General features: G+C 62.8%; 63 protein-coding genes, 1 tRNA gene and 1 pseudogene (2 of these 65 running past the window's edge). 27 read left to right on the top strand and 38 right to left on the bottom strand.

Translation table 11 applies throughout. The features are described from left to right. The 5 genes from QZ408_RS10635 to QZ408_RS10615 form a co-directional block, all read right to left on the bottom strand. Positions 1-606, bottom strand: the 5' portion of a protein-coding gene (locus tag QZ408_RS10635; RefSeq protein WP_292491554.1) for a homoserine dehydrogenase. 381 nt of this gene lie to the left of the window's left edge; only the first 606 of its 987 coding nucleotides appear in the window; its start codon is at positions 604-606; its stop codon lies off the left edge, out of view. Further along, the gene (locus QZ408_RS10630; protein ID WP_292491434.1) at positions 606-1,094 is read right to left on the bottom strand and encodes an amino acid-binding protein; all 489 of its coding nucleotides are present in this window, start codon (positions 1,092-1,094) and stop codon (positions 606-608) included. Before QZ408_RS10630 ends, QZ408_RS10635 begins: the two co-directional genes overlap by 1 nt. A gap of 110 nt (positions 1,095-1,204) precedes the next feature. Next, entirely contained in the window at positions 1,205-1,921 is a 717-nt protein-coding gene (locus tag QZ408_RS10625; RefSeq protein WP_292491433.1) for a DUF169 domain-containing protein, read from the bottom strand. A gap of 58 nt (positions 1,922-1,979) precedes the next feature. Then, positions 1,980-2,792, bottom strand: a complete 813-nt coding sequence (locus QZ408_RS10620) for an NAD(+)/NADH kinase (protein ID WP_292491431.1) — start codon at positions 2,790-2,792, stop codon at positions 1,980-1,982. 7 nt (positions 2,793-2,799) lie between these two features. Then, the gene (locus QZ408_RS10615; protein WP_292491430.1) at positions 2,800-3,576 is read right to left on the bottom strand and encodes a bifunctional fructose-bisphosphatase/inositol-phosphate phosphatase; all 777 of its coding nucleotides are present in this window, start codon (positions 3,574-3,576) and stop codon (positions 2,800-2,802) included. A gap of 93 nt (positions 3,577-3,669) precedes the next feature. Here QZ408_RS10615 and QZ408_RS10610 point away from each other — a divergent pair, with 93 nt between their 5' ends. Then, entirely contained in the window at positions 3,670-4,047 is a 378-nt protein-coding gene (locus QZ408_RS10610; RefSeq protein ID WP_292491428.1) for a translation initiation factor IF-5A, read from the top strand. Then, positions 4,040-4,924: an agmatinase gene (gene speB / locus QZ408_RS10605; protein ID WP_365996003.1), complete on the top strand. Its 885-nt coding sequence runs from the start codon at positions 4,040-4,042 to the stop codon at positions 4,922-4,924. Before QZ408_RS10610 ends, speB begins: the two co-directional genes overlap by 8 nt. Before the next feature lie 225 nt (positions 4,925-5,149). On the opposite strand, the gene QZ408_RS10600 is transcribed toward speB, so the two are convergent. Both QZ408_RS10600 and QZ408_RS10595 read right to left on the bottom strand, forming a co-directional pair. After that, positions 5,150-5,392, bottom strand: coding sequence for a hypothetical protein (locus tag QZ408_RS10600; protein ID WP_292491426.1), 243 nt, complete (start codon positions 5,390-5,392; stop codon positions 5,150-5,152). Between the two features lie 5 nt (positions 5,393-5,397). Then, the gene (locus tag QZ408_RS10595; RefSeq protein ID WP_292491424.1) at positions 5,398-6,033 is read right to left on the bottom strand and encodes a hypothetical protein; all 636 of its coding nucleotides are present in this window, start codon (positions 6,031-6,033) and stop codon (positions 5,398-5,400) included. Positions 6,034-6,046: 13 nt separating this feature from the next. Between QZ408_RS10595 and QZ408_RS10590 the strand changes: the two genes are divergently transcribed. After that, entirely contained in the window at positions 6,047-6,367 is a 321-nt protein-coding gene (locus tag QZ408_RS10590; protein WP_292491423.1) for a hypothetical protein, read from the top strand. 87 nt (positions 6,368-6,454) lie between these two features. Here the strand turns inward: QZ408_RS10590 and QZ408_RS10585 are convergent, their stop codons facing one another. From QZ408_RS10585 to QZ408_RS10570, 4 genes and pseudogenes are all read right to left on the bottom strand, one after another. Continuing rightward, positions 6,455-6,583, bottom strand: coding sequence for a hypothetical protein (locus QZ408_RS10585; RefSeq protein ID WP_292491421.1), 129 nt, complete (start codon positions 6,581-6,583; stop codon positions 6,455-6,457). Next, positions 6,580-7,980 carry an ATP-binding protein gene (locus tag QZ408_RS10580; protein WP_292491419.1) on the bottom strand — a complete coding sequence of 467 codons (1,401 nt, stop codon included), beginning with the start codon at positions 7,978-7,980 and terminating at the stop codon, positions 6,580-6,582. The genes QZ408_RS10585 and QZ408_RS10580 overlap by 4 nt, the downstream gene beginning before the upstream one ends. Positions 7,981-8,490: 510 nt before the next feature. After that, positions 8,491-8,760, bottom strand: a pseudogene (locus QZ408_RS10575) (zinc ribbon domain-containing protein); the annotation flags it as partial. Between the two features lie 216 nt (positions 8,761-8,976). Then, positions 8,977-9,129, bottom strand: coding sequence for a hypothetical protein (locus QZ408_RS10570; protein ID WP_292491418.1), 153 nt, complete (start codon positions 9,127-9,129; stop codon positions 8,977-8,979). 418 nt (positions 9,130-9,547) lie between these two features. Between QZ408_RS10570 and QZ408_RS10565 the strand changes: the two genes are divergently transcribed. The 3 genes from QZ408_RS10565 to QZ408_RS14925 all read left to right on the top strand — a co-directional run bounded on the left by QZ408_RS10565 (position 9,548) and on the right by QZ408_RS14925 (position 10,530). After that, positions 9,548-9,712, top strand: coding sequence for a nucleotidyltransferase domain-containing protein (locus QZ408_RS10565; RefSeq protein ID WP_292491416.1), 165 nt, complete (start codon positions 9,548-9,550; stop codon positions 9,710-9,712). Positions 9,713-10,013: 301 nt separating this feature from the next. After that, positions 10,014-10,310, top strand: a complete 297-nt coding sequence (locus QZ408_RS10560) for a hypothetical protein (RefSeq protein WP_292491414.1) — start codon at positions 10,014-10,016, stop codon at positions 10,308-10,310. Beyond that, the gene (locus QZ408_RS14925) at positions 10,288-10,530 is read left to right on the top strand and encodes a type II toxin-antitoxin system HicA family toxin (protein ID WP_365995999.1); all 243 of its coding nucleotides are present in this window, start codon (positions 10,288-10,290) and stop codon (positions 10,528-10,530) included. The genes QZ408_RS10560 and QZ408_RS14925 overlap by 23 nt, the downstream gene beginning before the upstream one ends. A gap of 173 nt (positions 10,531-10,703) precedes the next feature. Here QZ408_RS14925 and QZ408_RS10555 read toward each other — a convergent pair whose 3' ends face one another. After that, a complete protein-coding gene (locus QZ408_RS10555) occupies positions 10,704-11,138 on the bottom strand; it encodes a DUF86 domain-containing protein (protein WP_292491412.1) in 435 nt (144 codons plus the stop codon). Between the two features lie 2 nt (positions 11,139-11,140). Beyond that, complete coding sequence (locus tag QZ408_RS10550) at positions 11,141-11,569, bottom strand: nucleotidyltransferase domain-containing protein (RefSeq protein WP_292491411.1); 429 nt, start codon at positions 11,567-11,569, stop codon at positions 11,141-11,143. A gap of 447 nt (positions 11,570-12,016) precedes the next feature. Between QZ408_RS10550 and QZ408_RS10545 the strand changes: the two genes are divergently transcribed. Both QZ408_RS10545 and QZ408_RS10540 read left to right on the top strand, forming a co-directional pair. After that, positions 12,017-12,439: a hypothetical protein gene (locus QZ408_RS10545; RefSeq protein WP_292491409.1), complete on the top strand. Its 423-nt coding sequence runs from the start codon at positions 12,017-12,019 to the stop codon at positions 12,437-12,439. Next, a complete protein-coding gene (locus QZ408_RS10540) occupies positions 12,432-12,656 on the top strand; it encodes a type II toxin-antitoxin system HicA family toxin (RefSeq protein ID WP_365996030.1) in 225 nt (74 codons plus the stop codon). The genes QZ408_RS10545 and QZ408_RS10540 overlap by 8 nt, the downstream gene beginning before the upstream one ends. Before the next feature lie 471 nt (positions 12,657-13,127). Here the strand turns inward: QZ408_RS10540 and QZ408_RS10535 are convergent, their stop codons facing one another. Both QZ408_RS10535 and QZ408_RS10530 read right to left on the bottom strand, forming a co-directional pair. Further along, positions 13,128-13,421, bottom strand: coding sequence for a hypothetical protein (locus QZ408_RS10535; RefSeq protein ID WP_292491407.1), 294 nt, complete (start codon positions 13,419-13,421; stop codon positions 13,128-13,130). Further along, a complete protein-coding gene (locus QZ408_RS10530) occupies positions 13,418-13,603 on the bottom strand; it encodes an antitoxin VapB family protein (protein WP_292491405.1) in 186 nt (61 codons plus the stop codon). Before QZ408_RS10530 ends, QZ408_RS10535 begins: the two co-directional genes overlap by 4 nt. A gap of 41 nt (positions 13,604-13,644) precedes the next feature. Between QZ408_RS10530 and QZ408_RS10525 the strand changes: the two genes are divergently transcribed. From QZ408_RS10525 to QZ408_RS10510, 4 genes are read left to right on the top strand one after another with little or no spacing between them, the layout of a single operon-like run. Further along, positions 13,645-15,165: a chemotaxis protein CheA gene (locus QZ408_RS10525; RefSeq protein WP_292491403.1), complete on the top strand. Its 1,521-nt coding sequence runs from the start codon at positions 13,645-13,647 to the stop codon at positions 15,163-15,165. A gap of 11 nt (positions 15,166-15,176) precedes the next feature. Further along, positions 15,177-15,791: a chemotaxis protein CheC gene (locus QZ408_RS10520; RefSeq protein WP_292491402.1), complete on the top strand. Its 615-nt coding sequence runs from the start codon at positions 15,177-15,179 to the stop codon at positions 15,789-15,791. Positions 15,792-15,808: 17 nt separating this feature from the next. Then, on the top strand, positions 15,809-16,300 hold the full coding sequence (locus QZ408_RS10515) for a chemotaxis protein CheD (protein WP_292491400.1): 492 nt from the start codon (positions 15,809-15,811) through the stop codon (positions 16,298-16,300). After that, the gene (locus QZ408_RS10510; protein WP_292491398.1) at positions 16,285-17,481 is read left to right on the top strand and encodes a hypothetical protein; all 1,197 of its coding nucleotides are present in this window, start codon (positions 16,285-16,287) and stop codon (positions 17,479-17,481) included. The genes QZ408_RS10515 and QZ408_RS10510 overlap by 16 nt, the downstream gene beginning before the upstream one ends. A gap of 26 nt (positions 17,482-17,507) precedes the next feature. On the opposite strand, the gene QZ408_RS10505 is transcribed toward QZ408_RS10510, so the two are convergent. The 5 genes from QZ408_RS10505 to QZ408_RS10485 all read right to left on the bottom strand — a co-directional run bounded on the left by QZ408_RS10505 (position 17,508) and on the right by QZ408_RS10485 (position 24,709). Beyond that, a complete protein-coding gene (locus QZ408_RS10505) occupies positions 17,508-19,280 on the bottom strand; it encodes a ribosome biogenesis/translation initiation ATPase RLI (RefSeq protein WP_292491396.1) in 1,773 nt (590 codons plus the stop codon). Between the two features lie 6 nt (positions 19,281-19,286). Further along, positions 19,287-19,649 (bottom strand): hypothetical protein, encoded by a 363-nt coding sequence (locus tag QZ408_RS10500; protein WP_292491394.1) that lies wholly within the window; start codon positions 19,647-19,649, stop codon positions 19,287-19,289. Positions 19,650-19,910: 261 nt separating this feature from the next. Continuing rightward, a complete protein-coding gene (locus QZ408_RS10495; RefSeq protein ID WP_292491392.1) occupies positions 19,911-20,936 on the bottom strand; it encodes an mRNA surveillance protein pelota in 1,026 nt (341 codons plus the stop codon). After that, the gene (rqcH, locus tag QZ408_RS10490) at positions 20,933-22,831 is read right to left on the bottom strand and encodes a ribosome rescue protein RqcH (protein ID WP_292491390.1); all 1,899 of its coding nucleotides are present in this window, start codon (positions 22,829-22,831) and stop codon (positions 20,933-20,935) included. Before rqcH ends, QZ408_RS10495 begins: the two co-directional genes overlap by 4 nt. A gap of 1,152 nt (positions 22,832-23,983) precedes the next feature. Next, positions 23,984-24,709 carry a peptidylprolyl isomerase gene (locus tag QZ408_RS10485; protein ID WP_292491388.1) on the bottom strand — a complete coding sequence of 242 codons (726 nt, stop codon included), beginning with the start codon at positions 24,707-24,709 and terminating at the stop codon, positions 23,984-23,986. Positions 24,710-25,200: 491 nt separating this feature from the next. Here QZ408_RS10485 and QZ408_RS10480 point away from each other — a divergent pair, with 491 nt between their 5' ends. Both QZ408_RS10480 and cyaB read left to right on the top strand, forming a co-directional pair. Next, positions 25,201-26,691: an ATP-binding protein gene (locus QZ408_RS10480; protein ID WP_292491386.1), complete on the top strand. Its 1,491-nt coding sequence runs from the start codon at positions 25,201-25,203 to the stop codon at positions 26,689-26,691. A gap of 42 nt (positions 26,692-26,733) precedes the next feature. Beyond that, a complete protein-coding gene (cyaB, locus tag QZ408_RS10475; protein WP_292491384.1) occupies positions 26,734-27,264 on the top strand; it encodes a class IV adenylate cyclase in 531 nt (176 codons plus the stop codon). On the opposite strand, the gene QZ408_RS10470 is transcribed toward cyaB, so the two are convergent. After that, the gene (locus QZ408_RS10470) at positions 27,251-27,892 is read right to left on the bottom strand and encodes a metallophosphoesterase (protein ID WP_292491382.1); all 642 of its coding nucleotides are present in this window, start codon (positions 27,890-27,892) and stop codon (positions 27,251-27,253) included. The genes cyaB and QZ408_RS10470 overlap by 14 nt on opposite strands. Positions 27,893-27,895: 3 nt before the next feature. Next, on the bottom strand, positions 27,896-29,005 hold the full coding sequence (locus QZ408_RS10465; RefSeq protein ID WP_292491549.1) for a TIGR04013 family B12-binding domain/radical SAM domain-containing protein: 1,110 nt from the start codon (positions 29,003-29,005) through the stop codon (positions 27,896-27,898). Between the two features lie 513 nt (positions 29,006-29,518). On the opposite strand from QZ408_RS10465, the gene QZ408_RS10460 reads away from it, so the two are divergent. From QZ408_RS10460 to QZ408_RS10440, 5 genes are all read left to right on the top strand, one after another. Then, positions 29,519-29,908 (top strand): PRC-barrel domain-containing protein, encoded by a 390-nt coding sequence (locus QZ408_RS10460; protein ID WP_292491380.1) that lies wholly within the window; start codon positions 29,519-29,521, stop codon positions 29,906-29,908. 278 nt (positions 29,909-30,186) lie between these two features. Further along, the gene (locus QZ408_RS10455) at positions 30,187-31,398 is read left to right on the top strand and encodes a phosphoglycerate kinase (RefSeq protein WP_292491378.1); all 1,212 of its coding nucleotides are present in this window, start codon (positions 30,187-30,189) and stop codon (positions 31,396-31,398) included. Continuing rightward, positions 31,395-32,366, top strand: a complete 972-nt coding sequence (pfkA, locus tag QZ408_RS10450; protein ID WP_292491376.1) for a 6-phosphofructokinase — start codon at positions 31,395-31,397, stop codon at positions 32,364-32,366. The genes QZ408_RS10455 and pfkA overlap by 4 nt, the downstream gene beginning before the upstream one ends. A gap of 7 nt (positions 32,367-32,373) precedes the next feature. After that, positions 32,374-33,345: an ATP-binding cassette domain-containing protein gene (locus tag QZ408_RS10445; protein WP_292491374.1), complete on the top strand. Its 972-nt coding sequence runs from the start codon at positions 32,374-32,376 to the stop codon at positions 33,343-33,345. Continuing rightward, positions 33,329-34,081: an ABC transporter permease gene (locus tag QZ408_RS10440; protein ID WP_292491372.1), complete on the top strand. Its 753-nt coding sequence runs from the start codon at positions 33,329-33,331 to the stop codon at positions 34,079-34,081. The genes QZ408_RS10445 and QZ408_RS10440 overlap by 17 nt, the downstream gene beginning before the upstream one ends. An 18-nt stretch (positions 34,082-34,099) precedes the next feature. On the opposite strand, the gene QZ408_RS10435 is transcribed toward QZ408_RS10440, so the two are convergent. Next, the gene (locus QZ408_RS10435; RefSeq protein WP_292491370.1) at positions 34,100-34,732 is read right to left on the bottom strand and encodes a pyridoxamine 5'-phosphate oxidase family protein; all 633 of its coding nucleotides are present in this window, start codon (positions 34,730-34,732) and stop codon (positions 34,100-34,102) included. A 691-nt stretch (positions 34,733-35,423) separates the two neighbouring features. On the opposite strand from QZ408_RS10435, the gene QZ408_RS10430 reads away from it, so the two are divergent. Genes QZ408_RS10430 through QZ408_RS10420 form a run of 3 tightly spaced genes read left to right on the top strand, consistent with a single transcriptional unit; the run spans position 35,424 to position 37,136 of the window. Further along, entirely contained in the window at positions 35,424-36,203 is a 780-nt protein-coding gene (locus tag QZ408_RS10430; RefSeq protein ID WP_292491368.1) for a TIGR04255 family protein, read from the top strand. Then, a complete protein-coding gene (locus tag QZ408_RS10425) occupies positions 36,191-36,586 on the top strand; it encodes a hypothetical protein (protein WP_292491367.1) in 396 nt (131 codons plus the stop codon). The genes QZ408_RS10430 and QZ408_RS10425 overlap by 13 nt, the downstream gene beginning before the upstream one ends. A 13-nt stretch (positions 36,587-36,599) precedes the next feature. Further along, positions 36,600-37,136, top strand: coding sequence for a hypothetical protein (locus tag QZ408_RS10420; RefSeq protein WP_292491365.1), 537 nt, complete (start codon positions 36,600-36,602; stop codon positions 37,134-37,136). Between the two features lie 85 nt (positions 37,137-37,221). On the opposite strand, the gene QZ408_RS10415 is transcribed toward QZ408_RS10420, so the two are convergent. The 7 genes from QZ408_RS10415 to QZ408_RS10385 all read right to left on the bottom strand — a co-directional run bounded on the left by QZ408_RS10415 (position 37,222) and on the right by QZ408_RS10385 (position 42,315). Next, a complete protein-coding gene (locus QZ408_RS10415; RefSeq protein ID WP_292491363.1) occupies positions 37,222-38,370 on the bottom strand; it encodes a hypothetical protein in 1,149 nt (382 codons plus the stop codon). An 85-nt stretch (positions 38,371-38,455) separates the two neighbouring features. Beyond that, complete coding sequence (locus QZ408_RS10410; protein WP_292491361.1) at positions 38,456-39,271, bottom strand: ATP-binding cassette domain-containing protein; 816 nt, start codon at positions 39,269-39,271, stop codon at positions 38,456-38,458. A 96-nt stretch (positions 39,272-39,367) separates the two neighbouring features. Next, positions 39,368-40,102, bottom strand: coding sequence for a DUF1673 family protein (locus tag QZ408_RS10405; RefSeq protein ID WP_292491359.1), 735 nt, complete (start codon positions 40,100-40,102; stop codon positions 39,368-39,370). Beyond that, on the bottom strand, positions 40,099-40,578 hold the full coding sequence (locus tag QZ408_RS10400) for a hypothetical protein (protein WP_292491357.1): 480 nt from the start codon (positions 40,576-40,578) through the stop codon (positions 40,099-40,101). The genes QZ408_RS10405 and QZ408_RS10400 overlap by 4 nt, the downstream gene beginning before the upstream one ends. Continuing rightward, entirely contained in the window at positions 40,575-41,270 is a 696-nt protein-coding gene (locus tag QZ408_RS10395; protein ID WP_292491355.1) for a hypothetical protein, read from the bottom strand. The genes QZ408_RS10400 and QZ408_RS10395 overlap by 4 nt, the downstream gene beginning before the upstream one ends. Continuing rightward, entirely contained in the window at positions 41,261-41,872 is a 612-nt protein-coding gene (locus tag QZ408_RS10390; RefSeq protein ID WP_292491353.1) for a DUF1673 family protein, read from the bottom strand. The genes QZ408_RS10395 and QZ408_RS10390 overlap by 10 nt, the downstream gene beginning before the upstream one ends. Next, a complete protein-coding gene (locus QZ408_RS10385; RefSeq protein ID WP_292491352.1) occupies positions 41,869-42,315 on the bottom strand; it encodes a hypothetical protein in 447 nt (148 codons plus the stop codon). The genes QZ408_RS10390 and QZ408_RS10385 overlap by 4 nt, the downstream gene beginning before the upstream one ends. Before the next feature lie 198 nt (positions 42,316-42,513). Here QZ408_RS10385 and QZ408_RS10380 point away from each other — a divergent pair, with 198 nt between their 5' ends. Beyond that, positions 42,514-43,284, top strand: coding sequence for a DUF169 domain-containing protein (locus tag QZ408_RS10380; protein WP_292491351.1), 771 nt, complete (start codon positions 42,514-42,516; stop codon positions 43,282-43,284). Positions 43,285-43,509: 225 nt separating this feature from the next. On the opposite strand, the gene QZ408_RS10375 is transcribed toward QZ408_RS10380, so the two are convergent. Then, complete coding sequence (locus QZ408_RS10375; RefSeq protein ID WP_292491350.1) at positions 43,510-45,000, bottom strand: potassium/proton antiporter; 1,491 nt, start codon at positions 44,998-45,000, stop codon at positions 43,510-43,512. 243 nt (positions 45,001-45,243) lie between these two features. Here QZ408_RS10375 and QZ408_RS10370 point away from each other — a divergent pair, with 243 nt between their 5' ends. Beyond that, entirely contained in the window at positions 45,244-46,332 is a 1,089-nt protein-coding gene (locus QZ408_RS10370; protein ID WP_292491349.1) for an AI-2E family transporter, read from the top strand. A gap of 121 nt (positions 46,333-46,453) precedes the next feature. Further along, positions 46,454-46,732: a hypothetical protein gene (locus tag QZ408_RS10365; RefSeq protein ID WP_292491348.1), complete on the top strand. Its 279-nt coding sequence runs from the start codon at positions 46,454-46,456 to the stop codon at positions 46,730-46,732. A 127-nt stretch (positions 46,733-46,859) separates the two neighbouring features. On the opposite strand, the gene QZ408_RS10360 is transcribed toward QZ408_RS10365, so the two are convergent. The 4 genes from QZ408_RS10360 to QZ408_RS10345 all read right to left on the bottom strand — a co-directional run bounded on the left by QZ408_RS10360 (position 46,860) and on the right by QZ408_RS10345 (position 49,311). Continuing rightward, entirely contained in the window at positions 46,860-47,261 is a 402-nt protein-coding gene (locus tag QZ408_RS10360; RefSeq protein ID WP_292491347.1) for a cupin domain-containing protein, read from the bottom strand. 218 nt (positions 47,262-47,479) lie between these two features. Next, complete coding sequence (locus tag QZ408_RS10355; RefSeq protein ID WP_292491346.1) at positions 47,480-47,794, bottom strand: ferritin family protein; 315 nt, start codon at positions 47,792-47,794, stop codon at positions 47,480-47,482. A gap of 240 nt (positions 47,795-48,034) precedes the next feature. After that, entirely contained in the window at positions 48,035-48,703 is a 669-nt protein-coding gene (locus tag QZ408_RS10350) for a flavodoxin family protein (RefSeq protein WP_292491345.1), read from the bottom strand. Positions 48,704-48,873: 170 nt separating this feature from the next. Beyond that, positions 48,874-49,311, bottom strand: a complete 438-nt coding sequence (locus QZ408_RS10345) for a peptidylprolyl isomerase (protein ID WP_292491344.1) — start codon at positions 49,309-49,311, stop codon at positions 48,874-48,876. A gap of 330 nt (positions 49,312-49,641) precedes the next feature. On the opposite strand from QZ408_RS10345, the gene QZ408_RS10340 reads away from it, so the two are divergent. Next, positions 49,642-49,911, top strand: coding sequence for a hypothetical protein (locus tag QZ408_RS10340; RefSeq protein WP_292491343.1), 270 nt, complete (start codon positions 49,642-49,644; stop codon positions 49,909-49,911). 52 nt (positions 49,912-49,963) lie between these two features. Here the strand turns inward: QZ408_RS10340 and QZ408_RS10335 are convergent. Then, positions 49,964-50,048 (bottom strand) — tRNA-Leu (locus QZ408_RS10335). A gap of 225 nt (positions 50,049-50,273) precedes the next feature. Here QZ408_RS10335 and QZ408_RS10330 point away from each other — a divergent pair. Next, entirely contained in the window at positions 50,274-51,143 is an 870-nt protein-coding gene (locus tag QZ408_RS10330) for a dienelactone hydrolase family protein (protein WP_292491342.1), read from the top strand. A 161-nt stretch (positions 51,144-51,304) separates the two neighbouring features. On the opposite strand, the gene QZ408_RS10325 is transcribed toward QZ408_RS10330, so the two are convergent. Next, positions 51,305-52,063, bottom strand: coding sequence for a tetratricopeptide repeat protein (locus QZ408_RS10325; RefSeq protein ID WP_292491341.1), 759 nt, complete (start codon positions 52,061-52,063; stop codon positions 51,305-51,307). Positions 52,064-52,115: 52 nt separating this feature from the next. Next, positions 52,116-52,959, bottom strand: partial view of a PLP-dependent aminotransferase family protein gene (locus QZ408_RS10320; protein ID WP_292491340.1) — the 3' portion only. It continues 335 nt past the right edge of the window; 844 of the gene's 1,179 nt are visible here — the last part of the coding sequence; the start codon falls outside the window, past its right edge; the stop codon is at positions 52,116-52,118.

The raw sequence follows: 52,959 nt of genomic DNA, 5'->3' as shown, positions 1-52,959 counted from the left end.
GTCGTAGGTCGGGTCCGCCTCGGCATACCCGAGGTCCCGGGCCTCGGCAAGGGCCTGCTCGTAGGTGAGGCCCTCTGCGGCCATCCGGGTGAGGATGTAGTTGCAGGTGCCGTTGAAGACCCCATACAGCCGTGAGATGGTGTTCCCGGCAAGCCCTTCCTGCATTGCATGGATGAGCGGGATAGCGCCGCAGACCGTCGCCTCGTACTTCAGGAGGACGCCGTTTGCCTCCGCAAGAGCCCGGAGTTCGGGGTAGGCGAGGGCGATCGGGCCTTTGTTTGACGTGACGACGTGCCTGCCCCGCCGGAGGGCTTCCCGGATGTGGCCCAGCGCCGGTTCGCCGGTCTCCACGTTCGTCGGGGTCACCTCGACGAGGACGTCGTACTCCGCCTTCGCCACGACGTCCCCCGGGCTGACGCCCGCATTGCCGCAGGGGCCGCCGTTCTCTTTCTGGGCGAGCGCCGCCGCAAGATCGATCCCGCCGGCGTCGATGATGCCGCTCCTCGAGTCGGCAAGACCGGTGACGGTGATATCGAGGTCTTTTGCAAGGAGAGCCCGGGCGATCCCCCGGCCGACGGAGCCGAACCCGAGGATGGCGATCCGCATCATGCGTCCTCCAGGGGCTCGATGATGAGGAGATCCTTCTGTTTCGCGACGGCGCGGAGGATCCGTATCGCTCTCTTCATCTCCGCCCGGGTGGTCGAACGGATGGTGATGCGGGCCGACGAGGGGGCGTCGATCGCCGGCATAACGAGCGAGAGTTCCGTCACCTCGGCCGAACCGGTCCTGTCGATCTGGTCGACGGTGTCGGAGAGGTCCGTGTGCATCAGGTGCCCGATCATGATCAGCGTGCACTCGTAGAGGAGCCGCTCCTCGCCGATGCGCACGACGCTGACGCCCTGCTCGCGGAAGAGTTCGAGGAGGTTAGGAAGGCGCCCTTCCGGCAGTTCCAGGACGATCTGGACGTCCAGCGCTTCTGCGGGTGTCGAGGTCTCTCTCTGGTGAATGACCGCTATGATGTTTCCCCCGACGGCCGAGATCGGTTTGAGGGCCGCGACCAGCTGTCCCGGCTGGTCCTTCATCTCGAGCTTCATGGATACCTGCAAAAAAACCACCTGCTGAATGGTTGACCGGCCGGGAAGATAAGCCTTATACCTTCGGGCGAGGGAGACGCCGTAAAAAGAGCGGGGATGAGCGGTGCCGGTTACCGCACCGACCCGGGCGCCCCGGTGACGATCGTGAGGGCCCGGGCAAACTCCGGGAGGATCTCGGCGGGGATGCCCATGACGAGTTCGTTGTCTTCGATGCCGGAGAACCGGCGCGAGCCGTCGCAGCCGAGAGAGTAGTTGATCCTGCCGGTGAGGTAGGGCTGCGCGGTCGCGTCCGCACAGACCGACTGGATCCCCGACATCGTGGACTCTATCCGCCCGCCGAGCTGGTAGAGCGTGGCCTGCGCGAGTTTCAGCATCGCCCGCGGTTCGGCGACGATGATGACGACGTGCGGGTCAAACGGCGTCTTCTCAAGCGGCGCGTAGACCGTCGCGTAGGTCTCGAGCTCCGGGACGTGGGGCACCTGCTGGATCGTCCGCATGCAGGCGGCCCAGCTCTCGAACTTGCCGAGCTTGTAGTAGAACTCCCCCGTACGGAGGCTTTTCGTGAGCTCCTTCAGCCCGAGGGCCCAGCCGCCCCCCATGCAGACGTGTTTGTCGGCGGTCGCGTAGAAGATCGCACCATCGAGCCTGGCTTTGCTGACCATCTGGCAGTGGCGGACCGTCTCTTCGATCGGTTTGACCCCTTCGGGGATGCCTTCGGGGCTCTTTGCAAGTTTCACCGCGACCGGCGACCCCCGGAGGTTGAGGGTCGTCTTGAGCGTCTCTGCAATCTCTGCGTAAGAGAGTTTCGTGCGCATCTGATCTTCCATGATCGTGCTCCTGTGGAGATAATCCTCCCCGCCCCCCATAAAATCTCGGTTTGAGGTATCAGAGGTTGCGGAGTTTATGGTTCACCTTCTCAAAGAAGGGTTTTCCGGTAGAGACGAAGAGGGCGGGCTCGTCCGCCTTCTTCACCGTGATCGTGGCCTCTCGTTCGAGCTCGAACGTGCTCTGCCCGTCAATGACGAGGTGCGCCGGTTTCTCGGTCTCAAGGGTGATCTCGAGGTTCCTCCCGGTGCTGATGATGTGAGGGCGCGACGAGAGCATGTAGGGCGCGAGCGGCACGAGGAGGAACCCCTCGATCAGCGGGTCGACGATCGGCCCTCCCGCGCTCATGGCGTAGGCGGTCGACCCGGTCGGGGTGGATATGAGCAGGCCGTCGGCCCTGAATCGTTCCGCCGGCGTCCCATCGACGTAGACGCCGAACCGGAGCATCTTCGCCGGCCGGTCGGTGACGATGACCGCCTCGTTGAGGGCGTCGCCAAGCCATCTCCCGTCGACGGAGAGGCTGACCCGGAGCCGCCGCTCGACCGGGAACGTGGTCTTATTGGCGGCGAAGAACGCACGGGCTTCGTCGGGCTCCAGGTCCGCGAGGAACCCCACCTCGCCCCAGTTGACCCCAAGGACCGGGACCTGCTTCCTCATCTGGTGGACGGTGAGGAGGACCGATCCGTCGCCGCCGACGACCACGACGAGGTCGCCCGTGATCTCCTCAAACGGGACGCCCTCCTTCCCGAGGTGCCTTGCCGTGCCCTCCTCGAAGGCGACGTCGTGCCCGAGGGCTTCGAGGTCCCGGGCGAGGTCTCCGGTGTAGCGGAGCGCATCCGCATCGTCGATACGCGATACCAGCACGATCTTCATATCCAGACTACCTCAGGTACTCGATGACTTTGTTGTGCAGGATCCCGTTCGTGGCGACCAGGCTCCGCCCGACCGATACCTCGTCCGGGAAGACGAGGGTGTTCCCCTCGAGGTCCGAGACGGTGCCGCCGGCCTCTTCGCAGACCAGCATCCCCGCCGCCGCGTCCGTGACGCGGAGCGTCCCCCGCACGTCGATGAACCCGTCGATACGGCCGCACCCGACGTAGCAGAGTTCGAGCGCCGATGCGCCGAGGAGGCGCCACCGCCGGATCTGCCGGTTGATCCCGAGCACGCGGGTCGGGTCGAACTTCCGGCCGTAGACGCTCATGGCGCTCTCCTGGAGGAGCGATCGCCCCGAGACCTGGATGGGGCGCCCGTCGAGGAAAGCGCCCTGCCCCCGGACGGCATGGAACGTCTCGCCTGTGGCAAGGTTCCGGACGTATCCCGCCTGGACGATACCGCCTTCCGCGTAGGCTATGGAGAGTGCGTAGAAGGGGATCCCGGCGACGGCGTTGTAGGTGCCGTCGACCGGGTCGAGGAAGATGGTGCCTTTCTCCCCGCCCATGTCGGCACACCCGAGCTCCTCGCTGATCAGGCGCCGGCAGAATGGGTTGCGCGTGAAGTAGTCGACGACGATATCCTCTGCAACCTGGTCTATCAGTTTCGTGGGCGTGCCGTCCGCGCCGATCCTCACGCACCTCCCTGCTTCGGGCGTTCCGACCATGCCGGCCACTGCATCGGAAACAGCTCCGGCCAGGTCGTCGCACGCCCGGATAAACTCCATCAAAGACTCTTTGCGCCTCCTCTCGTTCTACGGTGTATTTATGTACTGCAATCCAGATACATTAATCACGCGTTTGTTGAGTAGTGAGACAATATGAAGGAACAGACAGAAGTTGGAAAACTCAAAGAGGGGCGCTACGTCGTCGTTGATGAAGAGCCTTGCAGGATTGTCTCCATCGCCATATCCAAGCCCGGAAAACACGGGGCGGCCAAGTCACGGATCGACTGCATCGGGATCTTTGACGGTGTCAAGCGCTCGATCGTCCAGCCGGTCTCGGCAAAGACCTACGTCCCGGTGGTGGAGCGAAAGATTGCGCAGGTCATATCGATCGCCGGCGCAACCGTCCAGCTCATGGACGTCAAGGACTTTGAGATGTTCGAGCTCACCGTGACCGATGAGCAGGCCGGCGATCTCGAACCGGGCAAGGAGATCGCCTACATAACATCCCTGGGCAAGAAGAAACTTGAGTGACGTATTCTGGCTCTCGAAGACGGGCATGCACGACCTTGCCCATCTCCACTTTGCGGATGCGGATGCGTCCTACGAGGACGCCCGCTACGCCATGTTCGGCGTGCCCTACGATGCCACGACGTCGTTTAAGCCCGGTGCGCGGTTTGGTCCCCGGGCGATCCGGGAACTCTCGTTCAACTTCGAGCCCTACGACCCCTCGACCGGGGTAGACTTTTGTGAGGTGCCGGTCGCGGACCTCGGCGATCTCTCGGTCCTGCGGCTGCCGGAGGACCTGGTCGGCCAGGTGGCCGACGTTACCGGGGACATCGTCCGCGACGGCAAGGTGCCGGTGATGCTCGGGGGCGAGCACACCGCGACGATCGGGGCGGTCAGGGCCGTCCGCCCGGAGGTCTACGTCGTCTGCGACGCGCACCTGGACCTCCGCGACGAGCTTGACGGGACGGCCTACAGCCACGGGTGCGTCACCCGGCGCGTCCTTGATACGGTCGGGGATGTCGTGATCATCGGCGCCCGGAGCGGTGATTCCGAGCAGTTCGAGGTTGCGGCGGAGAGGACGCGGCTCTATACCGCCGATACGGTGCGCGAGCTGGGGATCGCCGCCGTCCTCCGGGAGGTGCTCGGGGAGTTTGGCGGGAGGAGGATCTACCTCTCGATCGACGCCGACGCGATCGACTGCTGTCTCACCCCGGGCCTCGGGACGCCCGAGCCGTTCGGGCTGACGCCGCTTGATATCCGGGAGGTCGTGCGGACCCTCGCGCCGCACGCCGCCGGGTTCGATTACGTCGAGGTCGCCCCGTTTGATGCCGGGCAGACGGCGGCGGTGGCGGCGCAGGTGGTGCGGGAGTTCATCGCGCGGCATTGGGTTGCCGGGCGGTGAAGGGCCGGGCTCGTTTTCCGGCGCTCTGTTTTGCCGCTGGTTCACGCGAAGCAGTGGATATCTATCATGTATCGCCGTGATCGAGGGTAACTCCGGGGCAGGGGCAAACCAGGATTTACCCGGATGGAGGCGCTGCTCTTTCCCGACGAAATGGGATCACGGCCTCCATCGCCAGGTCACCACGAGTTTTACCCACCCGGCACCTGTGAACCCGCGGCCGGAGAACTACTCTCCCCGGATCACGGCTTCCTCGGTCACTGTGATCTCCTCGCCCCCGCCGACGATCCGGTAGTTCCCGGCGGTCATCACATCATAGGGGTTGTCGAGCGTGGAGTAGGGGGGGATGAACCTTCCGTTCTCGCTCTCCTGCCGGTAGACGAACTCCCGCCCGGTCTTCGTGACGACCGTGACCTCGATAGCGCCTTCTCCCGGGATAACGGCGCCTTTTACATATTCAAAGATCTTCACGTTCGTCACCGCATCGGGTGAGGACTCATAGATGAACCGGTAGTGCCGGAGCGCCGGGATGGTCGCCGGCGGCGTACGGATGTCGCTCCCGAAGACCGCGGCCCGGGGTAAGTGTCGGCTGCCGCGCGGGCCCCGGCCGGGGACAGTGTCCGGTTATCGACCAGTCTCGCGTAGCCGGTTTCAGGAATGGAGGCGGTGTCGTACTCGACGTAGAGGGCCTCCGACGGCACCACCATCGTCCCGTCGAAGGCCTGCAACCGCAGTACCATGGTGCGGTAGTAGGCCTCTTTGTAGAACGACTCGATGCTGTAGGTATTCTCTCTCCCCGGCACCGAGACGAGGAGCCCGGCCGCGTAGGGGTCGACCCCTGCCGTCGTGTTCCGCCAGTAGGCAATGTTCGGGAAGCTCCCGGCAGCCATGCTGCCGTCGGTGATGATGTAGCGGGAGCCGGCCCCGGTTAGGGCTGCATTCGCCTCCGACGTAGCGAGGAAGAATCCGGCGGCCCCATCGACATGGTCCTGGAAGGGGTTGGTGTTCGGGATCCGTTGCGCGATGAACGTGATCCCACCAGGACATGATGCCGTAGGACTCTGCCGGATATCGGAAGCCGTCCCGGCCGTAGATTGCGTAGTAGTCCACACCGGAGTCAGGGGTGTGAGTGTTCATCCACTCGAGAGCGTCGCGCCAGTCGTCATCGAGCGCAACGTAGGCGACGTCGCGCCAGGCATAGCCGAAGTTTGCAGCGGCCGATGCTCCGGCGAGGGTTCCGGTGAGGAGGACGGCCAGGGCAACGGCGGTGATCTCCGGCAGGGGAAATGTTTTCCCCTTCCCCGGTGCCCTGAGGGCTGCGACTGTCTTTTCGAGCCCGTAACCGAGCGCCCATGCGGCGAAGACCGCCGCAAGGAGCGCGAGGTTCACGGCGAGGTAATACTCGAACCGCAGGTGCTGGATGGTTGCGATGAGGACGACGATTGACCAGATGATGGTAAAGAGGAATTCAGGCCGGTTCTCGCGCCGGGAGCGGAGGGCGAGGATGACCTCTTCCTCAATCCTGCCCTGCAACTAGAGCGCCACCGGTGCCCCCTGTGCTGCGGTGACATCGACGATGTGGGTGAACTTCTGCTGCAGGTCGGGGTCCTGTTCACCTCGACATGGCAGGAGGCCCCACCCAATCAGGGCGAGGTAGTTCACTCCCTGCCTCTTTGCCCACGTTCCATGAGCGCCGCACAATCATCGAGGTCGAGAGAGATCCCCTCCCCTTCGGCCCTGCGCGAGAACGACCGCGCAACGACGCAGAAGTACTCGCTCCGCCGGTCGTTGTGCCAGGAGACGAGGGGTGCTTTCCGCCGCAGCCCCGCAACGACCTCCGCGGCATCGACCCCGTCCTGCCATTTACACTCGCAGAACAGGATCCGGTACGGGTTCTCAGCGAGACAGACGATATCGATCTCCTCCCCGCGATGCCACCAGCTCCCAATCCTGGTGAATACGAACGGCAGGAAACCATCTCCGTTGATATGATCGAAGAGATCCATCACCATCTCCTCGAAGTGCTTTCCGACATACCGCGCGAATTGCGGCCGTACGTACTGGTCCACAACCAGCGGGGCATTGCCGCGCTCGAGCATATCAAGATGTGGATTGACGAACGAGAACCAGAAGTCGAAGAGGTTGTCTGAGAGGAAGTAGAGCCCCTTTCTGCTCCTGGAACCTTCGGTCACGGGGATGCGCCGGTGCACCAGCTTCAGGTCGATAAGGATCGAGAGATACTTGTTGACGACACTCTTGGAAAGGCCGGTATCGTTGCAGATGAGGCCGATCCGGTGGTTTCCTCCTGCAAGAGAGAAGAGGATGGAGAAGTAGTATCTCGGTTCGACAAGTTCGGCCCTGAGCACGAACTCCACATCCCTGAAGAGAAACGAATCTTCTCTCATCACCTTCTCCTCGATGTTCTTCAGGATGTCCCCTTCCGGATCGACGGCCATGATGTATGCCGGTGTCCCTCCGAAGACCGCGTAGAACTCGACCGCCTTCCTGACGTCCCCGATATAGTCGAGGACGTGGATGAACCGGAGGGGTTGCAGGAGGATCTGCCCCGTCCTCCTGCCAAAAAGAGGGCTTCCATACTCCATGGTTGCCGACTCCATCATCGATATGCTCGATCCCGACAGGATGAGAAATATCCGGGTCTCTTTCAGGCGCCTGTCCCAGTATTCCTGAAGCATCGAAGGGAGGGAGGGATCCTCCTTGATCAGGTAGGGAAATTCGTCGATGGCGATCACGACACGATCGGCCGCGTGCTGGATAAGATACTCGAAAAAGCTGTCCCAGTCAGAAAAACCGTTTTTCTGAAGAAACGGATCTTTGAAATAGGCGCTCAGGTCTGCAGAAAATCTCCGGAGCTGCAGGTGTTTCGACTCTTCCCGTGCGACGAGATGTATTCCTGTGACGGTGCGGAGGAACTGGTCGATCAGTTCACTTTTTCCGACCCGCCGCCGGCCATAGAGCACGACAAATTCTGCACCGTCGCTCCTGTACCGCTCATGGAGGTGGGAGAGTTCCCGGCCCCGGTTGAGGAAGACACTCATAAGTAATATACTATGGAGTGTACTATTTAGAGTTTCGGAAGAAGGTGCTGGTGCCGGTTCGGGAGAGATCGGGGCGAGCAAAATGCTTGTCCTCACAAGAAAGGGAGTTCTTTCACCTGACCGGCCCGGCGGCGAGGTTCAACGATCACGACATCGGGGTGTTGTGCCGGATGCGACGTTCCTATGGGACGGAGCACGAGAAGGCTGAGTGCCTTCGCTGTGCGACCGGCCACAGGGCAGGAGCACCGCCGGGGTGCGGCTATATCTGCCAGGTTCTGAACCCTGGCCGGCCCCGCCGGTGACGATGGGGCGCATGAATAAGACTATACCGGCGGCCGATTTAGCGCTTTCTGAATTGAACAGGGGTATCAGATCAGTCTTTGTTCCGGCATGGGCCCGGGATATATCGACACTCTCCACGGGCTAAAGCCTGGGGATTCTTGCTTCACCGACCGGGACTTGCACCGCCGGGCCTGGTGGTGTAGCGATCCCAATCTCCACAAGCGTGAACTACCCCCCGCTTGCGCGAGCGGGCTTCCCGGCTATCATCCCCCTCCCCACCGGGAGCGGGTCCACAGGCTCTCCGGCGCTGATCCGTCGCCTTGCAAGTGCGAATTGTTTGATATTGGTCGCGGCGTTCAGGTCCCGGTCGTGGGTCGTCCCGCAGTCCGGGCACGTCCATTCCCGGCCCTTCAGCGTCAGATCGGCCTTCTGGTAGCCGCAGAACGAGCAGGTCTTTGAGGACGGTTCGAAGACCCCGATCGTCAGCAGGGTCTTCCCCGCCTCCTGACACCAAGTGAAGAAGGGGCGCCGCTCTCACCTCCCCCCGTGCGGAGGGAGCCCTCTCGCTCATGCCTCGCGAGCCCCGCAGAGGTAGAACCATCACTATGCTCACGTCGGTCGCTTTCATGCGCCAGACTCTGAAACTTCGGCTTCCTCCGACATCCCCGACCGGACGCCACCGCCCCGCAATACTGCAAGGGCATCTCCACAAATTCACAGACTCCCGACCCCGGGACGCCCGAGCCGTTCGGGCTGACGCCGCTCGATATCCGGACCCTCGCGCCGCACGCCGTCGGGTTCGACTATGTCGAGGTCGCCCCGTTTGATGCCGGGCAGACGGCGGCGCGGGAGTTCATCGCGCGGCATTGGGTCGCGGAGCGGTGAAGGGCCGGGCTCGTTTTCCGGCGCTCTGTTTTACCGCCGGGGTTTAAGGAGTGCAGGAGAGCCACGGGTTTTAGCCCGTGGAGGGTGTCGGACATGATACTCCTCCCTCGAAACGCCGGACCCGGTATCGGCACTATGTTTATCGTAGTACGGCGATCCAGGCAGAGAGAGTGCTCGTCAGGTTGAAAGGGCGGTCAAAAAAGATGACAAAACTCTCTGCGCCCGAGGAGTATACCCTGAAACTGGCCGAAGAGGATCTTGAAGAGTTATACTGAAAAAGGCCAGCCTCTCCTGCCGGCTCTCCTCGCGGCCGGGCTCCAATTCCATACGGCTCCCTCCGGACACGTGATCTCCTGGAGCAGTAATCATTATAGCCGTATATCCACAACTACTCTGATGTATGCCGTCGGTCAAGCGGCCGATCGTCCACGAGTTCGCGGCAAAGGCACGAGAGGCGTGCGGAGACGCAATAGAAGAGATCATACTCTTTGGCTCTGTGGCCCGGGGAGATGATCGGCCGGACTCAGATATCGATATCCTTGTGGTTACGCCCAAAGAGGACTAACGCCCTCGCGAATACCTCACCGGACTTGCTTTTGATCTGCTGATGCAGACGGGTGAGCGGCTCTCGGTCAAGGTACTCTCGCGGGCCGATGTTGCGGCGCACCGGCAGTATCCCTTCATCAGGCATGTTCTCCGGGACGGCGTGGCGGTTTAATATTGGCATAAGATAACTTTACTATTCTCGTTCCTGCTTTCTCTTACGGTGGCCAAACACGATGCCCCCTCGAAATATCGGACCCGGTATCGCCACTACATTTATTGTATCAAACCACACACATCTCAACTAATTCGAGGTGAATGTCATGTTAGTCGAGTTCAAAATATTCTACTACGATAAGGGATGGACCGCTCGTGCTACAGATCACGGCATCGTCACCCAGGGAGAAACTATCGGCGAACTTGTCGATAATATCATAGAAGCAACAGAACTCTACTTCGAAGACGAGATCGGACCAGGAGAACAGATCACGATCACCGTTACAACCGAACCTGTACCCGACTTCATCCTTGAACTCGACGAGATCGACGCCGAACCACTTACTCAACATCTTGAATTGACATTCAAAGTTGATCGCAATGTCAAGGCGACCGGTTGTTAGTGGATTCAAGATCGTTAAATTCCTCGAATCTCTCGGGTACACATACCTTCGACAAACAGGAAGCCACGTTCAAATGGTTATCCAGAAGGATGACAAGAAATTTCATGTTGTCGTTCCCCTGCACAACGAACTAAGAGTAGGAACACTATATTCAATACTCGACGAGGTTTCAAAAGCAACTGAAATCCCTCGGAACGAATTGATCGACGCAATAAGATAATCCCCCCTTTCGTATGAAAATGCCCCCCCCTTTTTCATCCGGTATGCATGTGGCCCTGTGGGCATCATGTGGTTTTTAACGGGTAGTGCTCCAGCGTATACCAGGTAATCGTTCACCCACCCCCTTCATCTCCCGTCGCACTCTTCCAATAGCGGCGCGAGATCCCCCGGCCGTCACTCCGGGAGGAGGCGGTCCCGGAGCATCGCCCGGACCAGGTCACGGTACCGGTTGACAACCGGGAGGCCATCCTGCAACACCCCGTAGACTTCGTCCAGGTTCAGCCGGCAGTAGAGGTGGATCAGGACGTTCCGAAAGCCCGCGAGGTCGGAGAGCCGGACCCCGAGGTCTTCCGGGATAAGCCCCTTGTCACAGAGAATTGCAAAACTCTCCCGGTAGGTCTCGGGCCGCCGGGAGCTGGAGGCCGCGATAAGGTGGTTCGCGATATCGATCGATGCCTGGATGCTGACGAGGAGCGCGTGCAGCACCATATTCCGTTTGTCCCGGTCGGCCCTCAGTTCGGCGAGGGTAATGGCCCGGTAGCGCTCCCAGTCCCCGGCTGCCTCGTCCAGTTCCCGGAGGTGATCGAGGATCCCTTCATCATGGACCATTGTCAGGCCCTCGTGAGCAGAACCCGGTCAAACCACTCAAGCGTCTCCGCATAGTCGAGGTACAGGGAGAGCACGTCCGCCTCGTACCTGACCCTCCTCCCCCGGTCGCGGGAGAACACGAGCCGGCCGCTCTTGATGACCTCGTATTGGAGGGAGATGGGGGCGGTGTTGAGGACCTTCACGTCAGCCTCAAAGCGGTAGAAAAACCCCCGCTCGAGCTCCCGCTCGACCCGCCGCGCGAACCGCATCGCCTGGTACGGGGCGGGTTCTCCGTTGATGAGGATCGCCACGTCCACGTCGCCGAAATCCCCCTGAGAGAACGAGCCGAAGACATACCCCACCTCGACCTCGTCAAATCCGGCGAGGACCGTACGGATGGTGTGGAGCACCTCCTCTTTCTCTTCTTCTCCCAGCAGGTGGCGCCGTCTCATACCGTCGTATATCTCCCCGCATCACATATCATCCTTTCCCGCTCAACCAGCAGACCCTCCCCTTCCCGCCGCGGAGGGCTTCCCCGATCGGCCGGCTCGCGGCGGCGCTCACCGGGAGGTTGGCGCTCCCGCTGACGGGTGCCCACGCGGGTGGATTTGAGCCGGCAGGAGAGGTTGGCGACGCGGCCTCACGCGGAATGCGGCGGGCCGGAGCATGTGCGCCGAACGTGCGAGCGGATGTTTTCTCACCCGATAAGGGTGTATTGGGATAACCTTAACCGGCAGATTCACTCTTTCGGGATGAGATTAGAACGGGGTTTGAAGGTTATCTTGTGGCATCTCTGCGCCGCCAAAATCTTAATGTCAAGGGAGGAAGATTGCACAATATCCTGAATACGTTCGCAATGAACGCAAAGGAACGGTTCGAATCGTACAGGGGTCCTCTCCTTGAAGAGTTTCACCCGGATAGAGGGATGGGTCGGATGCGATATGATGGAGCAGAATGAAGTTTTGCAACACCTCTGTGATGGCGTAATCACGATAGAGGAGGCTGCCGGACGCCTCGGCGTTTCAGAGGAGCAGGTTGAGGAGCTTCTGGATGGGTTTGCCTGGATGCCTCCGCCCGGTCGGATGCGGGAGTTATGCGAGGCAGGGCGCCGGACCCTCGCCCTGATGAGAGGTGAGGCGAAGCCTGAGCAATCTCTCTGGCGTACCTCTCCCGTCCCTGAAGCGAACCGGTCGACCCCCACCTTGAGGGATTGGGCACGAGAGGCCATCGAACTCTACCAAGACCTCCGGGAGAAGGGCGAGGAGATCCCCACCGAGGAAGGACTGCTGAAATACGCCCTCACCGTCGAAGCCCCTGCCTGAACTCCCGGCCCTCACGGCCCGGAAAGTCATCAGGATTCTGGGGAAGAAGGGATGTGTGTTGGACTGGGTGAAGGGAAGCCACCACCTCTTCTATCATCCGGAGACGAAACGTCGGGTCACTGTTCCGGTGCACGGGCGGAATCTTCCGACCGGCACACTCCAGGAGATTCTCAAGCAGGTCGGGATTGAGCGGGAGGAGATCGAGGATCCTCTGTAGGTGATTTGCGATTCTGGGCTGGCAAATGCACTTCGTACTCGCGTGAACGTGCTTGAGAAGAAAAAGCCGCCGGGGAACTCCTTTTGGAGACCTCCAACCGGTTGTTGGAGAATTGATTTGCCCCGGACATCATCGACCTATCGCTCCACGATCAGCCCGTCATCCCGGTACAGATTGGCTCGCTCTTTGCGAACCGCCTTGAACGCCTGGTACCGAGCGGCACAGTTTCCTTGACGGAAGATCAGGATTCTTAGGGCGTGAGCAAGCCCCGGGCGTTTGCCCGTGGGGAGTGTCAACTTGCAGCCACATTGTCCGCCACGCTGGCATGATTCTGGTCCACACGCGGACCGTGAGGGTGCTCCCTCCGGGATGGTTTCTGCCGGGTTCGTCCTGAGCCGCGGGATTGGCCGCATCGAGGCAGGTGTGGCCGTCCTCGAGCGTATACATGGGCGGCTGGCGGTGGCGCGGATATCAGAGCCTGCCGTAGCGTTTATGCGCCTGCTCGATGGTCATCAGATGGGTGATCTCGACCCAGTTCCCATCGGTATCGGCGTGGATGATATAGAGCGCGGTAAACGATCGCCCTATATGAAGACGAAATACCTCCATGCCATCCGTATTCAGGCGTTCTTTATCTCCCCCGCTGCCGGGATAAGGATCTGTCCGCAAAACGGCAAGTTTTGCCGTGATGATGCGTTGTGATTTCTCCGGCAGAGAGTTCAGGAAATCCGCTGCCGATCGCCTGAACAGAACGGCGAACGTCACAGCGGGATCTCCACGAGTTCCTCGGTCTCCTGGATCCGCCTGATATCCTCTACAAGCCGCCGTTTCTTTTCACGCTCGATCAGCTCTTCTATCAGTTCCGAGAAGGTCATCCCCGGCTCCCGCATACTGGAGAGAGCAGCCCAGACCTCTTCCCTGACAACAATGCGCTTTGTGGCATTCATGGCATCTATGGTGTAGGGGCTACCACAAAAAAAGATTGCCGATGCACCGGGTGCTCTCCGGCGCCCCCGCCTCTCCGTCGCCCGGTGGTGAGGCCGGCAACCGCCCGCTCTACACGCTCTCGGTTGCCGTCGACCCGTCCTGCACCATGAAGGACGTCCGGGCCATGCTGCTCCTGCAGAACCTTGAGGACATCGGGACAGTCCTCTCGACAACCCCCTCGCGGGACCTCCTGGAGGACGGGAAGTTTGAGGGGTCGTTTGAGATCCTCATCGAGAGCGACGCGGGGGAGGATGCCCTCAGGACCGTCGCCTCCGGTACCGATATCACCCTTCTCGCCCTCTCCTCTCCGGCGGCGGCCCAGGAGCCCGGGCCGGAAGAAGAGGCCGAACCGCCGCAGGTGCAACGGGCAACAAAAGCCGAGAAGAGCCGGGAGATCAAGAACATCCGCGTCGACATCCAGCGGCTCGACCGGATGATGAACCTCGTCGAAGACCTGGTGATCAACCGCGGGAGGCTTGAGCAGATCGCAAAGAAGCACGGCATCAAGGAGTTCGACGAGGCCCTGAACATGGTCGGCCGTTCGGTCTCCGACCTCCAGAACCTCATGATGGGGATCCGGATGATGCCGCTTGAGCGCATCTTCAACCGCCTCCCGCGGGTCGTGCGGGACGTGGCGAACCACGACGGCAAAGAGGTCGAGTTCGTCATCGAGGGCGGCGAGACCGAGCTTGACCGGAGCATGATGGACGGCCTCTCGGATCCCCTCCTGCACATCATCCGAAATGCCGTGAACCACGGCATCGAGACCCCGGGCGTCCGTGAAGCCGCCGGAAAACCGCGGAAAGGGTCGCTCCGGCTGACGGCACGGAGGGATAAGGACAACGTCATCATCGAGATCGAGGACGACGGCGCCGGCATCGACCCCGGGCGGCTCCGGAAGAAGGCGGTCGAGAAGAGCCTCATGACGCCCGAGGCGGCGGCGGCCGCAGCGAAGGACGACCTCATCAACCTGCTCTTCGAGCCCGGGTTCAGCACGGCCGAGGCGATCACCGACATCAGCGGCAGGGGCGTCGGGCTCGACGTGGTCAAGAAGACGATCGAATCGCTCAAAGGGACAATCAAAGTCGAGTCCGGGCTGGGGACGGGCACGAAGTTCGAGCTGGTGCTCCCCCCGACGATGGCGATCATCGACGTCATGATGGTCCACATCAACGGGATGCGGTGCGCCATCCCGATCAGCAACGTCGTCGAGGTGGCGCAGATGAGGACGGACGCGGTCCACCGGATCGGCAGCAGCGAGGCGATCCTGCTCCGCGACCAGACCCTCCCCATGCATCGCCTCGAGGATATGTTCGGCCGGACACAGAAGAGCGATACACTGGTCGTACTGCAGAACAACGGCAGGAGATGCTGCATTCCCGTCGATACCGTGGACGGCCAGCAGGAGGTGGTGGTGAAACCGCTCTCCCGGATTGCCGGCAGCTGCCGCGGGATCAGCGGGATCACCATCCCCGGGGACGGCGACGTCGTACCGGTGCTCGACGTAAACACAATGATTTAGGAGAGATTCTCATGGAACTTGATCCGATTCAGATGGACGCACTGGCGGAGTTAGGCAACATCGGTGCGGCGCACGCGGCGACAACACTATCGCAGATGCTGGCGAGCCCAATCGAGATGACGGTGCCGGAGGTGCACGCTGTCGATATCGCCGATATGCACAACTACATAGGGAACGAGATATCGGCCGTGGTCGTCTTCCAGATCCAGGGCGAGGTCGCGGATGGAGGGTACATCGTCGTCAGCATGCCGCAGGAGACCGTCATCCAGCTGACGAACCAGATGCTCGGGACGACCGATACCGACCGCGAGATCGACGATATGGACCGGAGCGCCGCAATCGAGATCGGGAATATCATGATATCGGCGTTCCTCGATGCGACCGCCGAGCTCTTAGGCATCGTCATGCTGCCGTCTCCTCCGGCGCTGGCCATCGATATGACGCATGCGGCCTTCGAGTCCATCGTCGCGCAGGTGGCCGGCGACGTGAACGACGTCCTGATCTTCAACACGGAGCTTGAGAGCGAGGCGCCGCCCGTCTACGGGAACATCTACATGCTCCCGAACACCGGGCTCATGCACCAGCTCTTCCACCTGCTGGAACGCCTGATGGAACCAATCTCGTAGCCGGTCTCCGGGATACCATGGGGAACAATTTCTTTGGCGAGGAGAAGGCCGTTATCCTGGGTCTCGGCGAACTCCGGGTCGGGATGTGCCCGATGGGGACGATCGGGCTCGGTTCCTGCATCGCGCTCATCCTGCACGACCAGAGGCGGTCCCTCGGGGGGCTTGCCCACATCATGCTCCCGGAGAGCCGCGGAAACGCCGACCGTCCCGGCAAGTTTGCGGACACCGCGACGAACACCCTCATCGAGGAGATGGAGAGGCTCGGGAGCACGAAGTTTGCGATCGTCGCGGCCGTCGTCGGCGGTGCGAGCATGTTTGAGTTCTCGGCGAACTCCTTAAACATCGGCGAGAGGAATACCACTGCCGTGAGGGACGTGCTCCGCGAACAGGGGATCCGGATCGCGCACGAGGAGACGGGCGGCAGGGTCGGGCGATCCGTGTACTACTGGCCGGAGGGAAAGGGCCGCATCATCGTCAAGAGAGCGGACGGGACATGCACCGAGCTCTGATCCTCTCCGTCGTCCTGTCAGCCCTTCTCATCCCGCCATCCCCGGCCATCTCCGTCGACGTCCCCGACTTCGAGGCGTGGATCGCGTCCGCCGGAGTGACGGATGCGATCAACGGCCGGTATGGGGACGTCATATTTGCGACCGACACCGGCATATCGGTCTACGGGGCAAACGGCACCTGGCACTCGGTCAATACAAGGTACCCGGGAGAGACGGCCTACGGCCGGCTTTCGCCCCTCGACTCCATGGTGACCGCGGTCGCCCTCGACGCGGAGGGCCACCTCTGGATAGGCTACCCGAACGGGCTGCAGATCGGGGACGGGAAGGGATACCGGAGCATCCGGGACCAGCAGTTCCTCAAGAACCTTAACATCAACTGCATCGCGCGGTGGGGAGACGAGATGTGGGTTGCCGCCGGGCGGGCGGGCCTCCACCGCTACCACGACGATGCCTGGACGTGGTATAAGCCACTCGGCCCCGAAGGGCTCGGGTGCTACACCGTCACGAGCATGGTGGTCGACGCCGCAAGCGACGCGCTCGTCATCGGGTCCGAGCACGACGGCGTCCGGGTGCTCCGGGAGAGGACGGGGGAGGTCCGCTTCGAGCAGGTGACCCACGACGACGGCGAGCCGGTCCGGGGGATCTCCGGGGTGCGGGTCGACCCGTTCGGGGGCGTCTACCTCTTCAACCGGACGGCGGTCCTTCACTACGCCCCGGACGAGGGGGTCACGGCGGTCCTCGACGCCGGCGACCTGAGCCCGTTCCCGGTCGCCATCAACGATATCGCGGCAACACCCGATGGGACGCTCCTTATCGCGTCCGATAACGGGATATACGGCTGGAACTCGTCGGGTGTCGCCCTGCACATCACCTCCGGCGACGGCATTCGCGCAAGCGTCGTCAAGAAACTCTTCATTGATGCCGACGGGCGGTGCTGGTTCGTCGTTCCCGGGAACGTGGGCTACATCCCGCCGATGACAGGACATGCCACCCTCGATCTCACAACCGCCCCCGTGCCGGTGCCGCACGAACCGGAGGTCACGGACAACGCCTCCGGCAAGACCCCGGCGCCGGATATCCCCTCCGGCGAGCCCGCCGGGATACCGGAGATACTCGAAGGGGCGTGGGCGTCCTTTGCAGAATGGGTCGGCGCCATGAGCGCCCGGCTGACCGGGGCCTGACGCAGAAGAACGGGCGGCGGACCCCCTCAGGACTTCGATATCTCCGTATAGTAGTATTCCCCGGCCGCGACCTGCTCCCGGTCAAGGAACGACCCCGGTTTGTTGATCCGCGGCCGTCCGCTCTTGTCCCGCCGGAAGGTGATCCCGAGCGCTTGTAAGAACCGGTTCATGCCCGGCGCCATATCGAACGGCCCCGTGGCCTTACCCCGGACACCCGGTTCGCCCTCGAAGACAAGGATCCGGTCGCTGATCATGTCGATCACGTAGATGTCGTGATCGATCACGAGCGTGCTCGCGTCCCGGCCCTCGGCGTGCTTTCGGATCATCCGGGATATCTTCACCCGCTGTTCCACGTCGAGGTGGGCGCTCGGTTCGTCGAGGATGTAGAGGTCGGCGTCGCGCGAGAGGCAGACGGCGATCGCCACCCGCTGGAGTTCGCCGCCGGAGAGCGTGTTCACCGGCGCCTGGAGGAGCTGCGAGAGGGAGAGGGGCTCTAAGATCTCGTGCTGGTAAAACGACGTATCGAACTTCGTCGTCGTCTGCCGGAGAACCTCCTCGACGGTCGCCGCCGAGTCGCCTTTGAGGTACTGGGGCTTGTAGGAGATCCGCACCCGGGTATCCATCGACCCGGTGTCTGGTTCGAGCACCCCGGCAAGAAGCCCGGCAAACGTGCTCTTCCCGATACCGTTCGCCCCGAGGACACCGAGGACCTCGCCGCTCCGGATCTCCCCGCCGCCGACGGAGAGCGAGAACTGCGCAAACTGCTTCGTCATCGCCGGGAACGCGAGCAGGACCTCCCGGTCCGCCCCGGAGGCGTGCGCCCGGGCATCGAATGTCACCGCATACGGCCTGAACCTGACGTTCTCCTCCGGGAGGAAACCCTCCAGGTACTGGTTGATCCCGACCCGGACGCCCTTCGGGTAGGTGATGACACCGAAGACCGCCGGTTCACCGTAGGCGATGTGCACGGTATCGGCGAGCATATCGAGGATCGCGAGGTCGTGCTCCACGATCACGACCGGCCGCTCCCGGGCGAGTTCCCGGATCAGGTCTGCCGCGGCCATCCGCTGGTAGACGTCAAGGTAGGGCGTGATCTCGTCGAAGAAGTAGAAGTCGGCGTCCCGGGCGAGGCAGGCGGCGATCGCCACCCGCTGCAGCTCGCCGCCGGAGAGGTTCGTTATCGGCCGGTCGATGACCGCCGCAAGCGACAGCCGGTCGATGTAGTACCCGAGCCTCCCGCGCTCGTCGGTGGTCGCGAGGAGGTCGCGCACCGACCCGGCAAAGACCTTCGGTATCTGGTCGATATACTGCGGTTTTACGGCGACCTTCACGTTCTTCTGCGAGAGCACCTGGAGGTAGTCGAAGAGCTCGGTCCCCTGGTAGAGGTCGAGGACTTCCTTCCAGGAGACCGGGGCGTCGGTCCTCCCCAGGTTCGGGACGAGCGTGCCTGAGAGGATCTTCACCGACGTGCTCTTGCCGATACCGTTCGGGCCGAGGATGCCGGTGACCTTCCCCTCGACGGGGATCGGGAGCCCGTAGAGGACAAACCCGTTTTTGCCGTAGCGGTGAATCGGCTGGTCGAGTTGTTCGGGGAGGTTGACGATGTCGAGGGCCTCGAACGGGCACTTCTTCACGCAGATGCCGCACCCGACACAGAGTTCCTCGGATATGACGGCTTTCTGGTCCTCGCCGATGACGACGGTCTCGTCGCCGGTCCGGACACGCGGGCAGTAGAGGATGCACTCGGTGCCGCACTTGACGGGGTGACACCGATCACGGTGTACAACAGCGATACGCATAAAAGATCACAGAACGGTGGTGGTTAAGAGGATGGTCCAGGTCATGAACCAGAGCGCGAACGTCATGAAACTCTGGTAGAACCAGTCCTTGCCGGTCAACTCCATGTAGTCGATCCGGAGGAGCACAAAGACGTACTTCTGAAAGACGACGCCCGCCGCGAGAAGGAGCAGGCCGATGATGGCGTTTGCCTGGAGCCCGCTCACCGGGTCCGGGGCGCCGGAGAGGTAGAACGAGAGCCCACCGGCCAGGATGCCCATGAAACAGGCTGTAAGCGTCCGTTTTATCCGATCTCTGTGCTCGACCTGTTTCTCGGCACGTGTCCGCGGCCGTGTCTTATCAACCTCTGCTGCTACCGCATTCTCGCTCATCGTGACACCAGTGTTAACCTTTCCTGGAAAGGAGGCCGTTCCGGGACGGCGGGCCGGCGAAGGGCGGGCTCCCGGATCGACGGATTTACTACATTATAGGGTCTTCTCCAATTATAAAGGTAGGTACCTCCGGTTCCATGGGGCAGACCGGTGACGAGCCGGGTATAGCGGCATCCGGTCGCAACAACGCCGCCCCACCAGGGCAACGCGAACCTCTGCGTGAGTTGACGACATGCAGAGGGGCGCGGGGTGCGCCCGGTCTCACTCGAGCCTGTACCGCAGGAGCGCCGCAGCGCCCCCGAGGGCCGCCAGGCGCTCGCCGGGCTCGAACTCGGTGCTCAGCACCACGACCGATGCGTTGACGTGCTCGGCCCGCTCGATGACCCTCGCTGCCTCTTCATCCCGGAGCAGGGTGTCGGAGACCAGGACCGTCTCCGCCGCGCCGTAGGCAATCGCTTTCCGGACCTCGTCGATGCCGTAGGCGACAGCGCCGTCGGTCGCGATCCGGAGCAGGACTTCGTCCATCAGCCTGACCTCCCGGGCAAGGTGGAGGTCGCCGAGCAGCCGTTCAAGGATCCCCTGCCCGATCACCTCCTGCACGGCCCCCCGCCCGATACGCCGCGTCTCGACGACGAGCATCCGTCCTGCAAGGTCGGGCGCACGGGCTCTCACGTAGTCTGCAAACTCATCTTTCACGAACCCCGGCCCCGCGACGACCAGGGGGCCCGTGACCGCGGCGAGCGCCTCAAGCGTCTTCTCGTAGAGGACCGAACGGGTGCCGGCGTCCGCGCCCTTGCTGCTCCCGGCCGTGACGGTCGTCACCCACTCCGGGCCGAACTGGCGCAGGCGGTAGACCTGCGCCTCCCCCTCCTCGACGCTCGCGACGTGGACGACGCCGTATGCGGAGGCATCGACGGCCCGCCGGAGTCGCTCGCAGTCGACCGCCCGCCAGAGTTTGATGACCGATATCTCGAACCCCGCCTCGACGTTTAAGGTGTGGTGCGAGGCGACGTCCACCCCGCTCTCGATGACGCCGGCGATCCGGAGGCGGTTTGAGTGCTGGTGGAACTCCACCTTCTCGACCCGGATCCCGAGCCGGACCGGCCGCTTCTCGGTCTTCTCCGGGCGGAGCTTGTCGGTCGCCGCCTCCACGCTCCGGAATGTCGTCGCAAAGACGAGGTCGCCCGGACCGACCAGGTGGGAGAGGTGCCAGAGGTCGTCGAGCGTCTCCGGAAAGAGGCGTATCTCCCCGAACCGTTTCTTCAGTTCCCGCACTTCAGCCTTCATGGTTCTACGATCTCGGAGCCTCCCGGCGGGACGAACGCGGCGACCGCCTCGGTGTTTAAGGCGTTCTTGAGCCCTTTCCACTCGTCCTCCGGGAGTTTCTCCCTGAGCGCCCGGACAACCTTCCTTGCGATGTCATTCTGTTCGAACTGGCCGGGCCGGAGTTCCACCCGCACGTCTGCGCGCCCGGCGACGGCCCGGGGCGGGCCGCCGATGACGGCGACCTCGGGCGCCGTCGCAAGACCGATCGCCACCCCGAGGGGGACGTTCCTGAAGTACTGCCGCTCTCCCCGGACGATGAACGCGCCTCTTGCGACATACTCGCCGGACTCGGGTGTCTTGCTCACCTGGTCGGGCCGGGCGGCGTAGACGTCCGCCGTGAAGTGCCCGACCTTCCAGGCGTTCGAGTAGGACGCGGCGAACTGCACGACCTCGTCCAGGTGAACGGTTGCGCCCTTCACGATGACGACGCTCCCGCCGTGGACGTCGGCGTGGACGAAGAGGTCTTTGCCCTCCATATACTTCTTGACGAGGTCCTCGTTCTGGGAGGCGTCCCGGCCGCCGATGACGAGGACGCCGTCGGTGGTGGTGAACCAGCGGAACCGGTGATACCACCGCTTCTTCTGGAGGGCGAGGTTCTGCTTTTGCCGGGGCTTTTCCGGGACCGTCCGCTCCATGGCCGCGAGCGCGCCCGTCTTCTTCTTCTTGAACTTCTTGATCTGGTCGTAGTAGCGGCCGATGTTCTGCTCGATCGTCTCGTGGACGTAGACTTTTACCCGCTCCCCGGCAAGGTCGAGCTCCACCGCCGCCTCGGCAGGATGGACCGCGCGGATCATCTTTGCCGACGCATTCTCGCGGTTTCCTTTGAGGATCTGCTCGATCTCCTGCCACGAGCGGCTTTTGCTCGCTGCGTCGAGTGTCGTTATGATCCCGGTGACGGGAGCGTAGTTCTCGTAGAGCACCTCCACGACCCGTTCGTACCGCTCGATCTTCTTCTCAAACCCCTTGATCGCCTCCGCCTGGCGCCGGCGGATCACCTCGTCCTGGGAGAGGCGGGGTTTCTCGGCGGCGGCCTCCTCTTTCGCGCCCGCCGCCTTCGGGTAGAACGCATCCAGGGCCTCGCTGAACGTTGCGAACCGCTCGCGGACCTCCTCGCCCGCAAGCACCACCGGCCAGCACCCGGACGGCGTTATGACCGGGTCCCGGCTCCTCACGACGTCGGCCATCAGGCGGTCAAAGGCTTCGCGAACCGCCGCCGCATCAACCTCCGCGGCGGCGGCGCTCTTCTCGACGCCAGCCGTCCGGCAGACCTCTTCGGCATACGCGCCGCCGAGCATGCACCCGACGGCGAGCGTCCGGACGATGTCGCGGTCGGACCCATCAAGCATCGTCCGGAACTCGTCAGGAGAGAGAGCCGAGCAGTCGGTCCCGTCGAAGGCGTAGACCGCGCCCGGGACCACCTCCCGGGTCTTGAACCGGTGGTGCCAGAGGGGCTTGATGATCGTATATCCTTCGTCGCAGAGGACCGCGTTCCCCTCATCGAAGAGCTCGAAGATGAGGTGGTAGACCGTATCCCTCTTCCCGACATCGATGCAGACGGTGCGCTCGATCCCGGGCTGGCGGATCCCGAGCACTTTCCCGCCCTCGAGGTGCTTGCGGAGCAGCATCGCAAAACTCGGCGGGTTCTTCGGGGGTACGGGGAACTCGGCGGTGAAGTGGGCGCGCCTTCCGGTCTCGACGAGCAACTGGTATTTTGCCCGGTCCTCCCCGTTCAGCCTGATACCGAGGGTCTTCGCGTCGAACTGGTAGATCTTGCCGACCCAGAGCGGGAGACGGACGGCGGCCTCCGCCACCAGCGCCCGGATATCGACCCCGCTCATTCCCTGTAATGTTGCCATTGATTCCAGAATACATTCGGCCCGGTACCTAAAGAAGAGTACTGCCGGCGGCGCCGGGTTTTTGGGAGAGAGCCGGCATTCGCCCGGTGCCGGGAGGAAGGAAAGGGATCGTCCGGCCCGGTACCCGGGGGGCGCCCCGCCCGGCCTCCCCGGAGTGGGATACTCATAACGCCGCTCTCCGGCAACCCCCACCCCTCCGCCCCGGCCTCCGGTAGGAGCGGGGACAGTGCGTGGCGGTATCCGGTGAGAAACCGTGCCAGGAGGCGGTGCTGACGTTGGTTCCCGGAAAGGGCAGATGAGGTTCGGGAGTTAGCCAGGACCCGGTTCTTCCAGGCTTGTCCCGGTACGCTGGACCGTGGTGGATATTGCCATTGGGGGAGGGGACCGGGGAGGAGGTTTCCCCCTCTCCGGACAAAATGTCACCCAAAAGTTCCTCTCCGGCACCCCCACCCCGCCCGCTGGCCTCCCTGTAGGGGACATCCATAACGCCGTTCTCCGGCAACCCCCACCCCGCCCGCTGGCCTCCCTGTAGGGGACATCCATAACGCCGTTCTCCGGCAACCCCCACCCGCCCGCGCTTCGCGCTCCTCCCCCGCCCCCGGGTGGGGGCGGGGCAGTCATGGCGATATCCAGTGGGAAGCCGTATCCGGTTCTTCTCCGGGATCTCCCCGTGCAGTGGACCGTGGTGGCTATCGCCACGGGGAGGGGACCGGGGAGGTCCCCTCCCCGCAGGTGGGCAATCCTTTACGTTCCTCCCTGAAGCCCCCACCCAGCCCCCCCAGCCCCCACCCAGCCTGTCCCCGGTAGGGCGGGGGGCAAGTACATGGCGATAGCCGGTAGGGAGCCGTGCCCGGGGATGCAAGCTCCCCGGCAGTGCGAAAAAGATCGATCCTCTCCTCCGTTGAGAGTGCCGGTAATTGGGCGTCGCTGCAAGAGTGATGAATGGGGTACGATAGCGGTGATCGGCAACCTCAAGCGCCCAAACTCCCCGGGGACTCAGGCCGGGCAAAGACACCCCGTGGCCCGCAAACCTCGGGCCCGGTCACCGGAACATATCCTTCAAAAAACCACATGATGCCCACAGGGCCACAGGCATACCGGATGAAAAAGGGGGGGCATTTTCATACGAAAGCAAAAGTAAGAAAGGGAAGATTACTCCTCAGTCTCTTCCGTCTCTTCCTCAGCCGCAGGGGCCTCGGGCGCTTTCTCCGGCTTTGCCGGGCGCGGGAACGTCTCCTTCATGACGACGTCCGTGATATCGGGGTAGTATTCAAATAACTCGCGGACGAGGGTGCCCCGCCAGACCATCCAGCGCCGGTCGTATGCAATTGCCGCGGGGAGCGCGAGTTCAACCGTCCCGTCGGCGATGCTGATCCCGATGTCGGTCCGGCCTGAGTAGAGCTTGATCAGGCCCTTGATCTGTTCCACCCGGTCCTCGACCATCTCGAGGATCGCGTAGGAGTAGTTCAGGGTCTTCCCGGCAAGCGGGTGGTTGAAGTCGACGACCGCACGCCGCCCGATGACGTCAACGACGACCCCCTCGCGGCCCTCAACCTCGATCCGCATCCCGCGCTTCGGTTTCTCGCGGAACTGCCCGGTCGGGACGGACCTCACGTGCTCCTCCTCGTGGGCCCCGAACGCCTTCTCGGGCGGGACGTCGATCTCTCCCTCGGCGCCGACCTCATTACCGATCAGCGCTTCCTCAAGGCCGATGATGACGTGGTGGCTCCCCAGGCGGACGGTGACCGGACCGTACTCCGCCCGCGGGTTGTAGATCCCCTCTTCCTTTGCATTCTCCTCATCTGTGGTATCGAAGATATTCTCACCGGCGCGGCCGGTGTATCTGAGCCTGATAAAATCTCCTTCCTGAAGTGCCATGCCATTCACCTGAAAAATCGCAGATTACGGTCCGGTTACCGGTACATCTTCCGTACCGGCCCGCCGCACGCCTGCTTCTCGTTGCTTTAATTCATTTGGATGGAATGGTATTTATAGTATTTACCGGGCGCCCCGGGGGACAGGGGCTCCTGCAGAAGGGCGGCGGGTGCAGGAAACCGACCTATAGCCATAGTTCCGGCAGGAACCGCCCCCGCCCCAGTACTTCGCTCATTTTGGCACCTGGCATCAAACGATGTGGTCTCGCACGACGCCGTAACGCGGAGTTGCAGCACTCGGACACTGGACTTCGCGAACTTCCGCGGCAACGCGAGAGGTAGCGGGTGCGGATAGAGATAGAGCCTCACGCGAAGAGCGCGAAGCCGCGAAGGGAAGTCAGTGGTTTGACCTCCAGAGAGGCTTCCTCGGAACGTTAGCGAAGTACTGCGCCCAAACGTTCAAGTATACCCGGCCCGATCGTGACCGGCAGGATCATGGATACGGTGCAGCAGCAGGCAGAGGTGGTCTCGTATGCCCCCTCTCCCCCGGAGGAGTTCTGCGGCAGGGAGGAGGAGCGCGAGCGGCTCGCGGCCGTCATCTCCCGGACAGGGGAGCACGGGCAGGCGGTGATGATCTCTGGCCCGCCCGGCATCGGAAAGAGTTCTCTCTTATCCTGGCTCGCCCGTGAGGTCCGGGAATGCCCCGGCGGGTTGCCGTCCCCCGTCCTCAGGGCGGAGGTCTTTGACCTCCCCGGGATGATCTTTTCAGCGTTCCGGGAACTGGTGGGAGACCTGCGCAAACAGACCGCGCCCGGCAGGATCGGGGGTGAAGGCATGCGGGAGGCAATCCGGTACGCCGGTGATGTGCTCGAGAAGTATGCCGCACCGGTGGAACCGGTCGGCCTGCTCCCGAAGACCGGGGAGGAGATCATCGGCGTCTTCGCCCGGTCGCCGGAGGTCGGATACGACCGGGTGCGCCAGGCGTTCGGGGAACTCCTCCGGGAGCTCGGGAGAGAGATGACCGGGGCCGGCCGCATCGCGGCAATCCTGCTCGATGACGTCCACCTCGCCTCAAACCTTGACCGCCGGCTCCTCCGGGACACCGTGCACGACCTCCCGCCCGGCATCCTTCTCGCCTTCACCTGCCGGACGGAGGGTGCGGCCTGCCCCGGGCCCGCGACACTGCAGGAGATCCGGGATTCCGGATATCCCGAAGTGCAACTCCCGGGGATGCGGAGGGATGAGATCCGGGAACTCGGGGAGAGGCGGTTTCGTCTCGCCGTCGACGATGCGGCCGCCGCCCTCCTCGAAACAACCTGCAGCGACCCGTTCAGCCTCATGGCCTGCTTCAACGCCCTGCGCTGCCGGGGGCTCGCACCCTCCGCCGGAAACATGGCGGACGTGCTCGCCGGAGCCGGGGGACCGGCAGCGCTCGCCTTCACCACGCTCTCAGGCCCAGGGAAAGCCCTGGCGGAGGAACTCTGCGCCCTAAACCCCCCATTCCCGGTGCCGGTCGTCGCCTGCATGCTGAAACTCAAGGGGACGGATGTTATGCTGGCGGCGGACCGGATGCAGGAGAGCGGCATATTCCGGAGACTCCCCGGCACCGGGTACGCCTTCGCTCACCCTCTCCTGCAGGAACACTGCAGACGCGAACTCTCGAACGATGCACGGATAGCGCTCAACGCCCGTGCGGCGGACTGTTTCGAACGCACCATGCACCGTCTCCCCGGCAGGCTGCACGTCCTCCTCTCGCTTGCCTGCCACTTCTTTCACGCGCAGGAGTACGGGAAGGCAGCGGACCTGAACCTGGAGCTGGGGCTCCGGTTCTACCACCGTGAAGACTACGATACGGCACTCGTACTGACCGAGCGGGCGATCGCCTCTGCGGAGCACCTCGGAGACGACGCCCTCCTCGCCGCCGCACGCAGGCAGGGAGACCTCATCCGGCAGAAGGTCGCCGGTTCGGTCGAGCCCGCGCAGTGAGGGTTTATCATCACCGGGACGAGACGATCTACGGCGACCGGCATGCTCGAAGTAGAAGCAAAGTTTGCGATCAGGGACCCGGGAGAGATCAGGGCCCGGCTCAACCGGCAGGGAGTGCAGATGGCGAGAAAGCAGCAGGAGCACGACGTCTACTACAACGCACCCCACCGCGATTTCGCGAAGACCGACGAGGCATTGAGGGTCAGGTACGACGACGCCGGGGCCACCGTGACCTATAAGGGCCCGAAGGTCCGGGTCGGGAGCGCAAAGGCCCGCGAGGAGTTCAACCTCGCGGTCGCCTCGGGCGATACCCTTGAGGCGATCCTCTCTCGCCTCGGGTTCCAGCGGGCCGCAGGTGTCTCGAAGACCCGGGAGTTCTACGAGATAGGGCCTGTGACGGTGACCCTCGACGACGTCGAAGGTCTTGGATCATTTGTCGAGATCGAGATCCTGACAGAAGACGGACAGGAAGACGCCGCCCGGCGGATCGGGGCTATCGCAAAAGGGTTGGGTGTAGATGGTCCACCGATCTACACCTCGTATCTTGAGATGCTGTTATCTAAACAGAGATAAGGTCGATATCAATATCTTTTGGCTCCTTCCCGAAGTGGATGAGAGCCCCACAGCCCTCCGAGGCGGGTCCAGGATTGACGACGGTGACGCCGTCGACCTCGGTGATGCCCCGTGCCTCGTGGATATGAGCACAGCAGACCAGGTCGAACCGGGTCATGTGCTTCCTGATGCTCCGGCTCCCCACATGGTTCTCGCCGACAGAGTCCAGCGCTTCATATGGCGGGGCGTGGCTGAGCAGGACGTTGTGGATGTTCCTGTCCATGTGTTTGACGATCCGGGTGAGTTCGCCATCGATCTCTTCTTCAGTCAGCTCGAACGGCGTGCCGAAGGGGGTCTTGTTTGAACCCCCAAGACCTGCAAGCGTTATCTTGCCAAGCGCGATCCAGGAATCGTGCAGACAGACCGCATCTGAGCGTTCGAGCACGTCGATGATCTCGCGGGGGTCGCAGTTGCCAGGGATTGCGAAACAGGGTACTTCGAAACGGGAGAGTACCGAATCTACAGGCTCAAGTGGACCGAAGTTGGTGATGTCGCCTGCAATGATGACTGCATCGTAGTCGTAGCCGAGAAAAGCGTCAAGCTTTCCGTAGTTACCGTGCAGATCTGCTAAGAGTAGCACATCCGTCATGCACTATAGATGAGGAGTGTGTCTAAAAAACCTTATCTCATGATCCATCCATGAGCCGGTTATCCTGCCGCCGAGCGCCAGTTTGCCAAGAATTTTTTCTGTTTCCGGGAGAAGCGGGCGTGGCCGGCTCTGCTTGAGCGGAGTTCCGGGCAGCGGCATGAAATAATGGATGTGCGCCTTCCCCGCCCGGGTGACCATCCGCACCAGATCGAGGGTTGCGCGCTGGTCGTCGTCGCTCTCGAACGGCAGCCCGAAGATGAAATCAACGACCGGAACGAGCCCGTTCTCCCGGCAGAGATCGACGGCGCGGACGACGTCCTCTACGGTGTGCCCCCGGCGCAGGAGGCGGAGCACACGGTCGCTCCCCGACTGGGCCCCGAAGTGCAGGCGCGTGTTCGCGCAAAGATCGAGGACGAGGTCGAGGGACTGCTGCGATATGCACTCGGGGCGCACCTCGCCGGGGAAGGTGCCGAGGTAAATCCGGCCGTCGAGGCTCCGGAGGAGCCGCTCCACCCGGTCGAGCCGGAGATGGACCCCGTTCGACCCGTAGGCGAACGCATTCGGGGTGACGAACCGGATGTCCCGGAACTGTGCGGCATACCGGCTGATCTCGTCGATGGAGCGGTGGCGCATGCACCGCCCGAAGAGGCGGGGCGTCTGGCAGTAGCCGCAGGAGAACGGGCATCCCCGGGTGATCTCGATGAACCCTTTCACCGCCGAGAAGGGAGGATAGCCGTCGAGGAGGACGGTATGGCGGGCCGGCGTGTAGCCGGCGGCGGTCGCGACGCCGGGAGGCGGGTCCCGCCCCTCCTCGATGGCGGATAGAAGCGCCGGGAGGGTGTACTCGCCCTCCCCGACGACGACGTAATCGGCATACTGCGCCACCTCACGGTAGCAGGCGGAGGCGTGGGGCCCCCCGACAACGGTTATGCAGTCCGCCCCCGCGATCTCATCGCGATAGAGCCGCTCGTTGATGGAGTTTAAACTGTAGCAGGTGACGTCGGGACGGGGGCCCTCCGCTGCCTCAAGGCTGTATCCATGCGCTTCGCACGCTGCAGCAAGCACGGCGAAGGAGTTGTTTGCCGAAGCGATGTACCGCCAGTGGACGTTCATACCTGTGGGGTCCCGGACCATGCAGGGTACCTGCACGGCATGCGTATCTTTACTCTCTCCGGGCATGCGATTAAAGTGACGACTCCCCGGATCTTTCCATGGAGAGGCAGCCCTGGCGGTCAGGGCCGGCGCAGTGCGATCCCGGAGTACGGGCGAAACGAAGATCTGCCCCTACCGGTGAGATACCGGGGCACGGGCGGGAAGCCTGCCGTGAAACGGCCGACGACGCCCGGGGAAACAGCGAAACCCGGAAGTGTCGCGCGAAGAGGTTGCCCACAAGGTCGCCCGGGCCGGGGTGGAGCGCGCCTGCAAGAAGGGGCCGGACGGCGAATGGAGGGGCACAGCAGGGTGCCCAATGGGCTGGCCGATGAGGCGGTATTTGCCGTAGAGCACCGGCACTCGTTTTTATGCAGGACTTGATATATTGTCACAATAATTAAATACTGCACGACCTGTATTGACCCCCTTGCCGTGGGACAGAGCGTGTTCCACAATCCAGGAGATGAGACGCCTATGAGAGGAACTGCCACGCAGGTGGAGACACGAAAGATTGTACGGGGAAAGGATATTGCGGATCGGTCGGTCAGGAACCCACAGGGTGAAGACCTCGGGAGCATCAAGGACGTCATGATCGACATCAACGAAGGCTGCATCGCCTACGCCGCCCTCTCGTTCGGCGGCTTCATGGGGCTCGGCGACAAGCTCTTCGCCATCCCCTGGGCGGCGCTCCAGTACAACGCGGCCGACAACTACTTCGTCCTCGACGTGCCCAAAGAGCGGCTGGAGAACGCGCCGGGCTTTGATAAGGACAACTGGCCGACGACCGCCGAGCGCGAGTGGCTCACCGGCATGTACAGCCACTACGGGTACACCCCCTACTGGGAGCGCCGCTCCGGGCGGTGAGCCTGCCGGAACAACCCGGCCCCGGGCCCGTGCACAGAGCCGGGCCCGCGACGGCCGGCATTTTTGGGGTCCATGACCCGCGATACCCCCGGTGCCGCTTTTGCCCGCCGACCGTCGTGAATACCAGCCCGGCAACGGACATGGATCCGGGGGGAGAACACTATATATGCCAACGCACGCATGCAATGAAACACCGTGATTCTGCGGGGAGCGGCCAAAAGCCGGACCGGGAGGCGGAGCCGCCCGGCCGCTCTCCGGCGTCTCGGGGGTGTGCCGGTATGCAGAAGGTAATACCAGAACGGAAGAAGACCGTCCGGGATATCGGCGTGACGGGGAAACGGGTGCTCGTCCGTGCCGATTTCAACGTACCGCTCGACGAAGACGGCGCCATTGAGGATGATACCCGCATCCGGGCCAGCCTGCCGACGATACGCTACCTCAGCGAGCGGGACGCACGGGTCATCCTCTGCTCCCACCTGGACCGGCCACAGGGCGTGGTCGTTGAGCATCTACGTCTCGCCCTCGTGGCGAACCGGCTCTCCGTGCTCCTCGACCGGCCGGTCGCCGCGCTCCAGGACTGCATCGGCCCCGAAGTGGAGAGCGCAGTAGCCGGGATGAGAGACGGGGATATCGTCCTCCTCGAGAACCTCCGGTTCCACCCCGAAGAGAGGGCGGACGACCCGGCCTTCGCAGAGGAACTCGCCGCCCTCGCGGACATCTACGTCAACGACGCCTTCGGGGCCTCCCACCGGGCCCATGCGTCGATCGTAGGCGTCCCGGAGCACCTGCCGGCGGTGGCCGGGCTCCTGCTCGCAAAAGAGGTGGACGCTTTCACGCGCATCCTGGAAAACCCCGAACGGCCGTTTGCCGCCGTCATCGGCGGGGCCAAGGTGAGCGACAAACTGGGCGTCCTCGAGAACATCATACCGAGGGTGGACCTCCTCCTCATCGGGGGCGGCATGGCGGCGACGTTCCTTGCGAGCCGCGGGTACGGGACGGGCAGGTCGCACGTCGAGACCGACCGCCTGGACGACGTCCGGCGGCTCTCTGCGAAGGCCGCGGAACTCGGCGTCCGCCTCCTCCTGCCCCGGGACGTCATCGTCGCAGAGAGGCTTGAGGCCGGCACCCCGGCCCGGGTTGTGCCCGTTGCAGAGATACCGGACGACCAGTTCATCGCCGACATCGGGCCCGGGACGACGAGCGAGTTCTGCCGGGAACTGGGAGACTGCCGAACCGTCGTCTGGAACGGGCCGATGGGAGTCTTTGAGGTCCCCGAGTTTGCGGAAGGAACGCGCCGGATTGCCGCGACCCTCGCCAACCTTCACGGCACCACCGTCGTCGGCGGCGGTTCGACCGCGGATGCAGTGACACGGTTCGGGTTTGCCGACAGGATGACCCATGTCTCGACGGGTGGCGGGGCCGCGCTCACCATGCTCGCAGGAAAGCCGCTCCCGGGCGTGGAAGCGCTCGAAGACGCGGGTGAGCCATGAAGCGGATCGGCATCCTGACAAGCGGCGGCGATGCTCCGGGTATGAACGCCTGCATCCGGGCAGCGGTGCGCACGGCGCTTGCAAACAACCTTGCCGTCGCCGGGATACGCCGGGGGTACACCGGGCTCATTGCCGCCGACGCGGTGCCGCTCGACCGGGCGGCGATCCGGAACACCATCCACCTGGGCGGCACCATCCTCGAGACCTCCCGGAACCCCGATTTCTACACGAAGGAAGGAAGGCTCCGGGCAGCGGCGGCCATCGAGCGGATGGGGCTTGACGGCGTGGTCCTGATCGGCGGCGACGGAACGTTCCACGGCGCAAGCCTGCTTGCCGCCGACGCGGATACAGCGCCGCTCGTAGGGGTGCCGGGGAGCATCGACAACGACGTCTACGGGACCGACTACTGCATCGGGTTCGATACGGCTGCAAACTGCGCGGTTGAGGCGATCGACCGCATCCGCGACACGGCCCGGTCCCACGAGCGCCTCTTCTTCCTCGAGGTGATGGGGCGGACGGCCGGCTTTCTGGCGCTCGAAAGCGGTATCGCCGGCGGCGCCGAGGAGCTGGTCATACCGGAAGAAGAGGTCTCGATCGCCCGGATGAGCGAGCGCATACAGAACGGGTTCACCATCGGGAAGAAGAGCGCGATCGTGGTGGTCGCGGAGGCGGAGACCCCGGGCATCTCCTTCCAGATAGCCCGGGAGGTCAGAGAACACCTGGATCTCGACTCCCGGGTCGTCGTTCTCGGCCACCTCCAGCGGGGCGGGCCGCCGACGCTCCGCGACCGGGTGCTCGGGAGTGCCCTCGGCGTCGCCGCCGTCGAGGCGCTGCTCGAGGGGCGGAGCGGGTGCATGGTAGGAGAGGTCGGGGGCGCCCTCATGTGTACGCCGCTCGGGGAAACATGGCAGAAGAAGAAACCGCTCAACGAGAACCTGCGGCGGATCTTCACTATCCTCTCCGAATAGGGTGCCCATGGACGCAATCGAGGTGATCGGCCTCACCAAACGGTTCGGTGACAACGTCGCCGTGAACGGAATCGGGTTTCAGGTGAAGGAAGGCGAGACGTTCGGGTTCCTCGGCCCGAACGGGGCGGGCAAGACCACCACCATCAGGATGCTCACCGGCATGACCGGGATCACGAGCGGCCGTGCCCTGATCCACGGCCACGACATCGCCCGCGAGACCCTGGCCGCAAAACGGCTGATGGGCGTCGTCTCCGAGACGTCAAACGTCTACGACGAGCTCTCCGCCTGGGACAACCTCGTCTTCACCGGCCGGCTCTATCATCTCGGGAAGGCTGAGATCCAGAGGAGCGCCCGGGACCTCCTCGATACCTTCGGCCTCTCCGAGCGGCGCCACGAACCTGCAGAAGGGTTCTCGAAGGGGATGAAACGCCGCCTGACGCTTGCCATGGGGCTCGTGAACAATCCAAGGGTCCTCTTCCTCGACGAACCCACGTCCGGGCTCGACGTCCAGAGCCGGCGGCTCATCAGGGACGTCGTCCAGGATCTCGCCCAGAAGGATGTCACCATCTTCCTGACGACCCACGACATCGAGGAGGCGAACGTCTCCTGCGACCGGGTCGCCATCATCAATAGAGGGACGATCGCGGCAATCGATGCGCCGGAGAAGCTGAAGCAGACCTTTGAGAGCCTTCAGTCGGTCGAGGTCTCCTTTGATACCACGAGGCCCGGCCTTCTCGAGGCGCTCAGGGCGCTCCCGCAGGTCAGCGACGTCCGGAAGGAGGGGGACAAGTTCCGGCTCTACACGGCGGACCCCCCGGAGGTCCTCGGCTCCCTCTGCGTGCTCGCAAAAGAGCAACACCTGCGCCCAATCAGCGTTACCACCCTCGGGCCGAGCCTGGAGGAGGTCTTCATCCGCCTCACCGGGCTCTCCGTCGGCATGAAGAAGGAGGCGGGAGGAACCGATGCCGGGCTGGTTTGAGGGGGTCTTCTGCGATCTCGGTGCCGCATGGGCGATTGCAAGGAAGGACATGAAGATCTACTACCTTAAACCCTCCATCCTGGTATCCAGCCTGCTCTTTCCGTTCGTTATGTTCCTCGCGTTCGCCATAGGAAGGAACGCCCCCCCGGGAACCCTGCTCCCCGGTCTCCTCGCCATCACCCTCCTCTTCAGCGCCTCTTCGATCGAGCCGGTCTCCATCCCTATCGAGCGGAGGACGAAGACCTTCGACCGCCTCCTCGCCGCCCCGGTCTCGGTTCAGGCGATCGTCCTCGGGTCGAGCCTGAGCGGGGCAATATTCGCGTCTGCGATCGGCGTCGCGACGACCGCCATCGGCCTGGTCGCCTTCCGCACGGGGGTCATCCACATCGTGGCGCTTCTTCTCGGGCTCGCGCTCACCTCCCTCTGCTTCTCGATGATGGGCACACTCTTTGCCGCTTACCGCACGGAGAACGTGGGCGAGGTGATGTCGCTCTTAAACCTCGTCCGCCTGCCCCTCCTCTTCATCAGCGGGGTCTTCATCCCCCTCGCGAGCATGCCGGCATGGGGGCAGAGCATCGCTCTCCTCTCCCCGCTCACCTACGCTCACGACCTGATAGAGTTTGCGTTCGACGGAACGACCCAATTTGGCCCGGGCGTCGATACCGTTGCCCTGGTGCTGGCGACCATCATCTTCCAGGCCGCCGGGGCCCTTCTCTACCAGAGGTCCCGGGAGTAGGCCGTGCAGGCTCCCGGGTCAGATGGAACTCTCCCAGCCCTGGCCCATATCGACGAGGGGCCGGACCTCGCCGAGATCGAACGTCACCACGGCATGGACCATCGCCGCCGCCTCCTCGCCCAAAACCCGGGCGATCCCTCTCTTGTAGGTCTCCAGCATCTCCCCGGACGTCGCATACTCCTTCATCCGAAGGTAGACCCTGAGCCCTTTCCAGTCCATGATCGTCTCTCCACTCTCCACGATAATGAAGACGGCGTTCGGGTTCTCCCGGAGGTATTCGAACGTGCGGTTCTTCCCGAGCGCCATAACGACGGTCTTCTCGTCGGTCATCTGCGGCGAGCCGAAGACTGCCGCATCGACCTTTCCGTCTCTGCTCGCGGTGCTGAGGACGCCGATCCTCGGCTGTTTGTTGAAATAATCCATCAATCTGGTCGGCATAATAAACCCTGTCTCATCACTCCCGGTTAAAAAAAGTATGGGTGGCGGGAGCCTGATCTCCACGTTCATCTCAGACCAGACCGCCAGGAACTCCCCGGGGGCGAGAGCGGTGGCGAGCATCACCGTATTGATGTCACGGTTCCCGGTCCAGGCGCCGGTCTCCCGGTTTCTGCCGTCCGTCCAGAACTCTACGATTGCTACCTCGAAATGCACTGACTCCCCATACACCACGGCTGTCGCCTGGAACTCGCCGTAGACGACAAACCCACCGAAGGGTTCACGTTTACCCCATGGCGGGGACCAGCGGGCAGGAGAGAGCGATGCTCATCTTCCAGTGCACCCTCTACTTGCCGTCCGGACCTGCCCCACCTCCCGAAAACCGGGGAGGAGGAACCTGCCAGTTACTTCGGAAAGTCCATGCTCTGATCGACGTCGAGACCAGCAGGCACCAGACATCCGGGGTGATCCGGGAGCAAGCCCAGGGGAGAGAAAATCCGTGCGGGTAGTGCTCTCCGGCCATCTGTTACCTGCCGATACCGGGCAAGGGTTCTGGAGTGGCCTGGCGCGTGGGGAACGAGGGTCCCCGGAGTCACTCCTTCGGCACCAGTACTTCGCTAAAATAGTTGAGATAATCTCCAAGAGGTCAAACCATCGACCTCCTTTTGCGCTCTCACGCGGAAGCACGCGTGAGACTGTGGATGGGATAGCACTAAATCCTCACGTGAAGAGCGCGAAATCCGGTGCCCGGGTGCTGTTGATTCCGCTTTAGATCATCGTAAGAAACGGCATTGCCTGATTTCGGAGGCCAAAATTAGCAAAGTACTGCCTTCCGGGGCAGGATCACAAACCTTAATTGCTGTGCCCCTCACCATTTGAGAGAGGACATTCTGCAGGCGATCGCATAATGAATATATCCAAATTACAGAACCCACCCCTCATCGAGGTCATATTTGAGATACGATGGGATCTCCGCGAGAGAGAAGACGGGGTGCGCCTCGATCCACATGCAAAGATCTTCCCCGGAAAATTATCGTCTGCACTGGATGAGGAGTACCCGGTGTATGAGGAGCTTCCCACATCCGATATCCCCGATGAGATCTCAGGATATATCGTTCAGCACCGGTTCAGGAGGGCGAAGAGCAGCTGGCCTCTGGTGCAGGTCGGACCGGGTATCATAACCCTCAATGATATCGAGTCCTATGAATGGCAGGACTTCCGGCACCGGATTGAAGGAGTTCTTGATGCGCTCTTCCAGGAATATCCAGACAAATCCCTCCTCACCACCAACGAGGTCGTCCTCAGGTATCTGGATGCTTACCCGTTTGACTTCGAAAAAGAGAATATCGTTGAATTTTTATCAACAAAACTCGGAATACAAAACCAGATATCCCCCGCCCTTTTCGAGACGATCGACGTCTCACCAGTACCGGTTGGCGTCGACTTCAAGTACTCTTTCCCCTCGCAGAGGCCTCCCGGATATCTCCACATTGGTTTTTCGAGGGGGAGAGCAAAGGGAAGGGATTCGTTGATCGGAGAGACTATCGTCCAGTCCCCGGAAGGGGATGGGCCCAGAACAAAAGATGAGATCATGTCCTGGGTTTCGGAAGCACACGCCCTGACCCATACCTGGTTCTTTGAGATGATCAAAGGGGACCTCCTGGAGGAGTTTACATGCCATCACTGATAGAGCGTCCTGCCGGCCGGCGACCCGCCGGGTATTCGCCGTCGACGCAGATACTCTGGTTGTATGACCACTTCAGCGAGGTCAGCTCCACCCAGACCAAGACCCTCGCCCATCCAGCAGGTGCATACCACTGCGTCAGCCCAAAGACCTACAAACTTTCTCTCGCCTATGAGAGTTCTTCAATCATACATCAGGACCTGAAGAGCAGTTCCACCACCTACCTCAAAGAACTGGGTTCCGGGAACGAAGAGGAGGTCCCCGGGTCAGAGGAAGCGCACGTCGTCCGGCTGCCCCCGAAAAGGAAAGTGCCGCTGACAGTACAGGTCGTCACCAGAAGAAAAGGGCGGATAACAAACTATGACCTCACCGAGATCGACCTGTAGCCCAAAAAGTTGTATGGAGGGCGAGTATCCGTGGTACACTCTTGTGCCCGCGGTAGAGCCTCTCGCTCAGGGCGATATTCTTCATTCCGTTCCCTTTATGTTTCCAGCTGGTGAGTCGTGCGGTGACTCCTGGGTCAATTGCGAAGAGTACGATGTCATTGTCATGTCCCAGTCATGTGACCTTATTGAGCAGAAGGTCGACTCTGTCATTCTCTCTTCGCTATTCTCCCTGGACGAACATATAACGGAGATTGCCCGCTCTGATTCGAAGAAAGCGATCGTCAAGACGAAAAATAAACTCAGGAGGGGCGAGATAATCGCGTATCACCTTTTAAACCGATGTACTATTCCCGGACACGAATCTGGTTATATGTTCGTCGATCTGAAAAACCCGCGCAGCCTCCCCCTTGAGGTCGTGCAACACCTTGCCGCCGGGCTCCCATATCGGGTCAGGCTCTGCCCCCCCTACCGCGAGCAGCTTTCGCAGGCCTTTGCCCGGGTGTTCATGCGGGTCGGGCTCCCGAGCACTATCCCGGAATTCACCGGATAGGCACCATCCCCTTCGCTGAAGATCCTGCCTCATCGCCCCGACATAAAAGCGTATGGGTGGCGGGAGCCTGATCTCCACGTTCGTCTCAGACCGCCAGGAACTCCCCGGGGGCGAGAGTGGTTGCGAGCATCACCGTATTGATGTCGCGGTTCCCGGTCCAGGCGCCGGTCTCCCGGTTCCTGTCGTCCACCCAGAACCCTATGATCGCGTCTGCGAGCGGCACATACTCTGCGAGGGCCTCCGCCCGCCGTTCCAGCGCTCCTCGCCCAAAAATGTCCGGGTTCTCCCGGACCCGCCCGGCGAGCCCCGGGACACCCGCAAGGCCGAGTTCCCGGAAGGCGAGGCGGTACTCTGCGGGATAGCGGAGGCTGCCGGCCCTCGCAAAAGCGGCGAGACCCGCGAGGGCTGCGTCGAGGACGGAGCGGAGCAGGTCGAGGTGAGCAGATCCGCCCCGGTCCATCAACTGTGCTATCCTTCCAGCGTCAAAGAGGAGGCCGCCGATGCCGAGCGGGTCGTCAGTGGCCCGGTTCCCGTCCCGGCAGATGCCAGCCATATCGGCGATCTCGGGCGAGAGGTCGAGGTGCGGCGACCCCCCGCCTGCCGCCTGGAGTTCGCTGTAGGTGACGAACCCATCGAGCGGGTCGTGCTGGCCCATGGCCGGGACGAGCGGCCGGGAGAGGTCGATACTCATCTTCCAGCACATCCTCTTGCTGCCGCCGGAAGGGGGGAGATAGGTGAACGCGGCGTGGGCCGCCCGCGCAAGTTCCACCGCCCATCCGAGGTAAACCGGGTCTTTGGTCGCCCGGCTCACCCGGATGAGCGCATGCATCCACTTCGTCAGGTAGTGATAATACTGCCCGTCCCGGTCCCACTCCAGCCGCTCGTCGAACGGTTCGCCGGACCTGTGTTCGGGAAGCGTTTTTCCGATACGGAGGCCGCCCCGGGTCGGGTGCGCTCCACCTTCCTCTTCGGGAAGACCGCTGATCCAGCCGGTCCGGAGGTCGTCGTCGCGGTGCCGGCCGAGAGTACGGTGCACCTGGTCGACGAGGCGGAGGGCGATGTCACGGTAGATCTCGTCGTCTGTCCGGCGATGGAGTTCGAGGTAGTTGCAGACGGCGTAGGCGTCCGTCCAGAGGTAGCGCCGCGGGTGAGGGGCGGAGGGATCGAGCCCGGTCCGGCCGGCGAACGCCGCCATGAGGTCCCGGACGGTTGCAGTGGTTGCGTTCTCTGTCATGGCTCCCGTCCGGGCATACTCCCCGCCACCCGGCATAAGATTTTCCCGGGAGCTCATGGGGGACAGGATACCGGCATCTTCCCGCTCAGTAACCCGTCACGTAGTAGTAGCCGCCCTCTTCCACCACGTGCACCGGGACAGAAAAGAGCCCGCCGATGGCCTCATCGGTCAGGACGTCCGCCTTCGGGCCGTCCTCCTGGATGGCGCCGTCCCGCATGAGGATGACCCGGGATATCTCCGGTATGATGTCGTGGAGGTTGTGGGTCACCAGGATGATCCCGGTCCCCGACCGTGCAATCTTCCGGAGAGTCTTTCGGAAGATGTGGAGCGCGTGCAGATCGAGGCTGTTCGTGGGCTCGTCGAGGAGGAGGGTGCCCGGGTCGTGGACAAGCGCCCGCCCGATCAGGAGCCTCCGCGCCTCGCCTGAGGAGATCTCCGTCATCGGGCGGTCCGCGAGATGGGCGACACCGAGAAATTCGAGGATCTCGTCCGTCTTCTGCTCCATCCCGGGTGTCACCTCGTGGGAGAGGAAGAGCCCGACGCTCGAGAAGAACCCCGAGAGGACGACCTCGCGGCCCGATATGCCCCGGGTGAAGGTGTGCTGGAGGTCGCCGGAGACGATGCCGATGTGGGACCGGAGGCCAAAGGCGTCCCACCGGTCCCGTCCCCGGAACCGGAACGTAACGTCCGGGCCCCGGTACGAAGGGTAGTACTCCCGGGTGATCGTCCGGATGAGCGACGATTTCCCGGCCCCGTTCGGGCCGAGGAGAGCGATATTCTCTCCCTCGCGGATCGTGAGCGATACCGAGTCGAGGAGCCTGTGGCCGTCCCGGACGACGCTGACGTTTTTGAACTCGACGAGCGGCGGTGACTGTTGAGCGCCGGTGGTGCTATTGGTCATGCCGGCTGCTCCGTCGGGTGGGGTCTACGATACTGGGGCTTCATTGAATCTCGCTACTTTGTACGTTGGATTGTTCTCGTAAAGGTATATGCTCCGTCATCGCGGGGAGCCGAACAGCGCGGCAAACCTCTCCGGGTCGCCCATGTAGACGTGGAGGAACCCGGCGGGCTCGAGCGTTATCCTGACGTGGCCGGGATACCGCAGACTGACTAAGGAACGACAGAGCAACTCCAGCATGAACACCGCAAAGCCAACCTCAAAGAAGGCGCGAACGAAGAAGTCGGGATCGACGGCCAGGGCGCCCGGATATCGCATCCACCCAACCCACACCCTGAAGAAGTATACCCCCGCGGCCAGGAGAACCAGGAGGAACGCAAACGCACCACGAAGGATGGGAGGATACATCCTCTTCACCTCAACCGACCGGATCGTATCCTTTCCGAAGACGAGCGGCCGGATACGCGATCTCCTGACGATGACGGAATCCCCGGATGACTCAATCTCAGCCCGTTTCATATCGAGATAGAGGTGCATCGCGGCATACGCCATAAAGAAGAGACCCATGAGTATAAGGAACACGGAGCGCAGGGAGGGGATCAGGAGACCTGCCACGAAGAGTCCGCCGAAGACGAGGATCGAGACCGGTAAGAAACGGGGACTGACGTAATCCACAAATACGCCCTCCACCACCTCCCGGTTGCCGGCCGCCGCCGCCCCGAGCCCGACCTCGCCGGCCGGCTCGGCGTACCGCCGGCGGACGGTGCCGGCCGCTACCGCCTTCGGGCACCAGCCCATCCACCGGCGTATCGTCTCGGAGAACTTCATCATCATGCGGATGCCTCCCCACCGAAGTTAGCGCGGTAGATCTCTCTCCGGTGGAAGAGGTAGATTGCCATGATGATGATCCCGCCCACAAGCGTCGCCGCCCCCCAGGTCAGCGGTTGCCAGGTGACGATATCCCCAAGCAGCGTCTCCTTCTCGAATTTGTCCCCGGCACGAATGCTCTGTGCGTCGTAAAACATGGCAACGGCGGAGAGGACGAGGATGATCGGGAGGAACTCCCGCTGGTGCACGACCGGGAAGAGCCAGGCCAGGGCAATGAGGATCAGCAGCATGTTCTCCTGGTAGCCGCCCCGATCGCCGCCTGCGGTGCCGGCCGGTTCCGGGGCGGGGGTCGCTCCCGGGCCCCGCCCCTTCCACGCGCTCTCGTAGTCTGCTTCCGCGCTCGCGCGCTGGATCGGTCTGATGACGTCCACGTTCGGGCACCACCCGAGTTTCTTCCTGATATACTCAAGAAATACCGTCATTTGACTGCCTCCAGTACCCGGGCCATTCGTTCGGGGTCATCGGTGTAGATCACAGCGACCCTCTTCTCCGTGATCGTTATCGTCAGGGCTCGCGGGTAACGGGTCCGCAGGTAGGTGCGGTAGAAGATCACCGGGAAAAAGACCGCGGCGGCAACGCCGAAGAGAAACCGCATGGAGGTTGGATTCTCAAATCCGACGTACACGCTACCGACCGCCGATACGAGAAGCACCGCCAGCGCTACCGCAAGGAGCCGGGGGGAGATAGGGGGTTTGTTCTCCTTCACTTCCGCCTTCACGACGGCATCCTTCGGGATGACGATCGACGGGAAGAGCGGCCGCCTGATGGTGACGGCGTCACGGGTGATCTCGATGCAGGCTCTTCGTACAGCCCCGTACAACTCCAGAGCGGAGTAACCCAGCATGATAGCCAGCAGAAGGAGGCCCCCTGCCGGAGCTATGGCGAAGAGGCATCCGATGAAACAGGCGCCGGCAACCAGCAGCAGGAAGAGCCTTCCCGGAGTGCCGATCGGGCCGTAGTCCACCAGTGCACCCTCCACCACCTCCCGGCTCCCCTCTCCCGCCGTCCCGACCTTGCCATCCGGCGCGGCATATCGCCTGCCGGCCCCGGCCATTGCCGCATTCGGGCACCAGCCCATCAGCCTTCGTATCGCCCCGGAGAACTTTATCGCCATACGTGTTCACCCTCCGTTGCCGTATCCAGGGTATACATCGATCCCTTCTCCGCGATCAGGGTTGTACGATATCGTCGCTCCCAGAGGAGCGTAATGCCGTACGTAACCCAGCCGATGAGGCTCAAGCCCAGCGTGAACCCGAGGATATGGCCGAACATGCCGTTCCGAACAAAAAGCACCATAATGGCGGCGGAGAGAATGAGGGCCACCGGCCAGCTCAGGTCCCTTGCTATGCGCAGTCTCCGGCTCATGTTGGCCCTGATGAACTCGCCGGCGGCAACCCGTGCATACTGCTTCCGGTAACCGAGCAGGAAGCCGAGGGCCCCTCCCGCCCCGATGGCAAGGCCCGTCCCCACAGCCGGATACCCCCACACATCCTCGACCAGGAGAAAGAGTATCGCTGCCGCCGCCGAGAAAGCTAGCGCCGCGATGAGCAGCTGGTTGTGGTAGCGGCTCCACCACCCGGGTCGAACCCGGAGGGTCCCGTTCCCCCCGGCCGGTGCCGCGGCCGTCGCCGGCCGCACCGGGAGATCCAGCCGCATCGAATCCCTCATGGGACACCACCCGAGGTAAGCCCGTATCGTCTCCAGGAGTGGCATCATACCCTCTCCCGAAGTTTTGCGAAGAGTTCGTCGGCCATCCGTGTCGGGTCGTCGGTCCTCGTCAGCGTGACGCCCAGTTCATCCGCGTAGCCCCAGAGGAGCTCGATGCACCGGGCATACCGGGGGCATGCGCCGCAGTCGCCCTCGTGCTCGTACCAGACCTGCACCCCGTGATTTGCCGACACAAAGACGATCGCGCCCGCATCGAACGGAACCGAACGCCCGAAGAGGACCCCAATCTCCGCGTTCAAGCGTTCGATGTCGATCTGGTTTGCCTGCGCCATCTCGACGAGCGTCTCCTCGACCTTCCGGTCCATGGTGATGAGCGCCTTCGAGACCGCCTGGCGGGATATCCTGAAGCGCTCTGCAATATGGATATTCGGGAGACCGCCGCGCCGGAGTCTCCAGAACGCAAACTGCCTGTCGTTTAAGGGGAGAGGCATGAGTCAACATTATCGGGTTGACTATATATACATTGTGGTTTTTCCGCGAACCGGCGCCGCGTACGGTCTCCCGCGGCTGGACAACCGCACCCTCACATTCCTCTTCCCGGATGCACCAACGAACGGTCGCCGACTGCACGCGCTCTACCTGGGAGACGGAGCAGAATATTTAACCCCGCCGCCCCAGAACAGGGTCGTATGGACACAGCACTGCGCGACGCCTACATCCGGCTCCATGAGCGGTACTTCCCGGGGACGGACCTCCCGATCATGTTCGAGGTCGGGGGCCCGACCGACGGGGCGGAGAAAGTCCCAAACCCAAAAGACTGGAGGTGCTTCGTCTGCGACCTTACGAAGGTGAGAAACGGGAAGAGCCTCGTCTTTTCCGAGGACTCGATCGGGTGCCGCGGGGGGAGGTTCTACCTCGGCTACGAAGCCGAACGGTTCCCGGGCTTCCGCTACTTCCTCTCCACGGGAAAGCCCGGGGTCATCGAGGGGGAACGTTACAAGCAGACGCCAGAGATCGTGGACGAACTCGACCGCGGGACCGTCCGGATACCCACAAAAGGGAAGAGCATCGTCTTCAAGCGCTGGGATAACCTCATGGGCGCGGACAATCCGGACGCCGTTGTCTTCTTCGCCCGGCCCGAAGTGCTCTCCGGCCTCTTCACGCTCGCAAACTTCGACCAGTCCGACCCAAACGGGGTCATCTCTCCGTTCGGCGCCGGGTGCAGCTCGATCTTCTACTACCCATGGCTTGAACAGCAAAAGGAAGATCCAAAAGCGGTGCTCGGGATGTTCGACCCCTCGGCACGGCCCTGCGTTTCCTCAGACGTCCTGACGATAGCCTTCCCCATGAAGAAGTTCGAGCGGGTGATCGGTTTCATGGACGAGAGTTTCCTCACGACGGATACCTGGGCGAAGGTGATGAAGAAGATCGCCCGGAGCAACGCGCTGCACTCGCCGTAGGCTACCGGAACCGGGCCGGCCGGCCCTGAAACCAGGGGTGCAGTCCCGGGTCTTCCGACCCGTGCCGGTCTGGGGATGCCGTCACCTTCCCCGGAGACCTCCCGGGCGGCGGAACTCGCCCGGCGCCGGGGTGCACGCGACAGCAGCAGCACCGGCGGAGAGGCACGGGGGATCTTCGAGCACGGGGCTCCCGCCCCGGGACGAACGGGAAGGTTTCATCCCTTATTACGATGCCCGGGGCGCATCACCCGGTTCCTCTCCGCTCAAAAATCTGGCGCGGACAGTCTCCACCAGATCGTCGGTCGTCAGGAGAAGGAGCGTATCGCGCGCCTCAATGACGGTGCTGCCGCCCGGGACAAAGCGTTCGTCCCCTTTCTGCATGAGTATAATGAGCGCCCCTTTCGGCAGCCCGAGGTCGACGACCTGTTTGCCGACCGCCGGGGCATCGGGAGGTATGGTCAGTTCGATGAGCTCGCTCGGGGTATCGGGATCCACGTCAAACTCCCGGGACAACTTGCGCTTCTCCTGGAGAGGCGCGGCGAGACCGAGCCACCGGGCGACGGAGGGGATCGACGTCCCGTGAACAAGCGCCGAGACGAGGACGATGAAGAAGACGATGTTGAAGATCATATCCGCGTCCGGCACTCCTGCAACAAGGGGGTAGGTCGCGAGGATGACCGGGACGGCTCCCCGCAGTCCCACCCAGGAGACCAGGGCTTTCTCGTTCATCGGCATCTTCCAGGGAATCAGCGTAAGCAGGACGGCAACCGGCCGGGCAACCAGGATCAGGAAGATGGCGGTGAGAAGGCCGGGAACGATCACCGGTACGAGCTCCGAGGGAAAGACAAGCAGGCCGAGCGCAAGGAACATAACAATCTGCATCAGCCATGCGATCCCGTCATGGAACCGGATCAGGCTCTTTTTATAGACGATGATGCTGTTCCCCATAACCAGCCCGGCGATGTAGACCGCGATAAACCCGTTTCCTCCAACAGTAGCGGTCAGTCCATATGTCAGCAGCACCATGGCGAGGCTGAGCACCGGGTACAGCCCTTCGGACTCCAATTTGAGACGGTTGATGAGCCAGACGACGAACCTGCCCATACCGTAGCCGAGCAGGCCTCCGACGACCATCTGCTGCACGAACATCGGGATGAGAGCGAGGACCGATTCGCCGGGAGTGAGGATCAGGGCGATGATGCCGGTGGTGAGGAAGATCGCCATGGGGTCGTTGCTCCCCGACTCAAACTCGAGGAACGGCCGCAGATTTCCTTTCAGGCGCGCTCTTGCCATGCGCAGGACCGAAAAGACCGCCGCCGCATCGGTGGACGAGACGACCGCCCCGAGAAGAAAACCCGTAAGCGGCGATAACCCGAGGACCAGGACGGCAAATATGCCCAGGACAGCTGCAGTCAGAACAACGCCGACCGTAGAGAGTGCTATCGCCGGCCAGAAAACTGGCTGAATCTCTTCCCACCGGGTGTCCAGGCCCCCGGAGAAGAGGATATACGCAAGTGCAATAACCCCGATCATCTGCGCGATCGGTGGATCGTCGAACGGAATACCGCCCGGCCCTTCGGAGCCCGCCAGCATCCCGACGATGAGGAAGATGAGGAGCGCAGGGACGCCGAGCCTCTCTCCGAATTTATTCGCAATGATACTGATCAGGAAGAGCAGCGATATGCCGAGGAACAGGATCTCGAGGGTAAGCACCATCTCTGGATACAATTCATGCCTGGGGTAACTTAACATCGACTCTTTACCATTTTGAGCGAGTGCGAGTAGGAAATGGTTTCGCCGGCGCTATCTGGGGCGAGCGGGTCTCCCAAGGGAGATGTTCCGCATGCAGGCTCCGTGACCCGGGTCCTCCGGTCACGGTGCGGGCGGGTGGTGAATACCCGGCACTCCCGGCATATTTCGCCGCCTTCATATAGTTGCGCTGAAAACACGTTATTCAGGATGGCAGAACTTCCCGCTCTTTCCCGGTCCGCAAGCACCGTACTCCTGCTGACGGCGGCGGTATTCCTCATCGTCGGAGTCCGATCGCTCTCGTACATCGTCACCATCGTCGCCGTATCGCTGATCCTCGCCATGCTTGCGTATCCCGCGACAAAAGCACTCCGATTGAGAGGGGTGCCGGAGGGCGCCGCCGTCGGCGCGGTCGCGGTCGTCGCCTGCCTTGCAGTCCTGCTGCTCTGCTATCTCGTCTTCTTCTCGTTTGAGAGTCTGGTCCAGGACATCCCGCTCTACGAGCGGGAGTTGAGCGCCCGGCTTGCGGAGATCCTCACCGTCCTCGATACGTACGGGATCAGCACTGGCTCATTCTCGCCGTCTTCGGTCGACCTCGATCGCTTTGCAAGTATCTTCTCCTCGTATGCCCAGAGCCTTGCCGACCTGCTCCTCTACCTCTTCTTCATAGCGGTGACGACGATCTTCATGCTCTTTGAGGCTCCAAAAGTACCCGACCGCATGCGGAGGGTGGTCGGAGACCGGTCGGGAAGCGTCGAGGCGATCTCCCGCATGAGCAGGTTCCTGATCGACTTCGTCATCGTCAGGACCGAGGTGAACTTTGTCCACGGGTTCCTCTTTGGTGGGTTCCTCTGGGTTATGGGGGTGCATTCAGCCGTCCTCTGGGGAGTGCTGACGTTCCTGCTCTCGTACATCCCCTACATCGGCCTGATCATCGCGGCACTCCCGGCGATCTTCTTTGCCTGGCTGCAGTTCGGGCTAGGAGGCGCGGTCGCCGTGGTTGCGGCCGTCGTTGTCCTGAACGCGCTTGTGGAGAACCCGATCTTTGCGCACCTTGCATCGAGACGCTTCGACATCCCCGCCCTTGTGGTCGTGCTCTCGGTCATCTTCTGGGGGTGGGCCCTCGGTGTCGCCGGGATGATCTTTGCCGTTCCGCTCACGCTCATCGTTCTCGCGGTCATCCAGTCAAGCGACGACTGGGCGTGGGTGAACACGATCCTGGGGGTCGACCACCTCTTTGCAGGAGAGCGAGCGCCCCCTGGAGAGAGCAGGGAGGGCGACGCGCCGCCGGCAGGGTAAGTATCCCCCTCGGGGGCTTTGCCCTGCCTGAACGTGGGCGCTATTCCTGCCGGTGCCGGGGTACGGCACGGTGCCAGAAGGTTGATATCTTCTCCGGGTAGTCCTTCTTGGGGAACAGAGAATGCTCTACACACGCGAGATCATCCAAAAGATCTGGGATGCACAGGGCTACGGGAACCTCGCCGTCTGGGCGGATGGAACGACCGCTGTCATCGCCCCGGGCGAGAACCCGGAAAAAGACGGAGAAGCACCGCTTGCGATCTTCAAGCCCATCCCCCTTGTGGCACGGTTTCCGATGCTGGGCTTCGCCACCCACGACGCCGACCTGCTCCGCGAGGTTGAGACGAGGATACGGGAGGCGGGCGGTGAGATCGAGCGGGATCGAGGAGCCTCAACGTGACGGCCGAGTAGCCACTCCCGCCGCCTCCCGGGACGGGGGCAATCATGAGCGAGAGCGGACTCGCGCTGACACCGGGGCAGTGACTGCTGAAAAAAAGAGATTGATCGTTGAGCGTTTCCGGGAATGGTTACTCGGTCGTCTTCCCGTCGAAATGCTCTTCCCGGGCCATGGCTTCTTCCCGGGTCTTCCGCACGACCTTATCCCGGTGCTCAGGCGGGGAGTAGATCGTGTAGAGTTTGAGATTGGCGGTCTTTGAGGTGTTCAGGACGTTGTGATTCGCGCCGCTCGGCACGACCACCGCGCTGCCGTCCTTGACGGTGTGCTTCACGCCGTCGATCACGACGGCCCCCTCACCCTCCTCGAACCGGAAGAACTGGTCGATGTCGTCGTGAACTTCCTCGCCAATCTCCTCGCCGGGCTTGAGGCACATCAGCACGAGCTGGCTGAACTTCCCCGTATAGAGGACCCTGCGGAAGTCGGTGTTCTTTACTGTTTCTTTTTCGATATCTGCCACAAATCCTTTCTTCATTTCGCAAGCCTCCCGATAGTCGGGGTTGATTATTAACGCTCCAATGTGGAGCGCCCCCGGTATTTCACTATTTTGGTTGGTGCATCGGCACCGGGACTGATGTTCAACGAGCGGTCCCGGGTGAACAATCCATCGGCAGACCTGGACGGCGACCCCGCTCCCGGGTGCGAACGCCGGTAGATCTCCCTGCTACGGATGGTGATGCGGAATGGCGGGGATCACCTGCCGCCCTTCTTCACTTCCGCGATCATCTCCTCGACCTCTGCATAGCCGTGCTGGTAGAACCCCTCTTCGGCGGGCTCGATCTCCCGGAGAAGTCGCAGGAACTCCCCCGCATGCTCCTTCTCCTCATTCGCGATATCACGCATCACTTTCTGGACCAGCGGGTCGTCGGTCGATTCGGCTATCTGGTCGTAGAACTGGATAGCCTCGTATTCGGCGGCGATCGAGAACCGGATCGTCCGGATGAGTTCTCCGCGGTCCAGCCTGCGTTCCATCTTGTTCCCGGAGAACGGGTTTGCAAACTCGGGCATCTCACATGACCTCCTGCAGGGAAGGGCGGGCCTCCCCTGGGCCCATGCAGCGGGACGCTATATATAGGTTGGGACCGGCTGTTGCCGCAGGGAGGAAGACTTCAGGGAAAGGGGTGATCCGCACCCGGGGGTACAGAGGGGCCGAAAGCGACTCGAAAACCCGGGTCAGCGTGCCGGGCCTCCTTCCGGAAGCCCGGGGCAACGGTCCGGGCGGGGAGAGTCTCGACAACGGGCGCGGGTTCACCAGACCCACGTCTGGTCGACCCAGTGCTCGTAATCGCCCGGCCATTCGGGTTTAGCACCGGTGATGACCGCTTTGAACTTCTCCTGGAACCGCCGGTGGAACGCCTCGATCTCGGGGTACTGCCGCCGGGTCCGGATAGCTTCGGCGAGCGTCTTCCCGAGCTCGTGAGCATCCTCTTTTGCCCGTGCCAGGGCATCCGGGTCCTTCCCGGTCGCGACCCCCACGCCGCCGACCGGCGTCGCGCCGAGCATCTGGAGGAAGTGGTTCAGGTACCCGACGACCGCCTGCTCGGCGTGATCGCCCGATGTGGAGACCGAGCACCCGTACTTCCCCGTGAGCGCCTGGCACTGGATCCCGTCGGCCATCCGGTCGATGAACAGTTTCATCTGGCCGGTGATCTGGTCGATGTACACGGGCGAACCGAGCACAAGCCCGTCGGCAGCCTTGATCTTCGCATACAGTTTCGGGAAGTCGTCCTCCTCGGCGCATCTGCCCTCCTGGAAACAGGCGCTGCAGGCGTTGCGGAACCTGATGTCGAGGTCTACGAGGTTCACGACATCGACCCCTGCGCCCTTCTCCTTCGCGCCCTCAAGGACCGCCGCGATGAGCTGCAGCGTGGCGCTCCTCTCGCCCCGTGGACTCCCGTTGATACCGATTATCTTCATGATGACAACTCCGGACAGCGGCGCCTATCGGCGGCACCGGTTATGAAGCTTGCCGGCAGGTTTCACCTCGCACGTCTCTCCGGGTCGGAGAGGGGATCCCGCCGGATGCGGATGTTTTCCCCGGGGAGGAGCGTAACCGTGGTCTGGTCGGGTGCTACTACTACAAGGGCCTAACTGGTCCGGGGAAGGATTGCCGCGACCGTGATCGCGTAGGTGATCGTCTCCCCTGCAAGCGGGTGGTTGGCGTCGACCGTGACACTCTTCTCGGTCACGTCGACGACGGTCACCAGGCAGGGTTTTCCCATCACCTCCACCTTCAGGAACTCGCCGGGTACCGGTTCGTGGTCGAGGTTCAGCTTCTTGCGCTTCATCGTGACCACGAGCCTGCTGCGATACTTCCCGTAGGCCTTCTCCGGAGGCAGCACCACGGTTACCGTCTCGCCCGGCTCTTTTCCGATCAGCGCCTCCTCAAAGAGGGGGTTGATCTGGCGCTTTCCAAGGGTTACCCGGATCGGTTCGCCGTTTCGGGTATCCTCAAAGATCTCACCATCGGGGCGGGTGCTGGTGAAATGCAGGAGCAGGGTGTCGCCGTCTGTCACGGGTGCCATGGATGTCGGATCGGGTTTGTCGGGCCGTTGCTTTAACCTGCCGGGGGCGGAGCGGGAAGGCCCCGCCCGGCAGGTGCGGAGGTGAACGCAGAGCCGCCCTTCCCGGCCCCCTCACAGGTGCCCCATCTCAGCGAAACCCCGCCCGCCAGGGCCGCTGCCATGACAATAATCCAGCGGATAGGAAATTTATTATACCACTTTTATAGAGGTGGTGGCATGTCACCATCATACCGCGAAGCAACGATAAATTCCGTAGATGCAAATCCCACGGCCGGCGGAAGTACGGGTGGCGGCCGTGACGAGAGCGGCAAACCGTATTTCTATCCGAACGTGTCGGTGAGTATCGGGTACTGGTTCGACAACGAAGGAGTCCCTTCCTCGAACTGGGATACGTTCTTTACGGCGAAGTTGTTCATCAACGGTTCGCTGGTCGACACGAAACAGGTGCTTGCGGGTGGGGGTCCGCAGACCTATTCGTTCTTTACGTACACGTTCCCGGAGCCGGGAACATATGCGGTGGAGGTCCGCGGCAAGAACACGAAGTCGCTTACGGTCGCGATCAAGAATCCTCCGGTAGAACAGAAGCGCGCAGCGCAGTAATGCGTGGCAGGATGTTACCTTTTTTCGATTACCTATAACCCCGCACCCAGAATGCGAGAGGTGGGATTCGAACCCACGGACCCCTGCGGGAGTGGATCTTAAGTCCACCGCCTTTGGCCGGGCTTGGCTACCCTCGCGCGAAGAAGATTACCTGAGTACCCATTACTATTATCAACGAAACGTATTAAGCCCGACGCCCGGCACAAGCGGGATCCGACGGCCCCGGCGACGCCTGCATTCCGGAAATATCAGGCCTCCGCACGCCGGGCGGCAACGAGATCCCGGATCCGATACATTGTATACCATCGGGGTGCAATGGTGCTCTGCGTGACGATGCCGCGGCGCATCCATATCACGCAGGAATGAACGACATGCTATCCGGGCCGCCACCCCCCGACAGATCCCTTGAAAGACTGCAGGCTCTCTTCGACTACGACCCTGAGTTCCCGCTCGATATCGAAGAGACCCTCCTCGAAGAGAGAGACGGCATCGCCATCCATGACCTGCGCTACAGCGCCGCCCCCAAAAGGAGATTCGCCGCCTACCTCGTTGTGCCGCCGGGGGCGGGCCGCTTCGCCGGCGTCGTCTACGTCCACCCCGGGCCCGGAAGCCGGGATACGTTCCTCGACGAGGCGGTGACACTCGCCCGGCGGGGAGCGGTCTCCCTCCTCGTCGATGCCCCCTGGACCGAGAAAGCGGTGGCGACGTGGGGAAAAACGGTGACGAACCCGGAGCATGCCATGCGGGAGCATATCCTGACCGTGATCGGGTTGCGCCGGGGCATCGACCTCCTTGCGGCACGATCGGACGTGGATGCGAACAGAATCGGCTACGTGGGCCACAGTTTCGGAGCGCTCATCGGCGGGGTGCTCGCCGGGGTGGAGCGGCGGGTGCGGGCCTACGTGCTGATGGCGGGAACCAGGAGTTTCACCGACGTCGCCGTCCTCAACCTGCCCGATCTCGCAGGAGAAGCCCTTGCGACCTACCGCCGGACCCTGGCGCCCATCGACCCGGAGAGTGCCGTCGGCCACGCCGCGCCGGCAGCCCTGCTGTTTCAGTTCGGTCTCCGGGACGACTTTTTCCCGCGGGAAAAGTCCCTGGAGCTCTTCGAAGCGGCGAGCGAACCGAAGTCAGTGCAGTGGTACGACGCGGGCCACTACTTGAGCGACGAGGCACGGGAGGATCGCATGGCGTGGCTGGGTGCGGAACTCTTCCTGCGTCCTGCACGGTGATTGCCCCGGCCCTTCGGCATCGTGAGCGGCAGTACGTCCGAGAAGGCCCCGGGTACCGGGCAGTTCGCCGCACATCCCTCCCCGTATGAACGGTCGACGGCTCACTCCCCACGCCCTCTGATGAGCCCGACACCCAGGATCAGGAGTCCGGCCGGCACGGGTCACCGCCGCCGGAGCGACCACGCACCGACCGCAAGAAGCCCGGCAACCGCGGCGAGCCCGCCGACCGGTGCCGCCGGACCGGCGGAAGCGGCCTGCATCGCCGCCGCCAGGTCCTCCCGTGCGGTCGGCATGCCCGGCCAGGGGAGGCTGTAGTCGGGGTCGAGGTCGAGCGAACGGTTCAGCGCCGCGGCCGCACCCGTGGCGTTCCCGGCGGCAAGGAGGATCCCGCCCCGGATGTGCCAGAGGTGGGCGCTCTCCGGATCGAGGGCAATCCCTTGGTCGACGGCCGACTCCGCGCCGGTCAGATTCTCAAGTCCGGCAAGCGCCATCGCCTTCACCCCCCAGGACGCGGCGTCCGCGGGGTCGAGGAGGAGGGCGGCATCCGCATCGGCGAGCGCGGCAGAGTAGTTTCCCATCGCGACGTACGCGTAGCCGCGGTTCGCATAGCGGACGGGTTTTGGGTCCAGAGCGATCGCCTCGCTCACCACGGCCGCCGCCTCAGGGTAGCGGCCGAGCTTGCGCAGGGCGTAGCCCTCCATGCAGAGAAGAGAGACGTTGCCGGGCTCGACGGCCAGACCCTCCCCGGTCGCGGCGAGGACGCCGTCCCAGTCCCTCTCCGCGACGGCGGACGTTGCCCGGTCAACAGGATCGGAGATGCTCGCGGTATCGGCGGCGAGGCAACAGGGGACGACGAGCAGGAAGATGAGAAGAGCGATGCAAAACCGGGAACGGCCCGGAAGGGGGCAGGAGGAGGTCATAGAAGGTTACAGAGCCTTCTCGGCCGTTAAATATTTCGAAACGGGGAGGAGGTCACCCGAGCCGCCGCACCACCCTGGCCAGCCGGTGCATCCCTTCCGTGATATCCTCCTCGCCCGCCGCTGAGAAGTTCAGGCGGATCGTGTCCTCCCCGCCGCCGCCCACGTAGAACGGCACCCCCGGGAGGACCGCGACGCCTTCCCGGACACCCTCGCGGAAGACGTCCATCGACGAGACGCCGGCCGGCAGGGCCACGGTCATGAACATACCGCCCTCGGGGGTGGTGTGGGTCGTCCCCGGCGGCATCAGGTCGTCGAGGAGGTCACACATCAGGCGGCAGTGCCTCCCGTAGACTGCAGAGACGCGGGCGACGTGGGCATCGAGATCGTGGGTCGCAAGGTAGCGGTGGAGGATCACCTGGCAGAGGAAGTTCGAGTGGAGGTCGGCAGCCTGTTTTGCGACGTTGAACTCCCGGAGGACCGGCTCGGGCGCGTATATCCAGCCGATCCGCATACCCGGAGCGACGATCTTCGAGAACGACCCCGACATCACCGTCAGATCCGGGAGGTAGCGCTTCACCGGCAGCCGCGGCCTCCCGTCGAAGAAGAGTTCCCCGAAGGCGTCGTCCTCGTAGAAGACCGTGTCTGTGTCCTCAAGGATCTCCGCAATGCCTCGCCGCTTCTCTTCCGAGTATGTCCTCCCCGAGGGGTTCTGCGAGTTCGGGATACCGTAGAAGAACTTTGGTGCGTGCTCCCGGACGAGCGACGCAAACGCCGCGAGATCCGGTCCGTCCTCCGCGAGCGGGACCGTGTGGAAGACGGGCTCGTAGAGCGAGAAGGCCTCGATCGCGCCGAGGTAGCCGGGCCGCTCCATCCCGACGGCGTCCCCCGGGTCGAGG

The sequence above is a fragment of the Methanoculleus sp. 10 genome (assembly GCF_913757945.1).
GTDB lineage: Archaea > Halobacteriota > Methanomicrobia > Methanomicrobiales > Methanoculleaceae > Methanoculleus.
Note: the sequence above shows the minus strand (reverse complement) of the source record. Positions and strands in the feature narration are given on the sequence as shown.

What these genes read in the sequence shown, in the direction of transcription:
- QZ408_RS10630 (WP_292491434.1), bottom strand. Translation starts at nt 1,094, where the DNA reads ATGAAGCTCGAGATGAAGGACCAGCCGGGACAGCTGGTCGCGGCCCTC.
- QZ408_RS10625 (WP_292491433.1), bottom strand. Translation starts at nt 1,921, where the DNA reads ATGGAAGATCAGATGCGCACGAAACTCTCTTACGCAGAGATTGCAGAG.
- QZ408_RS10620 (WP_292491431.1), bottom strand. Translation starts at nt 2,792, where the DNA reads ATGAAGATCGTGCTGGTATCGCGTATCGACGATGCGGATGCGCTCCGC.
- QZ408_RS10615 (WP_292491430.1), bottom strand. Translation starts at nt 3,576, where the DNA reads ATGGAGTTTATCCGGGCGTGCGACGACCTGGCCGGAGCTGTTTCCGAT.
- QZ408_RS10610 (WP_292491428.1), top strand. Translation starts at nt 3,670, where the DNA reads ATGAAGGAACAGACAGAAGTTGGAAAACTCAAAGAGGGGCGCTACGTC.
- QZ408_RS10580 (WP_292491419.1), bottom strand. Translation starts at nt 7,980, where the DNA reads ATGAGTGTCTTCCTCAACCGGGGCCGGGAACTCTCCCACCTCCATGAG.
- QZ408_RS10570 (WP_292491418.1), bottom strand. Translation starts at nt 9,129, where the DNA reads ATGCCGCGCGATGAACTCCCGCGCCGCCGTCTGCCCGGCATCAAACGG.
- QZ408_RS10565 (WP_292491416.1), top strand. Translation starts at nt 9,548, where the DNA reads ATGCCGTCGGTCAAGCGGCCGATCGTCCACGAGTTCGCGGCAAAGGCA.
- QZ408_RS10560 (WP_292491414.1), top strand. Translation starts at nt 10,014, where the DNA reads ATGTTAGTCGAGTTCAAAATATTCTACTACGATAAGGGATGGACCGCT.
- QZ408_RS14925 (WP_365995999.1), top strand. Translation starts at nt 10,288, where the DNA reads ATGTCAAGGCGACCGGTTGTTAGTGGATTCAAGATCGTTAAATTCCTC.
- QZ408_RS10555 (WP_292491412.1), bottom strand. Translation starts at nt 11,138, where the DNA reads ATGGTCCATGATGAAGGGATCCTCGATCACCTCCGGGAACTGGACGAG.
- QZ408_RS10550 (WP_292491411.1), bottom strand. Translation starts at nt 11,569, where the DNA reads ATGAGACGGCGCCACCTGCTGGGAGAAGAAGAGAAAGAGGAGGTGCTC.
- QZ408_RS10530 (WP_292491405.1), bottom strand. Translation starts at nt 13,603, where the DNA reads ATGAATGCCACAAAGCGCATTGTTGTCAGGGAAGAGGTCTGGGCTGCT.
- QZ408_RS10525 (WP_292491403.1), top strand. Translation starts at nt 13,645, where the DNA reads ATGCACCGGGTGCTCTCCGGCGCCCCCGCCTCTCCGTCGCCCGGTGGT.
- QZ408_RS10520 (WP_292491402.1), top strand. Translation starts at nt 15,177, where the DNA reads ATGGAACTTGATCCGATTCAGATGGACGCACTGGCGGAGTTAGGCAAC.
- QZ408_RS10515 (WP_292491400.1), top strand. Translation starts at nt 15,809, where the DNA reads ATGGGGAACAATTTCTTTGGCGAGGAGAAGGCCGTTATCCTGGGTCTC.
- QZ408_RS10510 (WP_292491398.1), top strand. Translation starts at nt 16,285, where the DNA reads ATGCACCGAGCTCTGATCCTCTCCGTCGTCCTGTCAGCCCTTCTCATC.
- QZ408_RS10505 (WP_292491396.1), bottom strand. Translation starts at nt 19,280, where the DNA reads ATGCGTATCGCTGTTGTACACCGTGATCGGTGTCACCCCGTCAAGTGC.
- QZ408_RS10500 (WP_292491394.1), bottom strand. Translation starts at nt 19,649, where the DNA reads ATGAGCGAGAATGCGGTAGCAGCAGAGGTTGATAAGACACGGCCGCGG.
- QZ408_RS10495 (WP_292491392.1), bottom strand. Translation starts at nt 20,936, where the DNA reads ATGAAGGCTGAAGTGCGGGAACTGAAGAAACGGTTCGGGGAGATACGC.
- rqcH (WP_292491390.1), bottom strand. Translation starts at nt 22,831, where the DNA reads ATGGCAACATTACAGGGAATGAGCGGGGTCGATATCCGGGCGCTGGTG.
- QZ408_RS10485 (WP_292491388.1), bottom strand. Translation starts at nt 24,709, where the DNA reads ATGGCACTTCAGGAAGGAGATTTTATCAGGCTCAGATACACCGGCCGC.
- QZ408_RS10480 (WP_292491386.1), top strand. Translation starts at nt 25,201, where the DNA reads ATGGATACGGTGCAGCAGCAGGCAGAGGTGGTCTCGTATGCCCCCTCT.
- cyaB (WP_292491384.1), top strand. Translation starts at nt 26,734, where the DNA reads ATGCTCGAAGTAGAAGCAAAGTTTGCGATCAGGGACCCGGGAGAGATC.
- QZ408_RS10470 (WP_292491382.1), bottom strand. Translation starts at nt 27,892, where the DNA reads ATGACGGATGTGCTACTCTTAGCAGATCTGCACGGTAACTACGGAAAG.
- QZ408_RS10465 (WP_292491549.1), bottom strand. Translation starts at nt 29,005, where the DNA reads ATGAACGTCCACTGGCGGTACATCGCTTCGGCAAACAACTCCTTCGCC.
- QZ408_RS10460 (WP_292491380.1), top strand. Translation starts at nt 29,519, where the DNA reads ATGAGAGGAACTGCCACGCAGGTGGAGACACGAAAGATTGTACGGGGA.
- QZ408_RS10455 (WP_292491378.1), top strand. Translation starts at nt 30,187, where the DNA reads ATGCAGAAGGTAATACCAGAACGGAAGAAGACCGTCCGGGATATCGGC.
- pfkA (WP_292491376.1), top strand. Translation starts at nt 31,395, where the DNA reads ATGAAGCGGATCGGCATCCTGACAAGCGGCGGCGATGCTCCGGGTATG.
- QZ408_RS10445 (WP_292491374.1), top strand. Translation starts at nt 32,374, where the DNA reads ATGGACGCAATCGAGGTGATCGGCCTCACCAAACGGTTCGGTGACAAC.
- QZ408_RS10440 (WP_292491372.1), top strand. Translation starts at nt 33,329, where the DNA reads ATGCCGGGCTGGTTTGAGGGGGTCTTCTGCGATCTCGGTGCCGCATGG.
- QZ408_RS10430 (WP_292491368.1), top strand. Translation starts at nt 35,424, where the DNA reads ATGAATATATCCAAATTACAGAACCCACCCCTCATCGAGGTCATATTT.
- QZ408_RS10425 (WP_292491367.1), top strand. Translation starts at nt 36,191, where the DNA reads ATGCCATCACTGATAGAGCGTCCTGCCGGCCGGCGACCCGCCGGGTAT.
- QZ408_RS10420 (WP_292491365.1), top strand. Translation starts at nt 36,600, where the DNA reads ATGGAGGGCGAGTATCCGTGGTACACTCTTGTGCCCGCGGTAGAGCCT.
- QZ408_RS10415 (WP_292491363.1), bottom strand. Translation starts at nt 38,370, where the DNA reads ATGACAGAGAACGCAACCACTGCAACCGTCCGGGACCTCATGGCGGCG.
- QZ408_RS10410 (WP_292491361.1), bottom strand. Translation starts at nt 39,271, where the DNA reads ATGACCAATAGCACCACCGGCGCTCAACAGTCACCGCCGCTCGTCGAG.
- QZ408_RS10405 (WP_292491359.1), bottom strand. Translation starts at nt 40,102, where the DNA reads ATGATGATGAAGTTCTCCGAGACGATACGCCGGTGGATGGGCTGGTGC.
- QZ408_RS10400 (WP_292491357.1), bottom strand. Translation starts at nt 40,578, where the DNA reads ATGACGGTATTTCTTGAGTATATCAGGAAGAAACTCGGGTGGTGCCCG.
- QZ408_RS10395 (WP_292491355.1), bottom strand. Translation starts at nt 41,270, where the DNA reads ATGGCGATAAAGTTCTCCGGGGCGATACGAAGGCTGATGGGCTGGTGC.
- QZ408_RS10390 (WP_292491353.1), bottom strand. Translation starts at nt 41,872, where the DNA reads ATGATGCCACTCCTGGAGACGATACGGGCTTACCTCGGGTGGTGTCCC.
- QZ408_RS10385 (WP_292491352.1), bottom strand. Translation starts at nt 42,315, where the DNA reads ATGCCTCTCCCCTTAAACGACAGGCAGTTTGCGTTCTGGAGACTCCGG.
- QZ408_RS10380 (WP_292491351.1), top strand. Translation starts at nt 42,514, where the DNA reads ATGGACACAGCACTGCGCGACGCCTACATCCGGCTCCATGAGCGGTAC.
- QZ408_RS10375 (WP_292491350.1), bottom strand. Translation starts at nt 45,000, where the DNA reads ATGGTGCTTACCCTCGAGATCCTGTTCCTCGGCATATCGCTGCTCTTC.
- QZ408_RS10370 (WP_292491349.1), top strand. Translation starts at nt 45,244, where the DNA reads ATGGCAGAACTTCCCGCTCTTTCCCGGTCCGCAAGCACCGTACTCCTG.
- QZ408_RS10365 (WP_292491348.1), top strand. Translation starts at nt 46,454, where the DNA reads ATGCTCTACACACGCGAGATCATCCAAAAGATCTGGGATGCACAGGGC.
- QZ408_RS10360 (WP_292491347.1), bottom strand. Translation starts at nt 47,261, where the DNA reads ATGAAGAAAGGATTTGTGGCAGATATCGAAAAAGAAACAGTAAAGAAC.
- QZ408_RS10355 (WP_292491346.1), bottom strand. Translation starts at nt 47,794, where the DNA reads ATGCCCGAGTTTGCAAACCCGTTCTCCGGGAACAAGATGGAACGCAGG.
- QZ408_RS10350 (WP_292491345.1), bottom strand. Translation starts at nt 48,703, where the DNA reads ATGAAGATAATCGGTATCAACGGGAGTCCACGGGGCGAGAGGAGCGCC.
- QZ408_RS10345 (WP_292491344.1), bottom strand. Translation starts at nt 49,311, where the DNA reads ATGGCACCCGTGACAGACGGCGACACCCTGCTCCTGCATTTCACCAGC.
- QZ408_RS10330 (WP_292491342.1), top strand. Translation starts at nt 50,274, where the DNA reads ATGAACGACATGCTATCCGGGCCGCCACCCCCCGACAGATCCCTTGAA.
- QZ408_RS10325 (WP_292491341.1), bottom strand. Translation starts at nt 52,063, where the DNA reads ATGACCTCCTCCTGCCCCCTTCCGGGCCGTTCCCGGTTTTGCATCGCT.